General features: G+C 50.5%; 39 protein-coding genes. 34 read left to right on the top strand and 5 right to left on the bottom strand.

Features of this window, described 5'->3' with window-relative positions:
* Window positions 1-223: 223 nt before the first annotated feature.
* The gene (locus M6D81_RS25345) at window positions 224-1,054 is read right to left on the bottom strand and encodes an AraC family transcriptional regulator (protein WP_262679962.1); all 831 of its coding nucleotides are present in this window, start codon (window positions 1,052-1,054) and stop codon (window positions 224-226) included.
* A gap of 186 nt (window positions 1,055-1,240) precedes the next feature.
* On the opposite strand from M6D81_RS25345, the gene M6D81_RS25340 reads away from it, so the two are divergent.
* From M6D81_RS25340 to M6D81_RS25330, 3 genes are all read left to right on the top strand, one after another.
* Entirely contained in the window at window positions 1,241-2,647 is a 1,407-nt protein-coding gene (locus M6D81_RS25340) for a HEAT repeat domain-containing protein (RefSeq protein WP_262679961.1), read from the top strand.
* 69 nt (window positions 2,648-2,716) lie between these two features.
* Window positions 2,717-3,004, top strand: coding sequence for a UxaA family hydrolase (locus M6D81_RS25335; protein WP_262679960.1), 288 nt, complete (start codon window positions 2,717-2,719; stop codon window positions 3,002-3,004).
* A complete protein-coding gene (locus M6D81_RS25330; protein WP_262679959.1) occupies window positions 3,001-4,161 on the top strand; it encodes a UxaA family hydrolase in 1,161 nt (386 codons plus the stop codon). The genes M6D81_RS25335 and M6D81_RS25330 overlap by 4 nt, the downstream gene beginning before the upstream one ends.
* Before the next feature lie 42 nt (window positions 4,162-4,203).
* On the opposite strand, the gene M6D81_RS31915 is transcribed toward M6D81_RS25330, so the two are convergent.
* Window positions 4,204-4,620: a winged helix-turn-helix transcriptional regulator gene (locus tag M6D81_RS31915; protein ID WP_410795793.1), complete on the bottom strand. Its 417-nt coding sequence runs from the start codon at window positions 4,618-4,620 to the stop codon at window positions 4,204-4,206.
* Window positions 4,621-4,729: 109 nt separating this feature from the next.
* On the opposite strand from M6D81_RS31915, the gene M6D81_RS25325 reads away from it, so the two are divergent.
* The 4 genes from M6D81_RS25325 (at window position 4,730) to M6D81_RS25315 (ending at window position 9,251) form a co-directional block, all read left to right on the top strand.
* A complete protein-coding gene (locus tag M6D81_RS25325) occupies window positions 4,730-5,209 on the top strand; it encodes an SRPBCC family protein (RefSeq protein ID WP_262679958.1) in 480 nt (159 codons plus the stop codon).
* Between the two features lie 415 nt (window positions 5,210-5,624).
* Window positions 5,625-5,735 (top strand): YciI family protein, encoded by a 111-nt coding sequence (locus M6D81_RS32005; RefSeq protein ID WP_486187839.1) that lies wholly within the window; start codon window positions 5,625-5,627, stop codon window positions 5,733-5,735.
* Between the two features lie 172 nt (window positions 5,736-5,907).
* Window positions 5,908-7,587: a sensor histidine kinase gene (locus tag M6D81_RS25320; protein ID WP_262679973.1), complete on the top strand. Its 1,680-nt coding sequence runs from the start codon at window positions 5,908-5,910 to the stop codon at window positions 7,585-7,587.
* A 26-nt stretch (window positions 7,588-7,613) separates the two neighbouring features.
* Window positions 7,614-9,251 carry a response regulator gene (locus tag M6D81_RS25315; protein WP_262679957.1) on the top strand — a complete coding sequence of 546 codons (1,638 nt, stop codon included), beginning with the start codon at window positions 7,614-7,616 and terminating at the stop codon, window positions 9,249-9,251.
* Between the two features lie 52 nt (window positions 9,252-9,303).
* Here M6D81_RS25315 and M6D81_RS25310 read toward each other — a convergent pair whose 3' ends face one another.
* On the bottom strand, window positions 9,304-11,361 hold the full coding sequence (locus tag M6D81_RS25310; RefSeq protein ID WP_262679956.1) for a hypothetical protein: 2,058 nt from the start codon (window positions 11,359-11,361) through the stop codon (window positions 9,304-9,306).
* 252 nt (window positions 11,362-11,613) lie between these two features.
* Between M6D81_RS25310 and M6D81_RS25305 the strand changes: the two genes are divergently transcribed.
* From M6D81_RS25305 to M6D81_RS25270, 8 genes are all read left to right on the top strand, one after another.
* Complete coding sequence (locus M6D81_RS25305; RefSeq protein WP_262679955.1) at window positions 11,614-13,311, top strand: extracellular solute-binding protein; 1,698 nt, start codon at window positions 11,614-11,616, stop codon at window positions 13,309-13,311.
* Window positions 13,312-13,334: 23 nt separating this feature from the next.
* Entirely contained in the window at window positions 13,335-14,231 is an 897-nt protein-coding gene (locus M6D81_RS25300; protein WP_262679954.1) for an ABC transporter permease, read from the top strand.
* Window positions 14,232-14,262: 31 nt separating this feature from the next.
* On the top strand, window positions 14,263-15,147 hold the full coding sequence (locus M6D81_RS25295) for a carbohydrate ABC transporter permease (protein WP_262679953.1): 885 nt from the start codon (window positions 14,263-14,265) through the stop codon (window positions 15,145-15,147).
* 36 nt (window positions 15,148-15,183) lie between these two features.
* Window positions 15,184-16,725, top strand: a complete 1,542-nt coding sequence (locus tag M6D81_RS25290) for an FAD-dependent oxidoreductase (RefSeq protein WP_262679952.1) — start codon at window positions 15,184-15,186, stop codon at window positions 16,723-16,725.
* A 33-nt stretch (window positions 16,726-16,758) separates the two neighbouring features.
* Window positions 16,759-18,624, top strand: coding sequence for a glycoside hydrolase family 55 protein (locus tag M6D81_RS25285; protein ID WP_262679951.1), 1,866 nt, complete (start codon window positions 16,759-16,761; stop codon window positions 18,622-18,624).
* Window positions 18,625-18,849: 225 nt separating this feature from the next.
* Window positions 18,850-19,605, top strand: a complete 756-nt coding sequence (locus tag M6D81_RS25280) for an IclR family transcriptional regulator (protein WP_262679950.1) — start codon at window positions 18,850-18,852, stop codon at window positions 19,603-19,605.
* A gap of 45 nt (window positions 19,606-19,650) precedes the next feature.
* The gene (locus tag M6D81_RS25275; RefSeq protein WP_262679949.1) at window positions 19,651-20,433 is read left to right on the top strand and encodes an SDR family NAD(P)-dependent oxidoreductase; all 783 of its coding nucleotides are present in this window, start codon (window positions 19,651-19,653) and stop codon (window positions 20,431-20,433) included.
* Window positions 20,434-20,457: 24 nt separating this feature from the next.
* Window positions 20,458-21,351, top strand: coding sequence for a fumarylacetoacetate hydrolase family protein (locus M6D81_RS25270; protein ID WP_262679948.1), 894 nt, complete (start codon window positions 20,458-20,460; stop codon window positions 21,349-21,351).
* 189 nt (window positions 21,352-21,540) lie between these two features.
* Here M6D81_RS25270 and M6D81_RS25265 read toward each other — a convergent pair whose 3' ends face one another.
* The gene (locus M6D81_RS25265) at window positions 21,541-22,218 is read right to left on the bottom strand and encodes a GntR family transcriptional regulator (RefSeq protein WP_262679947.1); all 678 of its coding nucleotides are present in this window, start codon (window positions 22,216-22,218) and stop codon (window positions 21,541-21,543) included.
* A gap of 238 nt (window positions 22,219-22,456) precedes the next feature.
* Between M6D81_RS25265 and M6D81_RS25260 the strand changes: the two genes are divergently transcribed.
* From M6D81_RS25260 to M6D81_RS25250, 3 genes are read left to right on the top strand one after another with little or no spacing between them, the layout of a single operon-like run.
* Entirely contained in the window at window positions 22,457-23,158 is a 702-nt protein-coding gene (locus tag M6D81_RS25260; RefSeq protein WP_262679946.1) for a PIG-L deacetylase family protein, read from the top strand.
* A gap of 37 nt (window positions 23,159-23,195) precedes the next feature.
* Entirely contained in the window at window positions 23,196-24,218 is a 1,023-nt protein-coding gene (locus M6D81_RS25255) for a zinc-dependent alcohol dehydrogenase (RefSeq protein ID WP_262679945.1), read from the top strand.
* Window positions 24,219-24,241: 23 nt separating this feature from the next.
* Complete coding sequence (locus M6D81_RS25250) at window positions 24,242-25,402, top strand: mandelate racemase/muconate lactonizing enzyme family protein (protein WP_262679944.1); 1,161 nt, start codon at window positions 24,242-24,244, stop codon at window positions 25,400-25,402.
* 477 nt (window positions 25,403-25,879) lie between these two features.
* Here M6D81_RS25250 and M6D81_RS25245 read toward each other — a convergent pair whose 3' ends face one another.
* Window positions 25,880-28,207, bottom strand: a complete 2,328-nt coding sequence (locus M6D81_RS25245; RefSeq protein ID WP_262679943.1) for a helix-turn-helix domain-containing protein — start codon at window positions 28,205-28,207, stop codon at window positions 25,880-25,882.
* 180 nt (window positions 28,208-28,387) lie between these two features.
* On the opposite strand from M6D81_RS25245, the gene M6D81_RS25240 reads away from it, so the two are divergent.
* The 16 genes from M6D81_RS25240 to M6D81_RS25165 all read left to right on the top strand — a co-directional run bounded on the left by M6D81_RS25240 (window position 28,388) and on the right by M6D81_RS25165 (window position 57,562).
* Complete coding sequence (locus M6D81_RS25240; protein WP_262679942.1) at window positions 28,388-31,024, top strand: glucosidase family protein; 2,637 nt, start codon at window positions 28,388-28,390, stop codon at window positions 31,022-31,024.
* Window positions 31,025-31,207: 183 nt separating this feature from the next.
* Complete coding sequence (locus tag M6D81_RS25235; RefSeq protein ID WP_262679941.1) at window positions 31,208-32,116, top strand: ABC transporter permease; 909 nt, start codon at window positions 31,208-31,210, stop codon at window positions 32,114-32,116.
* Window positions 32,117-32,133: 17 nt separating this feature from the next.
* The gene (locus tag M6D81_RS25230; RefSeq protein ID WP_262679940.1) at window positions 32,134-33,006 is read left to right on the top strand and encodes a carbohydrate ABC transporter permease; all 873 of its coding nucleotides are present in this window, start codon (window positions 32,134-32,136) and stop codon (window positions 33,004-33,006) included.
* A 47-nt stretch (window positions 33,007-33,053) separates the two neighbouring features.
* Window positions 33,054-33,353, top strand: coding sequence for a hypothetical protein (locus M6D81_RS25225; protein ID WP_262679939.1), 300 nt, complete (start codon window positions 33,054-33,056; stop codon window positions 33,351-33,353).
* A gap of 139 nt (window positions 33,354-33,492) precedes the next feature.
* On the top strand, window positions 33,493-35,211 hold the full coding sequence (locus tag M6D81_RS25220; protein ID WP_262679938.1) for an extracellular solute-binding protein: 1,719 nt from the start codon (window positions 33,493-33,495) through the stop codon (window positions 35,209-35,211).
* Window positions 35,212-35,260: 49 nt separating this feature from the next.
* On the top strand, window positions 35,261-39,694 hold the full coding sequence (locus tag M6D81_RS25215) for an S-layer homology domain-containing protein (RefSeq protein ID WP_262679972.1): 4,434 nt from the start codon (window positions 35,261-35,263) through the stop codon (window positions 39,692-39,694).
* Window positions 39,695-39,730: 36 nt separating this feature from the next.
* Window positions 39,731-42,751, top strand: coding sequence for a sugar phosphate isomerase/epimerase (locus M6D81_RS25210; RefSeq protein ID WP_262679937.1), 3,021 nt, complete (start codon window positions 39,731-39,733; stop codon window positions 42,749-42,751).
* Window positions 42,752-43,011: 260 nt separating this feature from the next.
* Entirely contained in the window at window positions 43,012-45,273 is a 2,262-nt protein-coding gene (locus tag M6D81_RS25205) for a helix-turn-helix domain-containing protein (RefSeq protein ID WP_262679936.1), read from the top strand.
* A 203-nt stretch (window positions 45,274-45,476) separates the two neighbouring features.
* Window positions 45,477-46,385, top strand: coding sequence for an ABC transporter permease (locus M6D81_RS25200; protein WP_262679935.1), 909 nt, complete (start codon window positions 45,477-45,479; stop codon window positions 46,383-46,385).
* Window positions 46,386-46,398: 13 nt separating this feature from the next.
* Entirely contained in the window at window positions 46,399-47,274 is an 876-nt protein-coding gene (locus M6D81_RS25195) for a carbohydrate ABC transporter permease (RefSeq protein ID WP_262679934.1), read from the top strand.
* Window positions 47,275-47,398: 124 nt separating this feature from the next.
* The gene (locus M6D81_RS25190; RefSeq protein WP_262679933.1) at window positions 47,399-49,090 is read left to right on the top strand and encodes an extracellular solute-binding protein; all 1,692 of its coding nucleotides are present in this window, start codon (window positions 47,399-47,401) and stop codon (window positions 49,088-49,090) included.
* Between the two features lie 85 nt (window positions 49,091-49,175).
* A complete protein-coding gene (locus M6D81_RS25185; protein ID WP_262679932.1) occupies window positions 49,176-53,093 on the top strand; it encodes a CBM96 family carbohydrate-binding protein in 3,918 nt (1,305 codons plus the stop codon).
* A 20-nt stretch (window positions 53,094-53,113) separates the two neighbouring features.
* A complete protein-coding gene (locus M6D81_RS25180) occupies window positions 53,114-54,805 on the top strand; it encodes an SGNH/GDSL hydrolase family protein (RefSeq protein WP_262679931.1) in 1,692 nt (563 codons plus the stop codon).
* Complete coding sequence (locus tag M6D81_RS25175) at window positions 54,802-56,115, top strand: sulfatase family protein (protein ID WP_262679930.1); 1,314 nt, start codon at window positions 54,802-54,804, stop codon at window positions 56,113-56,115. Before M6D81_RS25180 ends, M6D81_RS25175 begins: the two co-directional genes overlap by 4 nt.
* Before the next feature lie 61 nt (window positions 56,116-56,176).
* Complete coding sequence (locus M6D81_RS25170; protein ID WP_262679929.1) at window positions 56,177-57,211, top strand: glycoside hydrolase family 88/105 protein; 1,035 nt, start codon at window positions 56,177-56,179, stop codon at window positions 57,209-57,211.
* A gap of 117 nt (window positions 57,212-57,328) precedes the next feature.
* The gene (locus M6D81_RS25165) at window positions 57,329-57,562 is read left to right on the top strand and encodes a hypothetical protein (protein WP_262679928.1); all 234 of its coding nucleotides are present in this window, start codon (window positions 57,329-57,331) and stop codon (window positions 57,560-57,562) included.
* The last annotated feature ends 109 nt before the right edge of the window (window positions 57,563-57,671 follow it).

Here is a 57,671-nt window from a genome sequence, read left to right as displayed (position 1 = left end):
CGTGTCCCCTAAAGCTATCGGGTGTTTCATTAAGATGCTGATAGAAAAAGCAAAGCGGCATCCATAGGTTATGAATATGAGCTGATGTAATTTTTTGTTGTCCCACTTTACTTTACAACCTTTTTGATGCTCTATAACGCAAAGTAAAGTCCAGTATTGTGGGACTTTTTTTTTATGAAAACAGAACGTAAGACTCTTTTTTTAATGCGTGACGTATTCGTTTTTAACTGAAAGTCGCACGGAACTCTGTAGGGCTAACTCCCGCATCTTTGCGGAAAAATTTTGTGAAATGATTCGTATCGTCAAAGCCCGTACGGTCGGCGATTTCTTTAATGCTGAGGGAGGTAGTGAGCAGCAATAATTTTGCTCGATCTGCTCGCTTGCGATTGACATATTTCAGCGGTGAAAGGCCAAAGTGTTTCTTGAAAAAGGTAATAAAATAATTAGGATGCAAATGAACAATGCCCGCTAATTCCTCGACACTTACGCTTGTGTGAAGATGTTCATCTACATACGCTTGAATAACGTTCAGTCGATTGATCTCTTCATTCCGATGTTGCAGCATGCGAACGGGTACCTGCTCCAGGTAGGAGGCCAGAAGTTCAAGCATAATGCCATTTCGCCGAATTTGCGTAATGATTTCGGAGTGCCCATCGGGATTCATTAATTGTTGGAATAAATGCTCCATGCGTTGTCTATCTGAAACATCTATGCAGAATGGGACACCGATCCACTGAAATAAATCAAGCGGCCCGGCCTTGATGGAGAAATGACACCAATATTTGAGAAAAGGTTGTCTATCTTCGATGATGGAGAAGCTTTGTGTCGTATGGGCGGGCATGAGGCAAAGTTGTCCAGGTTGGGGGAAGTACTCTTTTTCGCCAATTTTCAGCCATCCCTCTCCCTCTTGAATGAAGTAGAGCTTGTTATAAGTAGGCGTGTAATCGAGCCCTTGCCAATTAGCGCTGCACTGGGTTTGGTGAGCATAAAGAACATTGACTTGAAGCGTGTGAAGCAAATCAATGAGTGCAGCTTCTCCTGGGGATGTTTTCATGTGAATCCACCTATGCTTTATTTTATGGTACAGCGGTACAACTGGACGGTTATGGTTCTATCATATCGTATTATAGAAGGTTTCGGTATGCTTAGTTTTATACTAATCCATCTTAGAATCATACCTGTTCGTTAAGAATAGCCTTGCCTATAATTAAGCTATTATTGCGGAGGAGGTATTGAAGACATGAACCAGAACTTACCGAAGCTATTGACTGACGAGCAGATGCAAACGTTTATTAAAGATGGCGTACTACGGTTGAAAACAGACTTTTCGAACGAATTTCATGCACGTTTGCTGGAACAATTAAATGACGTTTTTGAACATGAGGGCAATCCTGGAAACAATGTTTTACCGCGAATTCGTGAACTAAGAAAGGTGTTTGAGCATCCTGTCATTACAGGCGCGCTTACAAGTGTGCTTGGTCCTAATTACTTGATGCATACCCATCGTCATTGTCATTATAACGCATTGCCTAAGGCTGGGGCTTGGCATAAAGATAGCTACTGGGGATTTGAACGTATGAATAATCATCACCCTTGGTGGGCCATGATTATGTATTTCCCGCAAGATACGCCAATAGAACTGGGGCCGACAGGCGTAATGCCTGGCAGTCACAATTACAGAACACGGACTTTCGTTCAGGATGATACGGAAGAAGAATTGACAGCGAATGGGGAAGCGGGAACATTCGTGCTTATTCATTTTGATATTTGGCACCGTTCAACAAGTAATATGACAAGTCAGCCTCGTTATATGCTGAAGTTTGAATTTATGAGAACAGAAGCTCCAAGTGAGCCTTCATGGGATTATAAAGAAAGTAAATGGCGGATTCCTGCTACGCCAGTTGCGAATCGTGTGCAGCCTGTAGCGATGTGGGAAGATACTTGGAATTGGTTGCGCGGCGAGATTGGAAGTCTCTATGATACAGAACCAGTAAATGAGGAAAAGATAGTTCAACTCGCGAGTCAGTTAGCTGAAGACGATGAACCTGTAGCCTTAAATGCAGCTTACGAATTGGCGCGTTATGGAGATGCGGGAAAGAATGTACTGCTGGAAGCTTTGAGATCGGACAATAAATGGACATCGTTGTGTGCGACTTATGGTTTAACGGCTTGTGGACAACATGCTGCCGAGGGTTTAGGGCCCGTATTGAATGATTCCAGAAAACGTCAGGTGAAGCATGCTGTTTTCGCTTTGGGAGAATTGCAGCATCATGCCGCCCGTTATGTTCCTCAAATTATTTCGTTATTAGACGAAGGTGATGTTAAAGTTCGCCGCACGATAGCAGATGTACTGGGGATGATCGGTGAGCCGGCGAAAGAAACAGTAGAGGGGTTAATTGCCTGTCTGCAGGATGAGGACGATCAGGTTCGTTTCACAGCGGCTCTATCCTTATTACGGCTGAGAGAAGCGGCTGCACCAGCCATTCCTTATCTGGAGGACGCGCTTGAGGACGACAATCGATATGTTCGCGGACATGCTGTAGAGGCGTTGCGTTACATTAATACTGAAGAGGCAAGAGAAGTCCTAATCAATGAATTAATGCAGTCTAGATGGTGTTCAATAACGACGAAGACAAGCACATTCTAGTCTATTTCTGGAAAGCGGTGATCATTAGGAATGTCACATACGACTACGTCTGTGTCAGATGCGATCGTCATGGATATGACGGATCATGTAGCTACTGCTCTACGAGATATGAAAATAGGCGAAGAGGTTCATTACAAGTTGGGAACGACCGTCTTTCAAATACAATTACTCGATGATGTCGCTTTCGGCCATAAGTTTGCTATTCTTGATATTGATGAAGGTTGGATGGTTCGCAAATATGGGGAAATTATCGGTAGAGCGACAGTTCCCATTGCGAAAGGTAAACACGTTCACATCCATAATATCGAAGGTATTCGTGGACGTGGTGACCAGGCTGAAAGGGAGGCTTCCCAATGAGTATGATCATGGGTTACGAAAGATCGAACGGCGAGATAGGCATTCGCAATCATCTGCTTATTATTCCAACTGTCATATGTGCGAATCAAGTATGTAACCGAATTATGCAGATGGTGCCGGGAGCCATCTCGATACCTCATCAGCATGGATGCAGTCAGATCGGGACAGACAAGCAACGCACATTCGATGTTCTGGCAGGAACGGGGAGGAATCCGAATGTAGGTGCTGTCCTTATTATTAGCTTGGGCTGTGAAGTCGTGGATCCCGTAGCTCTCGCGGAAGCGATACGAATGACCGGAAAGCCTGTAGAGATGTTTGACATTCAGTCAATTGGCGGATCAATTAAAGCAATTGCACATGGCGCAGAGCTGGCCAATCGCATGTTGAAGCAGTTAGAGCAGCAGAAGAGAACGCCGGTACCGTTAAGCAAATTGAAAGTAGCTGTGAAATGCGGAGGCTCGGACGCGACTTCCGGTCTTTCCTCGAATCCAGCGCTAGGGTATGCCGCAGACGCATTAATTAACGCAGGCGGCACCATTGTTATAGGTGAGACGACAGAAATTATAGGAGCCGAGCATGTGCTCGCAGAGCGTTGCGTGAATGAGTCTGTCTCGCAGAAGCTGTATGCAATCGTCGAACGATTCGAGAAAGAAGTCGAGCGGATGGGAGCGGATATGAGAGGTGGCAATCCTAGCCCCGGCAATATTGCTGGGGGTCTATCCACAATCGAAGAGAAATCACTGGGATGCATTTGCAAGTGCGGGAGTGCGCTGATCAAGGAAATTATTGAGTATGCCGAGAGTGTTCCCGAGCGTGGCTTGTATTTCATGGATTCTCCTGGCAACGACATCGAATGTGTATCGGGGATGGCTGCCGGCGGTGTGCATATCGTCTGTTTCACAACAGGCAGGGGAACGCCGACTGGGGCGGCTGTCGTGCCCGTTATAAAGATCACCGGCAATCCGCACACATTTAAGTTAATGGAAGATAATATGGATGTAGATGTAAGTGACATGTTGTTCGGCGCGACGAGTCTAGAGCTAGCAGGGGATGCCATTTGGCAGGAAATCCAAGAAGTTGCAGAAGGAAAATGGACAAAAGCGGAAGTGCTTGGTCATCAAGAATTTAGTATTAACCGAATCGGGCCTAGTCTCTGAAGTAATATGATGGCCAATCGTCATGGATCCTTCGGGAAATTATTATGGTCGAGTCACATCATCGAAATTTCGCAGTAATCGCTGTGCCAACTTATTCTCATCGGTTACCAGTTCTTGCATGATCGGTATTTTCATATCTGTATTCGGGTTGTATTTTAGACCCCAGTGCATAATGGCAAATACGACTGGATACAGGTCAAGCGCTTTTTGTGTTGGCCTATACATTGTTTGTGCGCGATTTGTATCTCCTTCAAATTTGATTAGGAGGCCAGCATGAACGAGTGTTTGGAGCCGTGCACTCAATATATTGGTTGATATACCTTCACGTGAAGCTAGAAACTCTCTGTAATATCGTTTGTTGTGTATAAGGACATCACGAAGGATGACCAAACTCCAAGAATCTCCCAAGATATCAAGCGCATATACGATTGGACAGACGGAAGAGGTTCGCTTTTTCATGAACTAATTATATGATTTGTAATTGCATTTTGCAAGTTTGTAGTTGCAATTCGCAAGTACAGAACTTATACTTGCTTTGTAATTTACTTATTCCGAGAGGAGATTGTAAATGAAACAAAACTTCAATACGTCATTTACGGTAGACCGAAGCCCGGAGGAGGTGTTCGGCGCAATCACGAATGTCCGTGGGTGGTGGTCGGAGGATATTGAAGGAAGGACCGATGAGGTCGGGGAGTTCAATTATCACTACCGGGACATCCACCGCTGCGTCATGCGAATCACTGAACTCAATCCTGGCAAGAAGGTGGTATGGCACGTAGTTGATAATTATTTTAACTTTACTGGGGATGAGAAGGAATGGACGGGTACGGATATCGTCTTCGAGATCGAAAGGAAGAGTAATCAAACAGAGGTCCGCTTTACCCATATTGGACTTACCGCTGCGGATGAATGCTACGATGTCTGCTCGGACTCCTGGGGCACCTACATTCGGGGCAGCTTGAGAGATTTAATTACAACAGGAAAGGGAAAGCCCAATCAAAGCGAAAAGCTTGCCGCTAAACATGGAATCGTTTCTACTCAAGAGTAACGGTATTAGAATCATAATGAGATAGCTAAAACTTACAGTTAAACATGAAATACGGTCGGTCAGGATGCTTTATTCCTGACCGACCGTATTCAGTTTTTGGATCAGAAAGGGCGGAGGAAGAAGAAAAGGAGAAACAGAAGCATGACTAATTTACACGCCCGAAAGGAGATCGTTTATTCCTATTTTGTACAGCCTCAGAAGCTGAGTCAGTGGCTTGGCAGATCGGCGAATCTAAATCCCATTTATAGCGGAGGGCTAATTATCGACATGAATGGGAACGATGTCGTTCAGGGTAGTTATAAGCTATTAGACCCATATAACCGTATATGCTTTACTTGGGGCTGGATTGGGAGCGAAGCTCTCCACCCGGCTCTTCAATGGTAGAAATATTTCTGGATGCTCATGATGAGGGTATATGCAGGAATTGTTTGACTCGCACAAGGTGATTTTTGGCGGACCGTTCATCGATGATACGGGGGGAATAGCGATCGTCGAGGTCAATAACGAGGAAGAACATTTATTCTAATATACTTGCGACTGTATGGTACTATAGATATGTATTGAACGGGAAGCGCTTTCCTACTAGCTCAGGTTTATTGAGCAAGTTCCAAGGGACTGGTGGTTGTGACTTGATGATGATACGTTCGCTGACACGAAATGGCATATCCATATTTATGAAGGTGGTCCTGACATTGCTGGTGTTATGGATCCCCCTGACTTCGCTGACTCTGGCGCTGAATCGGATGGGCGGGGCGAGTATTAGCGATGAAATTACGAAGTCCGTCGAAAGCCGGGACGCCTTCTATATGCAGTCGCTGGAGACGGGGCTTTCTGTCGTGGTGCAGTTGTTTCACGAATTTGCGGTCGATGAGGATTTGCTGGAGCTGGGCATCTCGGTAGAGCACATCGAACCTAGCAACTTTACGGATAAAGTGAAAGCCATACAGAGGCGTCTCCAGTTATTAAAAGGCTCAAGCCCATATGTGAGTGAAGCGACCGTATTCCTTCCACTCATGAATCGAACGATAACCACTACAGATTACCAAACCTCGCTTACATCAGAAGTATACGATATTCTAAAGGGAAATTTTAATCCTAGCCGGCTCATTATGCATGATGGCCGCTTATATATGAGCACGCGGTTTCCGGGTCATCTCATTTCCGAGCGCGAACCTGTTTTTGTCATCGCTGTCGAGCTGTCGCAGTCCGTTATTCAACATACATTGCGCAACATTGTGAGCCAGGAGCAAGGCAACTCCGTACTGCTTGGACTTGACGATGATTGGAGCATCTCGAATGAGCGGGACGAAGAGCTTCTGCAACGGTTAAAAGTGGTGATCGACAGTCAGGAAGAGGAAGGTCTCACGCATGCATCCGGCATGCTGCCGCTTGAACTGGACCGAACCACCTATATGGTCTCCTACACGAGATCGGAATTGTTGGGCACTTCGCTACTGGTCTACGTTCTCGAAGAGAAGATCATCGGTTCGCTAAAAAGCTATGAGAGATGGACTTGGGGTCTGCTTGTCTTCTCTGTAGTGATCATTTTTCTGCTCGCCTACTCATTATATAGAATTATTCATCACCCCTTGCGCAAGCTCGTATCGGCGTTTCGCAGAGTGGAGGACGGCAAGCTGTTAACTATCGATGTAGACGCCAGGCGGGATGAATTCAATTATTTGTATCATCGCTTTAACAGCATGGTGTCCAAGCTGGACGTGCTCATTCACGAAGTGTACGAGAAGGAAATCCGCAATCAGCGATCAGAGCTGAAGCAGCTTCAGTCACAAATCAATCCGCATTTTTTGTACAACTGCTTCTTTAGTTTGAATCGGCTAATCAAGGAATGTAACAACGAGGAGGCTTACCAGTTCGTCTTGTATCTCGGCAATTACTTTCGATTTATTACCCGGGATATGGCGGATCAAATTCCGCTGGCGAAGGAAATGGAGCATGCGCGGGCGTATGTGCAAATACATTCCGTATTATACGGGCCATACGTAGATATAGAGTTTGATCCGCTGGATGAAGCATACAACGATCTATCCGTGCCGAGGCTTATCGTGCAACCTGTTATTGAAAACGCTTTTAAGCATGCGTATGGCGCACTTGCCTCTGGAGGAGAATTGTTAGTGCACACGGTTGTGGAAGAAGGTTATCTACACATTATGATAGAGGACAATGGCAATACCCTAACCGATCGTGACATCGAAGCCATGAGCGCAAGGCTGGCCGGCGCCCGCAACCATTCACAGGAAACGACGGGGCTGATCAACGTGCATCGCAGAATTGAGCTCATGTTCGGCCCGGGAAGCGGCATTGTTCCAAGCAGATCACAGCTCGGCGGTTTGTGTGTGTCTATCAAATTCAAACTTTAAAGCATAAGAGAAATGAGGGGTGCACCATGTACCGGATTCTGATCGTGGATGATTTGCCGATTATTGTGGATGGTATCGTATCGCTGCTTCGCAGGCAACTCAAGGATGAGGTTGAGCTGTACAAAGCCTACTCGGCTTATAAGGCGCTAGATCTGATGAACAGGACGAATATGGACATTGTTCTGTCTGACATCAAGATGCCCGGAATGGAAGGGATTGAGCTGCTGGGCGAGATTCGGACTAGCTGGCCGTCCTGCAAAGTTATCTTTCTGACCAGCTACGAAGATTTCGGTTATGCCAAAAATGCGTTATCCGGAGGCGGCTTCGATTATATTCTGAAGACCGAGAGCGACGATATGATCGTTCAAGCGGTGCAGAAGGCGATGGCTAAATTGGAGAGCGAGAATGAAACGTCCAGGATGCTGGAGCTGGCCGAGCAGCAGACGAAACGGGCGGGTTCTGTGCTGAGGCAAGCGCTGCTGAGAGAGGTTGTGCTTGGTGAACTGGCTTTGTCGACGGAGGAAATGCGCAAGAAATTTCGCGAGGCTCAGCTTGGCTTATCGGTGGAACAGCCGGTCTGCTTGCTGCTCGGACGGATTGATGCTTGGGAAGGCATTGCCCTATCGGAACGGCGGACTTCGATGGAAGCGATGCAAGCGATGGTGGAGGAGCATTTCGCTGGCGTTGTAGAGCTGACTTCCTTTACTTATGACGAATCGAATCTGTTATGGTTGTTTCCGCTGTGTGAAGATATGCCCAGTGTTGGGGTTGAGAGGGAATCATTGGAACGGATTCAGCAGACTTGCAGAGCATCGCTCCGCTTGCCCGTATCGTTCCTGATCACGCAATCGCCGGTGAACTGGCCGGAGGTGCCCAAAGCATTCGCCGCATTGCAGTTTCTGTTGCTTGGTCAAGAAGAAATGTGCCGGGAGGTTGACTTAACGGACACGATGACCAGCGTCACGACAGGATCGGAAGTGGATTGGGATCAATCGAAGCTGCATAGCCAGAAACTGAAGAAAATCGAATTGCTGGGCCATTACTTGGAAAGAGGCGAGCGGGAACAGTTCGATAAGCTGTTCTCCGAAATTATGTCCGACGCTGCCGGAGGGAGCCGGAAAGGCTTCCGGAAGCTGGAGGTGTATCATGCGCTGGCTGCCGTCTTCCTGTCTTATCTGAACGTCCATCCGCACGATGTGAACAAGCTGGCCCAATACGGACTTGAGATGCTGACGCATGTCGATTCCGGGAGGTCCTGGGAGGAAATAGAGGAATACTTCGCAGGCCTGGCACAGCTATTGTTGCAATGTGCGGAAACGTCCGAATCTGATGATGGACATGACATTGTCCGTTGGATTAACCAGTACATCGACACCCATCTAATGGATGACCTGTCCTTGTCGCGACTGGCGGAATTGGTCCATCTGAATCCGTCATACTTGTCACGTCTGTACAAGTATTCCAGCGGGATCGGCATATCGGATTATATCACGCTGGCGCGCATTAACAAATCGAAGGAGCTGCTTCTGAACTCTTCGCACAAAATTTATGAAATAGCTGAGATGGTCGGCTACCAATCGAGGCTGTCCTTTATTCGATTCTTCAAGAAGCATGTTCATGTCACACCTCAAGAATACCGCGGACGCAAAGCAGTACAAGGATAAATAATAGCATACCGCTCCCCTTAGGCCAGGTGAGCGGTATGAAGCGGAAGAGCTATTCATCTGAAAATTTGATCACCAGCGGTCTTAACGTCGAACAGGCTATCGGGCAAACCCACCTGAACTTGTCATTGTCCAATGGATGCCAGTACGGTTCGGGCAATGAGGTCCAGTCGCCATGATCATTCAAGTATGCCGCGCGCCGCTTTCTCCACGTAGAGTCCACTACAAAGGATGGGCGGGAGGCGGTATCCATGCCCATGTTGATGATGGCGGCCAGCTTATTGCCGGCAGCGTTCTCCTCCTTCGCGATGATGAACAGGTTGGGATCTTTCTCAGCGAAGATGGGCAAGCTGCGGCCGCCGAGCCATTCGATGATGCCCCGGAACTGCTGCTTCCGCTTGTAATTATGCACCGCGGCGAACCACTGGAGTTGCAAGTTGAAAGCTATGATGGCCACCCGGCCTCCCAAGCGATTCGTATACATGACGGCGGAAGCGCTCACCGGCTTCTCATAATCATTCACGAATTCCGACAGGACGATGCTGTCGTGCCCGGGAATCAGCTTGTACAGGCCTTGGCTATAAGCCGTATTGCCAGTTAAATTGGTATGGTACATGGCCGTTCCTGCCGTATGATCGTTCCACAGATTTCGCTCGGTCAGTTTCTCATGGGCGATAGAGGCTCGTTCATTCTCTTCGAATCCCGCCATTTCGACTCCCAGCAAATCACTGTATCCGGCCTGGCTCAGATGGCAGGCAGCTGCCCCATCCAGGAATACGCCGCCTTGAAGCAGCCGGGTAATCTCTTGTTCGCTCATATCGAGCACGTCCTCCCCGCAGGCCATGACGGGCCCTTCGCCTGTTCCGGGAGTATAAGGGATGCCCATGCTGCCAAGCGCAGCCACCCAGGCGGGGGCGTTGACGACAGGTGCTCTCACTCCTTCGATGGGCCGAAAAACATGCGATTGCGGACGATACAAAATCCGAGGTCCAACGAATTGATAATGCTGCGTGGCGCGTCTCAGTTCCGTGAAAAATGGTCTGCTGTCTCTAATCATCGCTATGTAAGCAGGTTCCTCCAGCGGACCGTCTGTATATTGGGTGATATAGGACAGAGAGCCATCCAGACCGTACAGCATGGAAATCGCTATTAACGCGCGAAGTTTGACGGCGGAAAAGAAAAACCGGGTATGCGGGAAGGTGTCTGATTCATGAATCAGCTCTATGTCTCTATCCAGCACTTGCTTGGAGTACAGCATATGGAACGTGATTCTAGGCAGGTTTTGGGCAGCGTCGCTATTGTATTCCGTCCCGAATAATCGAATGAGAGGCCGGGTGCTGCCGGCCAATGCCCTGGCTACCGGACCGGTCATCATGCCGTCAAAATCGCTTACTCCTGGTTGGCACAACGCCATTCTGGTGTCCGGGGCGATGGTATCCACTGCCGCCCGAAGGCGTTCCGACAGCTCCACCAGGGAATCCTTCATGAGCTCTGCCCATAAGGTACGGTATTGGACAGCGAGATCGCCGCCTTGACGAAACAGCTCTTCCAATTGCTCTCTCGTCATTTTGCGGCCCGTCTTGGCCTCGAAGCGCTGCAAGTGCTTTGGACAGAAGCAGCCGAAGCCGACGACATCATGATTGCTCATCTGATAGTCATCCTCGAAGAAGATAACGGGGGGCCGGCCTCTGCTGACGACAGCCTGCAGATAGTCGCAGTATTGCGTCTGGAAATTGCTGTCCAGCGGACAGTTCGCTTTCCTGGACAAGGCGCCGTCAATACCGACTACTTTTTGGAAATAGTAGGGACTTTCGCTTTCCACAACCTTTTGCGGTCCCACCCGCAAGCTGGGCGCGCACCACCATCCCACCTCGATATCGTCAGCGGCCAACGTTTCGCGAATTTCTCTTAACATATCTCCGAAATTCTCGTAAGCTTCGAGCGCATGCAGCTCCTTCGCTTCTCCGTACCAATAGGGAAACACCAGCACGAACCTGCGGATGCCCGCTTCATATTTCATGCGACGAAGCGCTTGCAGCATGTCTCGCCGCTTCTCCTTGGCAAAGAAGAACGGTACGATCGGATCGAATTGAAATGTGGATGTCGACAATAATAAAACCGCCTTTCTACGTAGGATAAAAACAAGTATAGGTTCATTCAAAAATAGAACACAAGATGCATAATCGTACCTTTGTTACATCTATTTACTTATTTAGCAAGCGCTTTCTTAAGGGCTTGGAAACGTGTAAACAGATGTAACGCAATGTCATGATATGAATCTTACGGGCCTTTGGAACGCCCTTTATACTGTAACTACATCGGCTTCACACCGGTGAATCTATCAACTTGAGGGGGAAGGGTATTGAAAAGTATAGGAAGATCAATCACGCTATGCTGCCTGGCTGCGATTCTGCTATTGGTAGCAGCCTGCAGCGGCACGGGGACGCCAGCACCTGAGCCGTCATCCGGCTCCAATTCAACGAATGAGTCGAAGCAGGATCAGGGCTCGCAGCAATCGGATCAAAGCGCGGAGAAGCCGGGGCCATTCACGAAATATGACCCCCCGATCACAGTTACGACGGTTCGGGGCATTAGCAACAAGCAGTATTTCGATCCAGGGGAAACGATTGATAACAACGCAATATATGATTATTACAAGGAAAGGCTCGGCATTGAGATCAAGAACGATTGGACGGTGACGGATTATGATCAGAAGATCAAGATCAGCATTGCTTCCAACAATCTGCCGGACTTCTATAACGTCAAAGCAACCGATCTGCAGCAGCTGATCGATTCCGACATGATTATGGATATTACGGAATTATGGGAACAGTACGCTTCCGAGGATACGAAGAATGAGATGACGAAGGACGGCGGCATGCAGATGAAGACGGCCACGTTCAACGACAAGCTGATGGCCATTCCGCAGACGAACAGTCCGTACAGCGGGGCAAACTTCATCTATGTGCGGACCGACTGGCTGAAGGAAATGAACCTGCCGGAGCCCAAGACGATGCAGGATGTGCTTACTATAGCCGAAGCGTTCTCGAAGCGGAATGCCGATGGCAAAAAAACGTACGGGCTCGCGATAGACAAAGACTTGAACATGCTTACAGGCTTTCTCAACGGATTCCATGCTCACACGAAAATCTGGAAGAAAGATGAGTCCGGCAACCTTGTCTACGGCAGTATACAGCCGGAAGTGAAAGCCGCGCTGAAACAGCTGCAGGATATGTTCAAGGCAGGACAAATCGATCCGGAATTCGCTGTTAAGAATGGGTCAAAAGTAGCGGAGATGTACGGTTCCGAGCAATTAGGCCTTGTATATGGCGCGTTCTGGTATACGTTAAGCATCCAGAAACCGTTGGTGAAGGACGGTAAAATGACGGCCGAGTGGAAAAGCTATCAGATCGCTTCCATTGACGATAAGCCCGCGCAAAATCAAGCCACATACAGAGTACCGTCTTATTATGTGATCAATAAAAATGCCAAGCATCCGGAAGCGGCTATCAAGCTGCTCAATGTATGGATGGAAAATCAGATCAAGCCGGATGAATCGAATTCGATTCTTGTCTTTGGCAAAGACCGAAAAAACAAAGGTGAGTTCTTCTATACGCTTAATCCGATCATGGCCAATCTGCAGGATTATCATATCATCACCGGTGAGCTTCTTCCGAAAGCGCTGAAGAACAACGATCCTTCCATTCTTGGCAGCAGTATGGACCGTATCGCCAGATATGAGGGCGCCCAAGCCTATTTGAACGGGGACGGGAATATGTGGTATCAGTGGATGGTTGCGAAGGAAGGCGGCACGATGGCTCATCTGAAGGAAGCCTATGAGAACAATTTATATGTTTTTGACGAGTTTGTAGGCGCTCCCACACCAACGATGTCGGAACGGATGGCTTTGTTGCAGACGAAGGAGAACGAGACGTTCACCAAGATTATTCTCGGAGGACTTCCAATTGAAGCGTTCGACACGTTTGTGGAGGAATGGAGAAGTCTTGGCGGCGATAAGATCACTGAGGAAGTTAACGAATGGTACAAAAGCCGGAAGTAATAAAAGTATGGGAGTAGAGGAACATGCTATCGGATTTTAAACGGAATTGGGTCCTGCATCTGATGGTCTTGCCAGGTTTTCTACTGGTCCTGTTGTTTCACTACGGTCCGATGGCAGGCGCAATGATTGCTTTCAAGAAGTACTTGCCATCCAAAGGGATATTGGGATCCCCTTGGATCGGTTTGGACAATTTCAAATACATGCTGTTGATGCCGGAAGCCTCGCGTGTGTTAATGAACACGTTGATCATTGCAGCGATGAAGATCGTTGTCGGTTTGGTCGTACCTATTGTCGTGGCCATTTTGCTGAACGAGATTCGAAAATCGTTTTTCAAACGCGTTTTTCAAACGCTTGTCTATTTGCCGCATTTTTTGTCATGGGTCATTCTGAGCGGCATTCTTATTGATCTGCTGTCACCGAACAGCGGACTGATCAATCAGGTATTGAAGGCGGCTGGAATCGAACCGATTTTTTTCCTGGGCGATAACGATTGGTTTCGATTCACGCTGGTGACGACTGATGTATGGAAGGATTTCGGATTCGGCACGATCGTATATTTGGCTGCGCTTACAAGCATTAATCCTGTGCTCTATGAAGCTGCTGTCATAGACGGGGCCAACCGTTGGCGGCAGACCTGGCACGTCACGCTGCCGGGCATGATTCCGATCATCGTCCTGCTGGCGACGTTAAGTCTCGGCAACGTGCTCAATGCCGGATTCGATCAAGTGTTCAATTTGTACAATACGCTTGTATACGAATCCGGAGATATTATTGATACATTTGTCTATCGGCTAGGCCTGCAGCAAGTGCAATACGGTGTAGCATCCGCAGTCGGGCTTCTCAAGTCCGTAGTGTCCTTTGTGATGATCACCGCTTCCTATTACTTGGCCTACCGCTTCGCTAATTACAGAATTTTTTGAAATATGGCTAATGACAGGAGGAACTGGACAGATGGTTCAACAGGCGTCGCTCGGCCATCGAGTGTTCACCATGTTCAATTACACCTTTTTAACCGTGCTCGCCTTCAGTTGTATATTTCCGATCATACATTTGCTGGCGGTATCCTTCAGCTCCGCATCGGCGGTGGCGTCTGGTGAAGTCGCTTTGCTGCCCGTAGATTTCACTGTCGTATCTTACCTGTACGTATTCGGGAATTCGGAGTTTTGGCAAGCGTTTCTCGTATCGGTGGAACGGGTGTTGCTAGGGATGGTTATCAATATGCTTCTGACCGTACTGCTCGCTTATCCATTATCGAAGGAAGTGCAGCAATTCCGATGGAGAACGATCTATGCCTGGTTCTTTGTATTCACCATGCTCTTCAGCGGGGGGCTCATCCCTTGGTATATGGTTATCAACGAGCTTGGACTGCTGGATTCCATCTGGGCGCTTGTCATGCCCGCTGCCGTTCCGGTGTTTAACGTTATTCTGATGTTGAATTTTTTCCGCGGGCTGCCGAAGGAGCTGGATGAATCGGCGAAGATCGATGGAGCGGGACATTGGACGATTATGTGGCGCATCGTGCTGCCCTTATCGCTGCCGAGTCTGGCGACTGTCCTTCTATTCACGATAGTAGGCCACTGGAACAGCTGGTTCGACGGGCTTATTCTGATGAACGATCCGGGCAATTACCCATTGCAGAGCTACTTGCGTACGGTCGTCGTGGAGTCCGATGTTCAATTCATGAGCGATATGGATATCGAGATGCAATTGTTGCTGTCGGATCGAACGAACCGGGCCACGCAAGTCTTTATCGCCATGCTGCCGATTCTGGCCGTGTATCCGCTGCTGCAGCGTTTCTTTGTGAAAGGCATCGTGCTGGGCAGCGTCAAGGAATGAACGTATAACTTATGAATGAACTGGGAGTGGAAGAAGATGACGGACTTCAGTCAGTTGTATTATTACCAGCGAGATGATCAGAGTGATGAGCCAAATCCGGTAACAGCGGATTTGTGCATATACGGCGGCACGCCTGCGGGAGTAGCCGCCGCAATCCAGGGCCGCCGGATGGGACTTCGGGTCGTGATCGCCGAATTCAGCCGCAATATCGGAGGGATTACGGCAAGCGGTCTCGGCGCGACAGATTTTGGTCGCAAATCGGCCATTGGCGGAATCGCCCGCGAGTTTTATATGAAGCTCGGCGCCATGTATGATCCGCAAGATGGCGACGGCACTTCCTGGCATTTCGCGCCAAGCGTCGCGCAGAACATATTCAACGAATGGCTGGCGCAGGAAGACGTTCCCGTCTACTTCGAGCAGCACCTGGCCAGTGTGGAATCGGTGAGCGGCAAGATTAGCGCCATGACGATGGAGAATGGGCAAGTGTTCAAGGCACGAATGTTCATCGACGCTTCGTATGAAGGGGATTTGATGGCGCGCGCCGGCGTCTCCTACACGGTAGGGCGGGAAGGGAACAGCAAGTATGGAGAGACGCGCAACGGAATTCAGTTTGGCTCGCCGTACCACATGTTCAACACCCGAATCGATCCGTACATGATCGAAGGCAAACCTGATAGCGGCTTGCTGTCCGGGATCGCGGACATTGAGCCCGGTGTACAAGGGCAAGGCGATCACTCCATTCAGGCGTATAACTTTCGTATTTGCCTGACGGATGTGCCGGGCAACCGGGTAGCTTTTCCCGAGCCTCCCGGCTATGATCCGCAGCAATTCGAGCTGCTGTCCCGGTATATCCGCTCCGGCATTTGGGATGCGATGCGGCTGCATGTAAGAATGCCGAACGGGAAGACGGATTTGAACAATTTCGGAGCAGTGAGCACCGATTATATCGGAGCCAATCATGCTTGGCCGGATGCGGATTACGCGACAAGGGAGAAGCTATTCCAAGACCATGTGAGGTACAACCTGGGGATGCTGTATTTTCTCGCTAATGATGACAGCGTTCCGGCACATGTTCGCGAGGAGGTTGGGCAGTGGGGCTTGCCCGCCGATGAATTTACGGACACGGCGAACTGGCCGCATCAGCTCTATATCAGGGAAGCGCGCCGGATGGTCGCCGAGGAAGTGATGACCGAGCTGCATTGTCGCGGACTGCGCGTAGCAGAGGATTCGATCGGTCTGGCCTCTTATATGATGGATTCCCACAATTGCCGCCGCCTTGTGATTAATGGCGCGTGTGTGAACGAAGGCGATGTGGAGATTAAGATCGAGGCTCCCTATCCGGTCTCATACCGCGCCATCGTGCCCAAGGGAGAGCAATGTCAGAATCTCCTGGTGCCCGTGTGCTTGTCGGCATCCCATATCGCTTACGGCTCGATCCGGATGGAGCCGGTGTTCATGGTGCTTGGCCAAGCTGCAGCTACGGCTGCGGCCATTGCACTCGAAGAAGACCGGGCCGTCCAGGATATTGAATACGGGCAACTCAGGGAGTGCCTGCTTAAGGACGGACAAGTGCTTTGATTCAGTATTTTCCTACGAATAGGAGGGAGACAAATGTCCGATAATCAAAAATTCGAAAAAGATTCACCTGCTCCGATCAGCAGAAGAACGCTGCTCGCTTCCGCCGGTATGGCGGGAGCGGCACTTGTTGCGGGCGGATTTCTCGGAAACAGCGCTTGGGGAGCAGCCGAAGAGAGGGAACATCCGCTTGCCTCCAGGCTTTGCGGGGAGGATGGCGCATGCCCGATCGTCTTTCCCGATGTGACGGCAATGAAGGCTCACGCCGGTACTTCCGGAGAAGTCTATATCACGATCTCATATGTTGCGGGGGCCGGCTGCGGCGGTGCGACCTATTTGAACCGGGGAAGCGACTGGCCGCAAGTGGCGGACGGCTTCGGCAATCATACGGATGCTTCCGGCAATTACCTCGAGCTGCTTGAAGAAGATGGCATACGGAATATAGACCGGTATGGTGCGGACCCGACCGGGGCGAACGATAGCTGGGCGGCGATACAGCATGTATTGACTCATCTTCAAGGTCACGTCACCGGCTGCGGCGACTACAGCGTGTCCAAGCCGCTTGTCATCCGGTCGGCCACCAAGCTGTCCGGCTCAATCGCCTCGACATTGTCAACCCCGGCCAGCAAAGGTTCGTTCACCATCCGAAAGGTCGGCAACGCAACGGTAGACGGTGCGGATGCGGTACTTGTATTCGGTCAAGAGGGCGATTCCGTCAAGGGTATTCGGTGCGTCGTCATTGAGGACGTGAGTCTTGATTCCAGCAGCGAGGCCGCTTATGGGATGTGGTGCGGAAGGAGGAGCAGCTTCTCCATCTCCCAAGCCGAGTTCACCAGAGTGACGATCCGGAATTGCACGAACGGGATATGGCTGGACAACAGCTGGCTGGTCACCTACAACAAAGTATCTATGGGCGCGGGCTCTTCCCCGGGCGTAGGCTTCTATTCCGGCTATTTCAACTCCACGAGCAACCATTACTACGGATGTTATACGAACAGTGTCGCTATCTCATACTGGGTAAATTCCACCTACTCTTCCATTAACGGGTGCGCGTCGGATGGGGCATCCGAGGTTGCCTACCGGATCGGCAATATGGCTTCGATCAACGACTGCGGAGCAGAGTTTTGTAAAGTCGCGGTTCAGCCGTATTATACGACAAAGCCGATACAAGTCAATAATTTGCTGGTCATATGCCGCGGCGACGGGACGACCTTGGTCAAAAACTATTTTGACAACGGTTCCACTGTCCAAACAGGGTCAGCCGTATTCTATAACTGTACGTTCTCCGCGAACACTGCGGCCAAAGCGGCGTTGGTCACATACGATTTGTATGCTGTCGAAGCCAAGAAAGAGACGGTGCAATTTATTGATTCCTATGTCACGACATATGTACCGTCAAGCAATTCTTCGGTGTTCACGAACGTCTGGGCGTACACGAAGATCGTCGACGCGACGAACAATCATGTCGCTATCCATTACGGACCGTATAAAAAAGGAATCATCGTAGCGGATTCCGTGTTGGCCAGTGATACGAATCGGTACTTGTTGACACGATTCCGTCATGACGGAACGTACGTGTTGACACTGGAAAGACCGGAAAGCGATGCCCTGAATAACGGGGCCAATCCGTTCGATCGAACACTTCAAGTGAAATTCCTCCTGTCCGGAGGCAAAGTCGCGCTCGTCAACGAGTCCAAGTTCGATGCCGTTCAGCAGGTTACGTTCTGGCAAAGAGCGACGCACGACAACTATGTGTACGTTCAAATTAAGCTAAGAGGAGCTTCCGCACCGGCAACCATTCAAAAAATCGAAGGTCCGGGAGCCGAGACACGATATGCGTTGTCCATATACGAAACACCAAGCAACTACACGCAAATCATGCCGGCAATGCCGATTGCATAAGGTACGGTGCCCCGCATCACGTATGGTAATGAAATTCGCCGAATAGTGGAAGAGCGCATCGCTGCAGCGATGCGCTCTTCCACTATTGTCCCACGCTCGAGGAAATTGCCGCTTATCGCAGCCATTTCGTCCATTTCCACATTGATCAAAAGGAAGATAGAAGGTATAATTGGTTTATTATATAATATCTGGTTTACTATAGTGAACCAATGATAGGGAGGCATAATGGATCGGATCAACAAGTACAACGTTCCAGCGCTCGAGCGCGCTCATCTCATTATCGGGTTGATTGCGGAAGCGCCCTCCGGCTGCAAGCTAATCGATCTGTCCCGGGAGCTTGGCATTAATAAGAGCTCCATGTATTCGTTGCTGTTGACAATGGAACGGCTCGGTTGGTTGCAGAAGGATGCAAGAGATTGTTATCGACTAGGCTCGTTTTTTGGCCGAACGGGCAGCCTCTACTTCCGACAATACGACCTGGTGTCGCATTTCTATCGCGAGGCCGGTCAGGTGAGGGACCGCATGGAGGAAACGCTGCAACTGGGCAAGTTGGAAGGACGAGATGTATTTTACTTAGCGAAGGAAGAAGCATCGTCTCCAGTCCGCCTTGTCTCTGAGCCAGGGACGACGTGGGCGGCGTATGCGACGGGGCTGGGAAAGGTGATGCTCGCGGACAAGAGCGACCGGGAGGTGAGCGAGCTTTTTCCAGAAGAACAGCTGTCCCCCTTCACGAATCACTCTATCGGATCGCGGGACGAGCTGCTTGTGGAGCTTGCCAAGATCCGCCTGAACGGATATGCAATCGACGAGGAAGAAGCAGTACAAGGCTTCTGCTGTGCGGCAGCTCCGATTCGAGGTGCGAACGGGGGCGTAATTGCCGCGGTCAGTTGTTCTGTTCCACAGTCTCGTTGGGCACAAAAAAAACAGTTGGCTATTGAGGAAGTGACTGCTTTGGCGCAAGTGTTGTCACAAGGGCAATAAAGTTCAACGAGGCGTCGTTACGAGTTTACAAAGGGAGGGACAGAGATGAAAAACGGTAGATTAACAGACAAAACCGTGCTTATCACGGGGGCTGGATCAGGTATTGGCAAGAGCGCGGCGTTGCTGTTCGCTCGCGAAGGCGCAGAAGTGATTGTGAATGACGTAAACGAGACGAGTGGCAATGAGACGGTCGGGGAGATTGTGGAGGCCGGAGGCGCCGCCGCGTTCGCACATGCCGATCTGACGAATGCGGAAATGGTAGAAAAGATGGTAGAACGAATTATGGACGACTATGGTCGGATCGACGTATTGTTCAACAATGCCGGCGTCAGCAACGTCGGAGCGCTTCATGAAGTTGAGCTGGAGCAGTGGGACCGGATTATGAGCGTCAATGTGAAAGGCGTATTCTTGCCGAGCAAATACGTGCTGCCGGGGATGATAGCAAGAAAATCAGGCAATATCATCAACATGTCTTCCTGCATAGCGGAGATCGGTCTGGCGAGAAGGGCGGCTTACAGTGCGACGAAAGGCGCGGTTCTGGCACTGACGAAGGCGATGCAAGTCGACTACGCGCAATATGGCATTCGCGTTAATGCGTTGCTGCCGGGCACGATTATGACGCCGTTCGTGGAAGGTTATCTGAGAACGTCGTACGATGATCCGGAGGCGGCAATTGCTTCATTGAAAACTCGTCAATTAAGCGGAGATATCGGTCGTCCGGAGGATGTCGCACAAGCTGCGCTGTTCCTGGCATCGGACGAATCGAAATTTATGATGGGCTCGCCGTTGTACATTGACGGCGGAGTGGTATTCGGCAAGAATGCTTAATTCTAATAGGAGAGGAGATTGAAGATGAAACTGCTTACTTATAAGGTAGATGGACAATACCGGCTTGGTATTCGTACGGACAGAGGAGTGCTCGACGTTGCGGCTGCGGCTCGGCAACTGGAGGTTGCAGATGTGCCGTCCATTGTGGACGAAGTAATCGCTCAAGGCGAGGCCGCGCTTGACGTGCTGAGCGCGCTGGTGGAGAAGGCTTCTCGGGCGAATGCCGCTTCCATATGGCTGAATGAAGAGGAACTTCAGCTTGGTCCTTGCGTGACCAACCCGGGCAAGATTATATGCGTCGGTCTGAACTATCGCAAGCATGCGGAAGAGACGAACATGCCCGTTCCCCAATATCCGATCTTGTTCAATAAATTCAATAATACGCTGTCGGGTCATAAGGAGGACGTTGCGCTTCCCCGGACTTCGGAGAAGGTCGATTATGAGGCGGAGCTTGTTATCGTGATCGGCAAGACGGCCAGAGACGTATCCAGGGAGCATGCGCTGGACTACGTACTCGGTTACTGCAACGCCAACGACTTGTCTGCACGAGATCTGCAGCTGCGCACGAACCAGTGGCTGCTGGGCAAGACTTGCGACGGCTTCTCACCAATCGGGCCTTATCTGGTCACGGCTGATGAAGTCGGCAATCCGAACGAGCTGTCGATCAAAGCAACCGTCAACGGTGAAGTGCGGCAAAACTCCAATACGAACGATATGATCTTTCATTGCGATGAGATCGTCAGTTATATTTCGCAGCACTTCACCTTGTCGCCGGGCGATATCATTCTAACCGGAACGCCGGAAGGCGTTGTGATGGGTTATCCGCCGGAGCGTCAAGTGTATATGAAGGACGGCGATGTCGTCACGATTGAGATCGAGAAGCTGGGCTTGCTGACCAACCGCCTTGTTGCGCATTAAGCCAATCGGGAATTCATTCCCAACATGGCTTTAGCAATGTTAGGGATGGCAGGGGAAGGACCCTCGAAGTGGAACACTTACGAAACGTCAATCGCTCGCCCCATTCTGTCGATAGGCAGCGCGGGCGATTGATATTCCAATTCTGCGAAGTCCCCAAGTCTATTGCGGTCATGATCGATTTCCCCGAAGTTACTCTGTTTCAGTGCGTTCATCGGAGGTGAACTGGAAAGCTTTTGCGCCGCTCAAATGCAAGCGCAGCTCTTCTCGTATGCGGTCAAGATTCCCCGACGCAAGGCTGTCAAGCAAGGCCTGATGATCCTGAATGATCGTGTCGCTGGCGTAGTGACGGATATTTTTGATGAAATGGAGCCTGGTTTGGTTCTGAATGCTTCTCCAGGTCATCAGAACGGTTCGTTCTTTGGCCAGGCTAATCCAGGTATCGTGAAAGAGCATGTCCAATTCTACCAGTTCATCAAGATTTGCATCATGATAGGCATGCTCCATTTGGTTGATAATTTGCTGCAGCTTTTCAATAAACGCTTCATCTATCTGCTTCAGATATTTGCGAGCGACAAACTCTTCCAGATGCATGCGAATTGGAATAAGTATATCCTTGACCTCATCCAGTGAAATATCAGCGACGACGGTTTCGCGGTAAGGATAGGAGATGAGAATGCCTTCACGTTCCAATTGACGTATCGCTTCCCTTACAGGGGCGCGGCTGACCCCCATTTGCTGCGAAATATCGCTTTCCTTCAACCGGCTGCCTGCCGGAATTTCGCCTTTCAGTATCGCTGTACGAATGTCGTTTGTAATTTGTTCACGCAACGAGATGTTTTTTTGTTTTTTGAAAGTGAAGCCGTCCATCTGGAACCTCCTGTTAGGCGGATAAAGCAACTTTCACCGAGGCGGATCTCGCTGCTTCTTTTTGTAAGAGTAGCTCGCATATTGTATTTTGTCAACAACATGACAGTGGAAGCACCTATAGTCTTTTCTATTTTGTACAGGCATGGACCATGATTTTTTATACATAAATATTGTTGACAATATTCATCTGTGTATGATTAAATCAAATTACCATCAAATTTTGGAAGGAGAGAGGAGTATGAGAGTAGCTGCCATCGGAGCACATCCGGATGATGTGGAGGCGCTATGCGGCGGTACATTGGCGAAGTGTGCGGCAAGGGGGGACGAGGTTACTATTATTATTGCTACCAATGGCAATGTGGGCTCGCCTGTATTAAGCAAGGAGGAGATCGCGGCCATCCGTTATGAAGAAGCGAAGGCGGCTGCGGACCTGATCGGTGCGAAGCTGATATGGCTTGGATTTGACGATGAATTTCTGTTCCATGATCGTGATACTCGGCTTGCTTTCATCAATGCCATTCGGCAGGCGTCACCCGACTTTATGTTCGTCCATGGGCCGAATGATTATCATCCTGACCATCGGATATGTGGCGAGATTGCCATCGATTGCCGAATTCCGGTTACAGTTCCGCTGATAGAAACAGAATATCCGGCCATGCAGAACATTCCGCATGTGTTCATCATGGATAATCTGGGCTCAATTGGCTTTGAGCCGGAGATCTATGTCGATATTACAGATACGATTGAGAAGAGAGGGCAAATGCTGAAATGCCATGCCAGCCAAGACGCTTGGCTGAGACATATGTACGGAATGGACTATATCGAGTTTTTGGAGCGGCCTGCAGCCATGAGAGGGATGGCGATCGGCGTGCCCTATGCGGAAGCCTTCCGAAGCCTGCCGATGTACCCGGTCACCGGGGGACCGCATTTGCTTCCTTAGCTCTGCTGCAACCGATTAGTTGAAAGGAGGGGATCATATGGAGGAGCAACAGCTCATCTGGGAGTGGACGGCAGCCAATGAAGTGCGGCAGCGCACGGCGGAGCGTTCGCAGCCGCAGGAAGGGCAAGTCGAGATTGCAATCAGCTCTATTGGCATTTGCGGTACGGACTTGCATATTTTAAGCGGGGAAGCCGGCTTCAGCAATCCGCCGCTGCCGCTCGGGCATGAGCTTGCAGGCATCGTTACGCAGGTGGGCGAACATGCCGGGGATTGGAATGTGGGCGATCGTGTCTGCATCGATCCGTTAATGGGTTGCGGAAGATGCCCGGCATGCCTTGCCGGCAATAAGCACCATTGCCCCCAAGGGGGAGAGATCGGGCTTCATTATGCGGGCGGATGGCAGCAGTATTTGGTTGTACCGGCCAATAATATCTATCTTGTGCCTGATTCCGTAACGCTGGACGAAGCATCACAGGCCGAGACGATCCATTGCTGCTTGGGAGCGGTCGATAAACTGAATATCCGGCTAGGAATGGCGGCGACTGTTGTCGGCGACGGACCAACCGGGCTCTATTTTGTCCAACTGCTGAAGGCGGCAGGGGCTTCACCGGTAACCCTTATTGGTATGCAGCCAAGTCGACTGGTATTGGGACAGCAATTGGGGGCGGATGTCATCGTGAACTTGTCTGAACCCGATGGGCAGAGCATGCCGGCAGCGGACACGCAGAGCATCGTTATTGAAGCTGCCGGAGAGGAGGCCGCCTTGCGGACGGCAATCTGTCTGCTGGGCAAGGGCGGACAATTGCTCTTGTTCGGATTGCCAGCTGTCCCGGTTGCCGTCGATATTCAAAGCATTGTTATGAAGGAGCTGCGCTTGCTGGGTTCGACCAATGCGCCGCACGTCTGGCCGCGCGTCCTGCAGATGATTGACTCCGGGGCGGTGCGAGTCCAACCGCTTATTACACAGCGCTATCACTTTGGGGAATTGGACGAAGCCCTCACATTCGTCCGCAACAATCCGCAGCAAGCCATTAAGGTCATCGTCAATCTTGATCAATAGAATCTATATGAGGAGGCAGGAGGATGAAAATTACAGCCGTCAAAACACAAGCGATTAAAATTCCTTTTTTTAAAGGTGAAAAATGGTCTGGAGGAACGCGCTATAGCGCGCCTTCGCTTATTGTCCAGATTGAAACGGATGAAGGGCTCATCGGCATAGGGGAATCAGTAGGACCGACGATTCCGGTCATTGAAACGGTAGTCAACAAAGAATTCGCCCCATTCCTGATCGGCAGAGATCCGTTGGAGCTTGAGGCGATTCTCGCCCAGCTTGAGGAATATTGTGTGAACTGGAAGCAGATTGGCTATTACGGCATGGCAGGCATCGAGATGGCGCTGCTGGATTTGCGGGGAAAGATTTTCAATACGCCTGTATACAATTTATTGGGAGGCAAATGCAAGTCCGAAGTGGAATTTAACGGCTATATATTCATTGATACACCTGACAACAACGTCAAGGAAGCTGTAAAATTTGTTGAAAACGGTTATCGTGAGTTGAAGCTCAAAGTTGGCCGCGATATAGCGCTTGATACGGACCGGGTGCGGGCTGTTCGCGAAGCGGTAGGACCGGACATCAAAATCCGGATCGATGCCAATCAGAACTGGAGTGTGCCAACAGCCATCAAGGCGATTCGCAGCATGGAGAAGTATGGATTGCATATGGTTGAACAGCCAACCAGGTACCATGATATCGAGGGAATGGCGGCAGTGGCCAGAGCGGTAGATGTTCCCATCATTGCCGATGAAGGCTGCGCGACCTTCGAGGATGCGTTGCGGCTTATCGATCAACGGGCTTGCGCTTGTTTCCTGGTGTATCCGTCAGAAGCGGGGGGCATATTGAAGGCGCGCCAAATTGTTGATCTTGCCAACCAAGCGGGGATTTGGTGTGTGACCGGCTCGTGGGCAGAGACGGGCATCGGAACGATGGGCAATGTACATATGATTGCCTCTTCGCGCAACTTCCCGTTTGCCAATGATACACATTTGAATTTCATGCAGGGAGACATCCTGCAGGAGCAGATTGTATTCAATGAAGGGAAGGTAGCTGTGCCGGACCGCCCGGGCTTCGGATTTGATCTCGATTTGAACAAGCTTGATCAGTTCGGAAGAAATTTCGAACGCGAGATGGTCTTCTATGATGCGGAAGATCCTGATTTTCAACCCCGCACAGGCATTATATTGTAGTGTGGCAGCATCAAGCCTAACTATATCCTGCTGGTGGTAGACGAGGAAAGAATAGTGAATCTTTTCAGAATCCACGTTTCCGGACTAAATAAATTTCACCTTTAAGGTGCTCCGCTCTTTGGCAGATGTCGTTCCCGGCACAGCTACCAAAGAGCGGGGTGCTTTTTATAATAATATTGGCAAAGTGGGCAGATGGTGAGCTGCAGGTGATGAGAACTCGGTTGGACGCTGGAAAGTGGGCGAATGGTGAACTTCAGGGGATGTATCGGTTGCCACAGCGCTTAATCGGCTAAATATTCGCCAATTTGCAGGTTAACGGTTGCCCTGGAGCTTATTGAGCGCGGAAAGTGTGATATCGCATGTTACTACGCGAAATAGGCTCACACGCAACCGCTACAGCAGGAAAAGTGGGATTGGAGATGTAATAAGCTCGATGGCATCCGTAAGAGCGTCAAATGGAACGTCACTTGTTCAGCTTTAAGCCAGTCCCGTATATTCACGGCGGTATTCGCCAGGCGGCATGCCGACAATTTTGGAAAAGGCACGGATAAACACACTGGAGCTGCTGTAGCCGGACTGTTCGGCGACCTCCTTGATCGGAAGGGTCGACTCGGCAAGCAACTGCTTGGAATGCTCAATCCGTTTCTTGATCATGTATTCCGAGAAATTCATTCCCAGATGCTGACGCATAATCTTCGACAAATAATTGGCGTTGTATCCGAATTTGTCGGCAACAATGTTCAGGTTAATGTCCTGGACGAAATGAGTATCCACATAGTCGCAAATTTTGTCAATGGAAGAGGAGGCTTTTTTTCGCGCCAGGAAATACTGGCTCGCACGCGCAATATTGGCCATGACAGTGGCCGATACCGCTTTTCCATAGAGCAGGGAGTCAACGGATTCAAACGGTTCGAAGCTGTTGCTGTCTGGCCCCTGACCCGCTTCGCGGGCGTGCTGGTTTAACAGGCGCTGCACGATGTCCTGCAGGCCGCAGCACAGCTGTAGGAAAGCAGAGTAAGACAAATTACTCTTGTAATTGCTTGCTATAATATCAGCTGCGTATTGTTCGGCTGCTTCCGCATTGCCTTGCATAATATACCCTGTCAGCCGCTGCTCAAGATCAAGCGGCGTTACGGCTGGTTCCAGGCTTGTCGCCCGGTGCTCCCCAACCGCTGTCGGACCGAACACAGCCTGCTCTTCCATTACACCCCTGCTTTGCAGCACGGCTAAGGCGGACTGTCGGGAATGTTCCAGTTCGAACAGCGTATGCACTGTTGCGCCTATGCCAATAACCGCACGATGGGCTCCGTAATGCTCCTCCAGCCGGTTGGCGAGCCCCTGCAACTTGCCCAGCATCGCTTGATGCTCCATCTTGTCCTCGCAATAGTTTGCCAGCGTATACTCATATTCGTTGAATTTGAATACTTTCGCAGGAAATTCAGGCAAGGTCTCCTGCACCAGCTCAGTAAATGCCGCGAATCCTAGCGGCTGCTGCCGGTTATCATCGGTGGAAGGGGCTAACTTAATGACGGCAGACATATAGTAGCCTTTGGAAAAGGTAATGTTGAATTTTTCGCAAAGAGCCATCGCCTGCCCGACCTCGCGGTCGCCAAGCAGCACCTTCATAAAGATAATATCGAGCAGTACGGGCACGCCTTCTTTCATTGTCTGCTGCAATTGGTTGTTGCTGTCATAAATTTGCACAAAATGATTGCGGATATAGCCCAACTCATTTTGTTTGGCCATGGAGTCGCGGGAATAGTGGGACATCATCTCAATATCATGCAGCACTTCGCTGATCGGATAGTAGAAGCGCTGCGACAAGTAGACAGACATGGCCAGCCCGACAATAAGCAGCAAGAAAACCAGGCCGAGCGAGATCGTCTCTATGTTCTGCACATGCCTGAAAATCACTTCCTTGGGTACGGACACGAAAAATATAATGCCATTTGCCGCAGATTGCTGATAGGTAACAATCGATCCCTTGCCGTCATCATAGCTGCCGCGAAGATTGCCCTCCTCTATCGCCAACCTGGCATCGCCAGCCAAATCATTGCTCAGCAGCACATTCAGCTTCATATCGGTAATATAAATATTGCGCGTTGAGGCGAACTCTTTGCCCGCGTACAACCGATTGACCAGATCATGGCGAAGATTGGCGACGATGACACCTTTCTGTTCGCCGTCAGCATAAATTGATTTGACAATGTTCAAGGTGGACATTCGCACAGAGGGATTCGGGGAATCACTTCTTAGCGGGGTGTCCCAGACCTCGATATCACCGTGATGCTGCCCGTTCGTGACCATGCCTTCCCATTGCGCCAAGTCGCCTTTATAGAAGCGGTCAAAGAAAGTTTGGGTATCATATGTACCGCTCGGGAGAAGCAACGTCTCCTGCTTGTTGAGATAAACATAAAGCGTGGATATTTCATCGATCGTCGGCTGGATAATGGAGAGCTTCTTGTACACGTTGTTCGTTTCCGCATACAACTGGTGAATATCGCCGCTTCTCGCGCGCATTAAAGCTGCCAGATCAGGATCATTTTCGATAGAGTAGAAAATATCCTGCAAATTTTTCATCAGGTTGTCCAGATAAGAGTAAGAGTAGTCCAAATACACGCGGTTGTTGTTCATTTCGTTCTTGGCCATGCTGTCCTTCAGAAGCGCTATGCCGCCAAAACAGATAATGCTTAACACAACTACGGTTGTCGCCGTACCGGCAATCATCTTGTAAAACAAGCTATTGTTTCGGTATTTGCGCGACAGCTTGCTAACGAATGGACTGGCAATCAAAGCCGCAAGCATGTATCGAACCCCCCTTCCTTCCAATGATGTAACCGGTTACAATGTCGGTTGATGACTACAGTATAGTGAAATAAATGATGAAAAGCAATGCTTAATCACTAACAATCGATTGTTGACAATATTGCGCGGTGCTGTGTATGATTCGTTCAAGTCTGAAAAAAAGCTTATGGAGGGAAGAGTATGGAGAGGATAACGATACTATGGAATAATCCGGATGTAACTGGCATGGTCAGCGCCAATTCAGGAACGCTCCTGTTAAATGGGGAAGGCGCGGCAGGGGAGGAGGGCAGCCGATTTCAAATTGGCGCTTGCAGTCGGTTGCAGCTTGAGCTTCGTGGCGGACAGGTTCAGCCTGGGGCGCTGGCAACAGTTATTACCGTCCGTGTCGATGGCAGGGAAGGTGGCGGGCAGGGGTTCAGCTTTTTCTGGCGCGATGTAACGGAAGCATGTCCCATCTACATTCGGGAATACGGAGTGATTGTCACACATGGGCAGTATAGCGGTTCTTATGCACAGCTGGCAGAGAAGCTGGAACAGAGAGGCGGCGTACGCGAACTGGACCGCCTGGCAATCGAGCCGGAAGAGGGCTACGATGCAGCTGCTGCCGCCACCGATGCGCTTCGTTGCCCGATCTGGCTCGGGCTGTCGCGGGATGTGCGGCTGTTCGAAGCGGATTTTCGCGGCATGGGCGATGCGGATGACGACCGGGCGTGGGATTGCGTGCGCCCGCGTCTGCATGGTCAGCGGCTATTTATACCGGAAACAGGCGGTGCGCCTGTCTATTATTACTACCTGCTGGGCAGAGGATTAGGCTGTGAACGCAAATTGTCGCGCAGCCTGGAGCTGCAGAAGTACCCGATCGCTCATTGCTTGATTGAGGATGGCGAGGTGCATTACCAGAATACAGCTTTTGCATCTTATGAGTTTTCCCCGCTGAACGATAAGGCGCTCCAAGGAACACATTATCTGGAAGCGGATCAATATGGGCACGGTTATATGTTCACCCCGGAGCAGCAAGCTGAGTATGAACAATTGGCGGCCGGTGCCGCAGGAGCCGGTGAACTGGAAGAAACGGTCTATTATTCGCGGACAGTCGCGACGAATCATGCCCATGTGCCGCGATATGCCTGGTTTAAGAGCCCGTTTCCCGCGAAGCTGGAGTATGCCTATGATGGGGAGCAGGGATTTGCCAGCTATCCTTCGGGGCAAGTATTCGCCATATGCAAGTTCAATGGCTTGCCAATGCCGCAAGAAGAGATTGCTGTGCTGCTGCAGCCGGGAGAGAGCGCCAGCTTCGAGTTTTATTTGCCGCATCGCCCGATCAGCCGCGAACGGGCAAAGGTGCTGATTGCCCGGCAGTTTGCCGCGCGGCATGCCGAATGCCTGGCATTCTGGCAGAAGAAGCTGGAGCAGACGACGCGAATCGAATTGCCGGAGCCGCGGATTGCCGAGATGATGCAAGCAGGCTTCATGCATCTGGATCTGATCAGCTACGGTCTGGAGCCGGAGGGCACGCTGGTGCCGACGACCGGAGTGTACACAGCCATCGGCTCCGAGAGTTCGCCGATTATTCAGTATTATGATTCTGTGGGCGCCTATCGGCTTGCCGAGCGGTCATTGCAGTTTTTTCTCGACAAGCAGCATGACGACGGCTTTATCCAGAACTTCGGAGGCTATATGCTCGAGACGGGTGCTGCGTTATGGAGCATGGGCGAGCATTACCGCCATGTGCGCGATGAGCAGTGGATCAGCCGGATCAAGCCGCATCTGCTCAAGGCATACCGCTACCTGCTCTCCTGGCGCCAGCGCAATCTGCGGGAGGAACTGCGCGGCCGCGGGTATGGCATGCTCGAAGGCAAGACGGCGGACCCGGAAGATCACTTCCGTTCGTACATGCTGAACGGCTATGCCTATCTCGGGCTCAATCGGGTTGCGGAGATGCTGCAGATCAACGAACCGGGGTTGGCGGAACAGATTGCGGCCGACGCCATGGCGCTGAAGCAGGACATTATCGCTTCCTTCCGAGAGACATTGGTGCATTCGCCGGTTGTCCCGCTCGCCGATGGCAGCTGGGTACCGACCGCCGCTCCCTGGGCGGAGCATACAGGGCCGCTCTCTCTGTATGCGGATGGAGGCAAGTGGGGAACACATGGCTCGATTGTCGCGCGCGATTCGTTGCTGGGGCCGCTGTACCTGGTGCTGCAGGAGGTGCTTGACCCGAATGCCCCTGAAGTCGCGATGCTGCTGCATTATCACAATGAATTGATGTGCCTGCGCAATGTCGCGCTGAGCCAGCCGTATTACAGCATCCATCCCTGGATTCACCTGAAACGCCGGGAACCCAAGCTGTTCCTCAAAGCCTTCTATAACGGGATGGCAGGGCTTGCCGACCGGGAAACCTATACGTTCTGGGAGCATTACTGGCATGTCAGCCCGCATAAAACCCATGAAGAAGGCTGGTTCCTGATGCAATGTCGCTGGATGCTGTACATGGAGGAGGGACAGGAGCTCAGGCTGTTGCCCGGCATACCGCACGATTGGCTAAAGCACGGCAAGCGAATTGTATTGGAGCGGGCGTCGAGCTACTTCGGTCTGTTCTCGCTGGAGGTGGAGTCCAGCCTCGCAACAGGGGAGATCCTTGCGAGCATTACGTTCCACACCGAGCGGCTGCCTGAGCAGGTCGAGCTGCGGTTGCCGCATCCGCAAGGCCATAAAGCTGCGGTTGCAAATAATGGCACTTATTGCGCAGAAGAAGAGAGCGTCCGTTTCGTGCCTGCCTCCGGAACAACTGAGCTTCGCTTGACCTTTTCGTCCTAATTTTTTTCTATCATCCGACAGCGGACAGATGGCTCTATAATAGCCATTTGCCCGCTGTTTTGCTATATAGGTGGGCATTTGCAAACGATGTGAGAAAGTGTAGATTTACATCTGGCGGGTATGGCGGGTACATTGGGGGCATGAGGCAAGGCAGATAAAGCACTTGAGAAAAAGGGGATGCAAATGAAATATTTACAGCGGAATTACAGCCTGTACCTGATGACATTGCCGGGTGTACTGATTTTTTTCTTGTTCAGCTACTTGCCGATTTTTGGCTTGCTGATGGCCTTTCAGAACTTCTCGCCGGTTAAAGGTTTTATCATGAGCGAATGGATCGGATTCAAGCATTTTATTGATTTCTTCGAAGATCCTTATTTATGGCGCATTACCAAGAACACGATTGCGTTCGGTGTGTGGAGTCTGGCATTATTTCCATTCCCGGTTATGTTTGCCCTGCTGCTCAATGAATTGAAGTTCAGTCGGTACAAAAAAATCGTGCAGTCGATCTCCGTATTTCCTTATTTCATCTCAATGGTCATCCTTGTCGGCTTGGTACGCGACTTGCTTGATCCCACAACAGGGGTAATAACGGTATTCACGAAGCTGTTTGGCTGGGGAACGGTGGACTTGTTGGCTGACCCGGCTGCCTATCGATCGATCTTCGGCTTCTCGGGGCTGTGGAATACGATCGGGTTTAACTCGATTTTGTATTTGGCAGCGATAGCGGGGATTAATCAGGAGATGTACGAGTCGGCAGTCATTGATGGCGCAGGTCGCTTCAAGCAAATGTGGTATATTACGATTCCTTCGATTATGCCTACCGTAGTGCTGCTGTTTATTATGCAGATCGGCGGCTTTCTCGCTTCGGCGAATTCCACAGGCTCCGACTTCCAGCGCAACTTGCTGATGTACAACCCGCTCACGTATGAAACGGCAGATACCGTCGGCACCTATGTGTATCGAGCAGGCATCGAGGGGGCAAGCGCAAGCTATTCCACTGCAGTCAATTTTGTATTCGCGGTTGTATCGACTGCATTAATTCTGATTGCAAACGCTATCTCGAAAAAAATGGGGAAAGCATCGTTTTACTAAAAAAGGGAGGGCGTGTGATGAAAAAGCATATTTCTGGATTCGATATTCTGCTCGTGCTGTTCATGCTTGTGTTGTCGTTCGCCTTTGTCTATCCATTATTCCGCGTATTCCTGCTGTCGGTGAGCGATGCGGTTGAACTGGGCGGACAGGCTGTATGGTTCAAGTCCCATGGCTTTACACTGGAATCATACCATTATTTGCTCAAGGACCCGAGCATGATCCGCATGTACCTGAATTCCATATTTTACGCAGTAGCTTTCACATTGGTGGTGTTGACCTTTACGCCGATGATTGCCTATCCGCTCACGGTGGACGAATTCAAAGGCAAAAAAACATTGACGATTTACATGCTAATTACCGGCTATTTCAGTGGGGGAATCGTACCTTTGTATTTTGTTACCCGCAAAGTTCTGTATATGTACGACACGATTTTCCCGGTCATATTGATCGGAACGATGAGCTTCTTCAATATTATTATCTTCCGCTCATTCTTCCAGCAGATTCCTTCGGCAATCAAGGAGGCTGCCCGTATTGACGGCGCCGGCCATATGACATTGCTGTTCCGCATCATTATGCCTGTATCGAAGCCCTTGATTGCGACCTTCGTCCTGTTCTCGGCCATTGCGTCCTGGAACAATTACTTTATTCCTTATGTATTTCTGGATAATAAGGATTTGTGGCCCATCAACCTGCAATTGACGCGGCTGATCCAGAATGCCACCATTCAGGATGCGCATAGCATGATCTATTTGAAGGACTTCCAGCGCGTTACAACAAGGACGATTCAGTCAGCGGTCATCATAATCGTCATGCTGCCGATCTTGTGCATCTATCCGTTCCTGCAAAAATACTTTGCCAAAGGCATGACCCTGGGAGCGGTCAAGTCTTAGTCCAACTGTAATCGTACAAGAAGGGGGCGGCTGTACGCGGAGCCCGGTTGCTTGGCTACAATGGAACGATTGAATTCGACTGGAATTCCGAGGAAGCCAAAGTGCACATGCATAATGCCCCGCGGGTGGAAAGCTGCAAGGTCGGTTCCTCCCATATGTCGCATGGCGGCGGTGATGCCGCCTTGGCTGACAATTTCCTGCGCATGATGAAGGGAGAGGGTGCCTCGGGCACGTCGCTCGCTGATGGGCTGTTGAGTGCGCTGATGTGTGTGCGAGCCAAGCAATCGGCGGAAAGCCATACTTTTCAACCTATTTCCTGGACAACTGAGCAATTGCAAACCAAGTGAGAAAAAGAACATTTACAATTGCGGCCTTGGCGGGTACAGTCAGACCAATACCACAGCAGCCAAGGTGGCGTAGCCTGAATGGGGCATATGCCGCTAAGCGGTTTATGTATAGAAATATGACCAAGGGGAGGAAGTTTCAATGAACAAGGCAAGAAAATCAATGGCATGGATTGTATGCGTTTTCATGTTGGTGTCAGTCGTTGCTGCTTGCAGCAACAACGTGCCGGGCAATAATGGGGACGGTACCAACAAGCCGGGGACGCCGGCAACAGAAAATACGAAAGGGAATAATCAAGCGGAGGAGGATGCAGGGGTGCTATTGCCGTATACAGGCGACAAAATTGTGTATAAGGCATTCGGGGCTGACCTCAATATGTCCGAGGATGCGAACTCCCCGATCTTCCAGGCCTATCAGCAGAAGCTGGGCAATGTTTCATTCGAATGGGATATGTTGCCGTTCAGCGAGTATGACAACAAGATCAAGCTGTTCCTCAGCTCAGGCGATCTGCCAGACCTGATGTGGATGAGGGATTCGTTGAAAAACAGCCAGACCTATGGCGAGAGCGGCATGTTCCTCGATTTCGAGCTGTACAAGGATTATATGCCGAACCTGCAGGCGGCGATCAAGAAATACCCGGCAATCAACTACCTGCTTAATGACAAGGGACAGCGGTTCGCACTCCCGAACATTATGGGCACAGACTATGCCGGGGAAGGCTTCATGTACAACAAAACGTTGCTGGATCGGCTGAACATTGCCGTCCCTACGACGGTGGAAGAGTTCTACGATGCGATGCTGGCTATCAAGGCCAAGGAGCCGGAAGTCATTCCGTTTCTGACCGATGGCGGCGGCACGCCAGGAGCTGACTATACGTTGTATGCATTGGCGAATATGTTCGGTACGGGCAGCACGAATGGCTTCACGCCTTCAGGCGGGGATTTCAAATATGACAAGGCAAGCGGCAAATGGTCGTTCGTGCCTGTTGACGACCCCGCTTACAAGGATTTCCTGGCATTCACCAGCAATATGTATAACGACGGGCTGCTCGATCCGGCGATCGTATCGATGAGCAGCGACGCTGCCAAAGCCAAGCTGCAGCAGGGCAACTGGGCGTTCACGTACAACTATGTCAGTGTCATTGATGGCGCATATTGGCCTGTCATGCAAGGAAAGGAAGTGCCGATTGAAGTTGAGCCAATGATATCGCCGGCATACAACGGCAAGTCCAATTACTTCTTGACCGTTATTCATGACGGCGCGCCTTACTGGGGGTACTTCGCCAGTGCCAAGGTGAAAAATCCGGAGCTGCTTGCCGCGACACTTGACCAAATCTATGATCCGGAAATGATGGATTTGTACAATTGGGGCTTGGAAGGCGTCAGCTATACGAATGACAATGGCAAACGTAAATTTACGGATGAGGTGATAAGCGGGGAGTTCGATTTCAATACACAGCGATTTATGCTGCTCCGATATGTAACTATCGCCCCACCGTTGTACAGCAATGATTGGAGCCTGGCACAATTGCCGATTACAAAGAAGAATGCCCACTTCTTCTTGCAGGCGCTGGACGAAGGCAAAATGCAGCCGACCTTTACGTACCCGCTGCCGTCGATGACGACGGAGCAGACCGATGAGTTCGCCAAGATTATGACACCTATCCGTACTTATGTGAAGGAAAGCGAGCTGAAATTTTTGACGGGCAAAACGTCTGTTGCCGAGTGGGATTCATATATCGAGGAGATGAAACGCTTCGGCGATGTTTCCGAAGCCATTAGCTTATTGGATAACGGAGAGAACTTTGATCTGGGTGAACGTATGGTCACAAAGCCGGATGAAGTATATGGGGTGGAATAAGCCTTAATGGGATGATAACTCAATCAGAGGAGGAGATGAATTGAATATCATGAGACGTTGGTCTACTTATTGCCTGGCTATCGCATTGACAGCTGTGCTTGGCTTGGCGGTTCAGAACGGAACAGCAGCTGCAAGCGCGACTAGTATTGAAAGCGATACCTTGACGGTTACGCTCGATCCAAACTATCCTCAAGCCATTCATTACACCTTAAAGTCCGATGGCAGCACAATAGATGGCGCCGAGCTGTTAAGCAGCACAAATTATAAGATTGCAATTAACGATACGGAATATGTGCCGTCTGTTGTGTTGGCAAAAACGTCGCCCGCAGCAGGCGAATATGTCGTAACAGTGAGTGATGTGGACCTGGACGGCACAGGGCCGCTGCTGCCAAGGACCGTAACAATTATGTATACCTTTACGGTTGAAGGAACGACGCTTGTCAAACGGATCACGCAAGTGACGGGCGATGAGGCATTGGTCCCGTTGCGCATTCAGTTGCTTTATCCGATCATGGCTGTCAATGACGGTACGATGGCCGGTACAGGAGTAGCGGCTTCCAACATTGGCGGTTCCCAGTCACCGACATTAGGCTATACCTATAATCAGACCAGTGACTTTTACTGGGGCCTGCAAGAAATGTACGATGCCTACATTGTCTATAACTCCGACCTGTTCCGCGACAAGCACTATCTGGAGCAAGTCGCTTATGCCTTTGTTTATCATGATGGTGCGGTAGCGGCCGTACATACGCCAAGCGCGTTCGACAGGCCTTATACGATGCGGCTACGATATAACGCTGCTAATGCCAAGGTCGCAGAAATCTATGATGGCGTCTATCATCACCGGCTTGCTGACGGACATCGTCCGCAGCAGCAAACCTCGCTCACATCTGCAGCGGATGTCTGGTATGAGAGCCGGGTCTATATCGGGCAAGACAACAACGATAACGGTCAGGTTGATTGGCAGGACGGCGCATTGTGGATCAAGGAGCAGATCCCGCAGATGCCGCAGGAGCTGCGGCAGTTCTTCAATGGCGGCAACTGGCATCAGACGCATGGCGCTTTCCCTGGGCCGGGAGGACAATCCTCGACATTCAAAGGCTTCACGGCTGTGAACACTACGTTGGAACAATTGGCGGAGATTCAGCGCCAAACCTATCATATGACCGATGGCATCGGCAAACAGTCCTATGAATATGTCGGCTGGAACGGCAGAGGACATGACTACGGCTGGCCGAGCATTAACGAAATCTACTATAACCCCGCATTGGGCACTGATGGGAAGATGGCGGCCGTCAAGGCAGAGATGGAGGAATACGGCGGCGATCTCTCCTTTCACGTCAACATGACAGATATGACGACGAACAGCAACGCTTATATGCGCGGCAATACGGCAAGTCCGTATGGCAATGAAGAAATCCGTACAGACGGACTGCAATACGGTACGAATGTGTTCGGATGGGATGCCTACCAGATCAGCCATTATACCGATGTGAAGAACGGCTATCCGTTCAATAGGCAAGACGCTTTTGTCGATCGCTTCTGGGAGCCGTTCATTCTGTACCAGGATGTCATGATCGATTATCCGAAGGGCGATTATGGTGCTGCAGAGGAACGTTATGCCAAAAAACGCGAAATCGATCATTGGGCGGCACATGGCACGTATGCCGCAACCGAATATTATGATGCCGAGAAACGGCTGAATGGCGGGTTTATTTTCAAGGTGGAAAACAGGGCGCCTGCCGTCATCGACAGCTTCATCAATGCCGGGATGACAGTGTATCATGCGACACGGACATACCAGACGCAACCACAGGATTATCTGTGGGGTACGATCTATAGCGATTCGGAATGGACCGGGAACGTCAATGTCGGCTATGCGCAGAATAAGCAAGCCGTCGCCCTGACGAAGATGAGCTTCCTGCACAGCCTGCTTAACGGGTATGTGGCCCAGTTCGGCTTGCAAGAATATGTGGATAATGCCCAGCAGACGTACACGCGTTGGGGTGAGGATGTCATCTACGCCTATGACAAGGCAACCCATCAAGTTACCGTAACGGATGGCGATCTGATCATTGCCGAAGGCGACTATCGTTTCATTCCGGCGTATGACGGAACAGAGCGTATTTTCATATACGGTGTGGAGGCATCGGCAGGTAGAACGTGGAAGCTTCCGGCAAGCTGGAGCAGCTATAATTCGCTTGATCTGTATGAGCTTACACCTGACGGCAGAAGTTATGTGGAAACTGTTCCGGTTGTGAATGGGGAAGTAAGCTTGACTACGGCATCGCTGCGCGGGTATGTTCTCGTACCCCCGGGAGGCAACCATCCGGATATAGAGCGCAATCTTGCTCTGCATGCCGCCATTACCTCATCCTCCCATTCGGAAGATCGCTTCGACAATGTTAACAAATTGTACACCGGTATGGAATTCCGGACGATTCCAAGCTCAGAAGCGCCAGGCGGCGACTGGACAACGGTGCTTAAGGATATGACGCCGGCCATGATTGACGGGCAAGGGAATATAACGTATCAGGCGCTTGTGCTGGGGGCATTTACGGCAGATGGGGTGCAGAGCACTTATTGGACGCCGAATGTGGATCCGCTCAAAGGCGATATCGACATGGCAGATGGCGAGGCCTGGGTGGAATACAACTTGGGCGAATATACTGCGATTAACCAATTTGTCATTCAGGAGGCCGGGCTGGCAGGGGACAAAGTGACTTCCTTCCGCTTGGAATATTTCTCGGCGCCATGGGGCCAATTCCGGCCGCTTCATACCGGCACTGCCATCCCGTTGCATGTCATTCAGACAGATATGGTGTTTACGAACAAGATCAGGCTGGTCATTACAGGGGCAGAGTCCAACTCTCCCAAAATCGGCGAGTTCCAAGTCTATGGCGCCGCCCAGTACAAGCGGGATTATAATGACGGAAATGTTAGCGATCATACTATTGTTCATGGCGATGCGTTGTCCACGCTTGCGGCGGAAGAGGGGGCTGTTGCACTGTCAGGCGGGGAATTCCTCGTGGTTGATAGCAGCTCGCCGGTACTCGCTGACAGTGTGTATTCGTTCAAGATGAAACTGGAGGGCCAGGGCGGAGCTGGTGCTGTGATTCGTTATGCTTCGGAGGATTCGTATACGTGGATCGGTTTCCAGGCGGACGGCCTTGTGAGGCTGCGGGTATACAATGAAAATCTGGAAGAATGGGTGGAACGTTCCTTCCATATTAGCCCGTTGGAATCCGGGCAATGGTATCAGATAACGCTCCAGTACATTGACGCCAATGTGCTGGTCAGAGTGAACGGCCAAGATGTGTATTACGGTGAATTGACGCATCCGGGCAATGAGCAGCCGGTCGTGCCAGGCAAAGCTGGGTTCCTCGTCTGGGGTGGGGCAGAAGCGATGTTCGATCAGGCGGCGATCGCCATTCCGCTTCCGCAGCCTAATGCTGTGTCAGCAATTACCGCTACGGCCGGTCCAGGAGATGCAGAAGGCGCAACGGCTATTGCGACAACGGCCGGCACAGGCCATTCGATTGCCCTGAAGCTGTCTGCGCGCAGCTTGCCGGTGCCGAACATCGGTACTGCTGCGCCGAGTGGCAGCAGTGTAACGGCCCCTTACGTATCCGGGGCGGATATTAACGGCGTGAGCGCCGGAATGTACATTGGCGTGTACGAAGTGGACAGCAACGGCGATGTAGTGGCATTCAGGCTGCTTCAGCTGACGGCAGCAGATATTAAGGAGGAATCGTCGTCCGGCGGCACAGGCGGTACAGGCAGTACTGGCGGTACAGGCAGTACTGGTGGTACAGGCGGTACTGGTGGTACAGGCAGTACTGGCGGCATTGAGGAACAAGAAGCACAACAGGAAGAGGCCGGTGAAGCAGTAGAGGAAGAGCCGGCTGAAGAGACAGTGGCGTTCACAGATACTGCAGGCCATTGGGCGGAAGCGGCGATCCGTGCGGCGGCAGCACAAGGCATCGTCAGCGGCTACCCGGACGGTAGCTTCCGGCCTCAGCAACAGGTGACGCGTGCGCAGTTTGCGGTGATGTTGATGCGCGGCCTCCAATTGGAGGGGCGGGATGCAGCGGAACTGGCCTTTGACGATACAGGCAATATCGGGCAGTGGGCGCAGCAAGCGATCGCCCAGGCTGTCAAGGCGGGCATAATTACCGGCTACGGAGACAATACATTCCGCCCGGCAGCGGCCATTACGCGGGTGGAGATGGCCGTGATGGCGGCGCGGGCATTGCAATTGGCGCTGGATGAGACGAATGCGCAGGCAGAAGGTGTATTCACAGACGCATTGGATATTCCGGTATGGGGCAAAGCAGCGGTTGCCGCAGCCTGGGAAGCGGGCATTATCGAGGGTAAGCCGGACGGGCGCTTTGTGCCAGGCGGATTGGCAACCCGAGCGGAAGCATTGACCGTTATTCTGCGACTGTTGGATGTCGATAGAGAGGACGCCAATATCAACTAATTGAGGTGTAAAGAGATGGGGAGAGCGGGTACTGCGGTGCCACCAACTGTAAATGTATATTGTGTTGAACCGGAGCGTCATCCTGAATTCCATCGCCGGTTCGCACGGGCGATAACGCGGGGGGATCTGGGCAACCAGATCCAGTTTTCTTCCTTGCGGGCGATGGATATCGATAATAAGTCCGGAGAAATCAAGGATTTTAACAAAGAGCTGGACTTGTATACGAAGCACTACAAAATAGGCAATATTCTATGGCTGTTCTACAAGTTTCTGTACGCGCCGAACTTCAAGGCGTTCGTCGATGAGGTAAAGGCTCGCGGGCTGTACATCTTCGACATTTGGGGTTATGTGCCTGGCTCGATGCTTGATCGTTCGTCATGGGGCGAATACGAGGTGCCGGAGGAAGCGGCGGCTTATTTGCGGGAGACACTGGGCAATCACTTCCTTGGCTTCGACAACGGGGAGCAGGATGGGCGCTATATCGGAGGCTACACGTCGATGATCAGCCCGGTGCAAGGCGACAGGCGTAGCCATTACGCCCACTTTCAACGCCATTTTGAGCAATTGGGCAATCATTTTGACAATCAACTGGTAGCGGTCTGCTCGATGCACTTCTGCCATTATTTTGCCAAGGAAGGCAATACGATTATGATCGGGGCGGAGACAGCGCAGGCATTGCCGAATGCCAATGTGTGGTATGCGTACCTGCGCGGGGCGGGCAAGCAATACGGTCTGCTCTGGTTCGCCAATGCCTCGATCTGGAATCGGTTCGGGTATAAGGATTTTGAGCGGGAAGGGTTCGAGAATGGCTATGAGTTCGGCCCTGAATCAGGCTCAAGCCTCAGCTTGCTGCGACGGCTGATCTATGTGGAGTACATGTACAATTGTGATATTCTCGGACTCGAATGGGGCTTCACAATGCCGGATGAACTAGATCCTCCCGGGACGAAGCTGACCCCTGTCGGGCAAATTCATGCGGAGGCTGCGGAATATGTACGCGCCAATGGCTCTCCCGGCTCCATGTACACGCCGGTGGCCATCCTGATGGATTTTCATAACGGTTGGACGCCGCCGCGGCATCTGTATGCGCATGAGTATTATAAGGTGTGGGGCACCTTGCCTTATGAAGCTGGCGATTATCAGGTACACGCACTGTTCAGCATGCTGTATCCCGAGTATGAGAATGCCGGATTCTACCGCGACGAGCGCGGCTTCTTGACGGCGACGCCCCATGGCGAGCTGGCAGATGTGCTGTTCTCGGATGTGGAGGCGCCAGTGCTGGGCAGCTATCGTACAGTCATTGTAGCCGGCAAGCTGGTATTGGATGCGGAATTGATTGACAAGCTGGCGGGCTTTGCCGCGGCAGGCGGCCATGTCATCCTCTGTGCGGCTGCTCTGGCCGATGCCTCGCCCACAGCGGATTACGAAGCGAAGGCACTGGCCTTATGCGGCATTGATTCGCTGGGAGAGCTGCGCCGCAGTGGCGAGAACAGCGAGATTGTGCTGCAGGGACGCGCTATTGCCGAGCGCTCGTTCGATTACTACAGCGTGGTATGCGCGCCTGGTGCAGAAGCGGTCGCCAGAGTTGCAGACAGCGGCTTGCCGCTGATTGTCCAATCGTCCTATGGCTTGGGACAAGTAAGCTTCATCACATCGCCTTATGGGCTCAATGCCGAGAAGCTGGTGCCTTATACGCTGGAGGAACGCGAGGCGCGTTGCCTGATGGGACCTGACATTGTGACTATGCGGACCATCGGTGCCGCCGATAATATTGAGGAGCAGGATATCCCGCGCTTCTACCATTATTTGTCCGCAGTCGCGCAACACATTGCGGCCGCAATCGAACGGGAACGGATCGTGGAAGTGGATAATGCAAGCTTGCAATATATTGTCAATGGCCGTGCAGACGGTTCACTGTTGGTTGCGGTTGTGAATCATACTGCTGCTGTCCAGCGGTTCAGCTTCAGGACGAAGCGTGCCTTCAAGCTTGCGGAAGAACTTGCGCTGCCGCAGCTGCCGGACACATTGCCGGGCTATTATGCCCAACAGTTCGGGAATAGGGATCGTGAAGTGGAAGGCAGCGGCGACCAGTTGATTCATCCGGCGGATATTCGTTTGTTTAAGTTTGTTACAGAACAGGGGGGAGCCAAGACACACACGCTGGCATTTGCGCCTGAGCCGACTGCCGGGCACTTCCTGGCTGTGCGCCAGCCGGAATCGTTCAAGGCAGAGTTGCTGGCAAGGCCGACATTCAGCCATCATTTCCAAGGCGCCAAGCTGGATGCCGCCTATTTCCTGGAACGGGACATCACCTGGCTCCGAACAGAAGCGGCATATGTCAGGCGGCGCAAGGCAGATGTGATTGTCGACTTCACCAGTCTGCTCAATCATTATCCGCAATTCTCGCTGCTTGATAATCTGAAGGACAGGTATGCGGACAATATGGCGAGAATCGCCGCTGTGTTGGAGAAAGCAGCGCTCTATGGATGCAAGCATGCGCTCTTCATTCTGCACCGCAATGCGGAGAATCATATTATGGAGGAACAGGCAATTGCTGCAATGGGCGCTACCTTGCGGCACATTGCCAGTATGGCAGAGCAGCATGGCATAACTATATACTTGCAGAATGGAACTAAAGGCAGACTGTTAAAGTCAACAGCCGAAACAGCGGCGTTTATCTCCAGCCTGGGCATACCGAATCTGAAGCTTGCTTACAATATCGCGCATAGTCTCAGCATTGGCGAATCTATACCGGAAGTCTGGAAGCAGTATCGCGAGCAGATCAACGGACTCTTGCTCAGCGCTCCGGGCAGGGATGATTACTGTCAGTTCTATCATCAATACGGGCGGATAGGCACGTCTGCTTTTGCTGCTGAGATTCAGGCTTTTGTTGCTGCCACAGCGGGGAGAAGCTTTGACTTCATCTGCCAGGATGCAACCTATAGCAACTGGGATGAGGCGTATGCCGATCGCCGGCTGTTGGCCGCGGCTTTGGCTGAAGCTGCGATCGCTGGTACAGGCGCTGCTGCGGGGGCCGATTTCGCTGCTGAAGGGTAGGTGGCGGGCATGGAATAGAGTTGAAGTGAGAAGAACAACTGCATGATTGGCAATGTCATTAAGTTAAGTCCCAAAGTCAAAAATGAAGAAAAAGAGCTGGTTATAATAGATAACTAGCTCTTTTTAAGTGCAAACATATCACAATCAAATCAGGTTTATGGGTCAATTTTTGGATATCGGTTCGTTCCTCTTGGCTTGGAAGAAATATGATATAGTAGGCTTACTATCATCATTCAGCATATTTCACAGGGAGCGAACTCATGAACAAAAGCTGGTTTTACCGCATGCTTCTTTCCTATCTGCCCATCTTCTTCATGACGACTACCATGATTATCCTCCTGGCCTTCCTGGCGATGAACGAAATGAATCGTAACGCCATTATCAAGTCGAATGAAATATCCGCCAGACAGACCGCTGCCATCATTGACAATACGCTTCATGCCATCGAACGCTCCTTGATGAAGGAAATCGAGCATTCCGAGGAAATTTCCCGCTTTTTCGATCCGGCATATCGCTCGGACACCTATCTCTCGATATTCGGAGCTACTCAGATCATCGATAATATGATCGCAAGCGAATCGATTATCGATTCGATCTATTTCTATCGCAATGCCGACCGCGTCGCTCTGACGACGAAAGGCGTACTTCCGTATGAACAGTTCGGAGATAACGGCTTTCTCGCGCAAGTGCTGAATGAAGAGGTGCTCACCTACAATTGGACGGGGAACAGAAGCTTCCGCGAATTTCAGGGAGATGGCCAACCGAGGCAGGTGGTTAGCCTTGTCAGGAAGGTTCCGCTGCTGACCGGAGCGGACGGGTATATTGTGACGAACGTGAGCATGAAGTCTCTGCATCGATTAATTAAGGAGATGAGCTACCCTCAGTCCGGATTCATTCATGTGTACGACCGGAACGATCAATTACTCATTAGTTACTCCGAAGCGCAGAATCATGCAGGGGATGAGCGGCAGCCAAGCGCCGGCGGCAATGAATGGAGCGCCTTCCGATCGGACTATACCGGTTGGGACTTCCGCAGCGGAATCCGGACGGAGTCCTGGCTTAGCTGGATCTATTCATTCTCCTCCTTCTGGATCATGTTCGGCCTACTGACGGTAATCGCGGGCTTCATATGGATGATCGTGGCAACGAGACGCAACTATAAGCCGATTGAATCCATATTGGGACGCATTCACACCTTCTCGCAGATTAATATGAAGCTGTTGATGGATCGAGGCGAAGCCGATGAACTTAAGTTTATCGAGAGCTCCGTGGAGAATCTGATGGAACAAACGACCAAGTACCAGAGGCTGCATGAGGACGATTTGATATTCCGAAGACGATATTTCTTTCAAGAAGTGATGGAAGGCACGCGGCCTGTCTCCATTGCGGAATGGAAGTCGCAGGCGGAAGAGCTCGGACTGGAACATGGGTTTGTTCAAATGGCCGTATTTATTGTGGAGATCGACAACTATACCGAATTTTGCGAAGTCTACTCGAATAAAGACCAATATTTATTGAAATTTGTCATCAGCAGTGTGGCACAAGAGGTTGGCGTTCAACGGAATTGCCATGTGTGGAAGGAATGGATTGCGAACGATCAGCTCGCGGTACTTGTTCTATACGGACACGAAGCCAAGGATGACGATACGACAGATATCGGCAGGAAGTTGAAGCAGTGGGTGGATGACAATTTGAATTTCTCCATTACGATCGGTATCGGCTCCTGCGTGCGGCATATTGCCGATCTGCCGGAATCTTACGGAGAAGCGGCCGAGGTTCTTCGATTCAAGTCATCTCTGGGAAGCAATAAAGTACTGGGCTATGAAGAAGTCAACCGAAAGCCAAGAGGAGAAGCGTACGCCTGCTTGCGACTGATCGATTCGCTTGTTCAATCGTTCGGTTCGGGGAACCAGTGGGAGGACAAGTTCAACGAATGGTTTCAGGCGTTGGAAGACCGCATGTACTCATTCGAGGAAATCGCCAATCAAATGAACTATATGATGTACGGTTTCGAGCGGAAATTTCAACGTCTATCTTCCGAATATGCGGGGTTATGGAAGGAAGAAGCGCTGCCGACAATGGAGCGGGATGCCGGAAGGCTGGAGAGTATTCATCTGTTGAAGGAACAATTCCGAGATACGTTAGAGCGGCTTGCAGAGGGGATGGAAGGGCTGAAGGCGGAGCGTTCCAATTACCGGATGATCATGGAGGTCAAGCAGTATCTGGAACAGCACTTCGCCAATCCCGAGCTATCCTTGAATCTGGTCAGCGAACGCTTCGGTCTTCACCCTTCTTACTTGAGCCGAGTCTTTAAAGAGGAGATGGGCGAAAATTTCATCGATTGCTTGCTCCACATTCGAATGGAACATGCCCGAAGCCTGCTGGGAGACACTGAGCTGTCGGTTCAGAATGTGGCGAATCAAGTCGGCTATATGCGCTCCATCTCGTTCATTCGAGTATTTAAGAAGGTAAACGGCATGACGCCCGGCGATTTCCGCAAGGAAATCGGAACGGTAAACTAACAAAAACGGATAGCGTGTAAAAAACGGTTTATCTCATAGCAGCCGCGGGCGCAAACCATGATCATGGTCAGCGTACGCGGCTGTTGCGCCTTATGTGTCAAGTACGGTTTATCCGGTCAATTCATGGTTATTGCCTCGGCACTCGTTCTCCCTTACAGTGAATGTATCTTCCGAACACATCCCAACTTTACACGAGGTGAATCATGACATCCCAAAGCGTAACAAGAAGATTCAAGCAAAATATTCCGTTGTTCATCATGCTTGCTCCCGTCCTTCTGTTCTATATCGTCTTTCGCTATTTGCCTATGGCCGGACTCGTTATCGCATTCAAAAATTACAATTTTACGGACGGCATCCTGCACAGCCCATGGGTAGGCTTACAATACTTCGAATGGATATTCACCAATTCGCAGACGTTATCGATTATTCGCAATACCTTGACTCTGAGCCTGCTGACTGTCATCGTGAGCTTTCCCTTTCCCATTATGCTGGCCATTCTGCTCAATGAAGCGAGAAAGATGTGGTTCAAGCGGGCAGTACAGACACTGGTCTATCTGCCGCACTTCTTCTCCTGGGTTATTGTGGGAGGGATTGTCGTGACGATCTTCTCGCAGCAATCCGGCATGATCAATCATATGCTCGAGCGCTGGCTTGGCGAACCGTATCCTTTCCTGTATGACGAGACATCGTGGATCGCCATCTTCCTTGGTTCAGGCGTATGGAAGGAAGCGGGCTTCAGCGCCATTATTTATTTGGCCGCGCTAAGCACGATCGATTCCAGTCTGTATGAAGCGTCAAGTCTGGACGGGGCAGGGAAATTCAGACAAATATGGCATGTTACGCTGCCCGGCATTCGCTCGACGATCATCCTGCTGTTGATTCTGTCCATGGGCCAAGTCATGGAGGTTGGATTCGATAAAGTGTTCGTACTTCAGAACAACGCTGTAGCGAACGTATCAGAAGTTATCAGCACTTATATTTACAAGACCGGTCTGCAGTCGGGACAATTCAGCCTGGCGGCGGCGGTAGGGTTCTTCGAATCCATTGTAGGTCTGGTGCTGATCGTGACAGCCAATCGGATCGCTCGCCGCTTCGATCAACAACTATGGTAGGGAGGTGAAGAAGTTGAGAACGACTACTAGTGAGAAACTGTTTTACGCTGCCAATTATGCCGTGCTTACGGCCGCAGCGTTGTCTTGTTTGCTGCCTTTGCTTCATATTATTGCGCTGTCGCTCAGCGACTCGCAATCGATTATGTCGGGCTTCGTGAAGTTCTGGCCGGTGGGCGCAACGCTGGAGTCTTATATGCTGTTGCTGGACGGGACTCCTGTTGTAAGCGGGTTCAAGAACAGCTTAATCATCACGGTCGTCGGGGTTCTGCTCAGCATGTTGTTTACCGTTATGACGGCATACCCTTTATCCCGGACCTATTGCTACGCGCGAAGTCAAATTACGTTTATCATTGTATTCACCATGTTGTTTAACGGAGGTGTCATCCCGCTCTTCCTGGTGCTGAAATCACTTGGATTGATCAATACGTACGGTGCGATATGGCTGCCGGGGTTGGTCAGCACCTTTAATATGCTGGTGATGAGGACATTCTTTCAGAACATTCCCACTGAACTGGATGATGCGGCCCGAATGGATGGCTGCGGGGAATGGAGGCTGCTGCTGAGCATTTACTTATCGTTATCGAAGCCCGTACTGGCAACGTTGACGTTATTCTATGCGGTAGGATTCTGGAATGCCTTTATGAATGTATTGCTCTTCATTAACGACACGCATCTGCTGAATTTAACCGTGATTGTGCAGCAGATGGTGCAGAATCAATCGCTGCTTCAGGAGATGATCAGTCTTCAGCCTGAGGATGTTGCCGCAATAACGCCGGAAGGCATCAAGGCGGCAGGAATTATGATCATGATTGTGCCGATGCTTGTCGTATATCCTTTCCTGCAAAAATATTTCGTCAAAGGCGTACTGATCGGTTCGATTAAAGGTTAGGCATCCGTCCGACGGAATCGTACAGCTGCAGCAATGAAAGGGGGGATCAACAGGAAGGAGAGGCGAAAGAGTGAAAGAGATAGAAATGAATCGATGGGATTTAGATCATTGGGAGGTTGTAAACGTGCATAAAAACTGGAAAAAGACGATGGTTCTACTGTTGCTTGCAGCACTGGCTGCGATGAGCTTCCTGGCGGGTTGTTCGAACAACAGCTCGAATGGAAGCGAACCGAATGCCGAGGGAAGCAAGGAGGGGACTTCCAGCCAACAGGATGACCAGACGAAACATGAGATTTCAGTGTCGATCTACGATCGCGGCAATGTTCCGGTTGAAGAAGGAACGATCGAAAATAATCGATGGACGAAATGGCTGGTTGAAAACAGCGGAGTCGATACGACATTTGTTGCCATTCCCCGGAACAATCCCGCTGAGAAGTTGAATACGCTGTTTGCTTCGGGCGCTGCGCCGGATTTGATCTTTGAATTTAACGCGGCTATCCGAAATCAATTATACAACCAGAAGCAACTTATGCCGCTGGACGACTTGATTGCGCAGCACAGTACGGAATACAAGGAATTTCTGGAGAAATATCCGATTATCAAAAAACTGACGACCAAGTCGGACGGGAAGATGTACGAATTCGGAAGAATTTCGGGTTTGAACCATAACGTTGTGTTGATGGTTCGTGCGGACTGGCTGGAAAATCTGAATTTGAAAGCGCCGCAAACGACCGAACAGTTTTTTGAAGTAGCGAAAGCGTTTACCGAAGACGATCCTGACCGGAACGGGAAAGATGATACATTCGGAATGGCGCTAAGCTTTGCCAGCGGCATGGTTGTGGATCAAATGTTCGGATCTTACCATGAGGCAAGCAGTGACTCCACATGGGTCATCGAGAACGGTAAACTGATTCGACAGTGGAACAGGATCAAGGCAGCGATGGCGTTTGAGAAAAGATTGTACGAGGCGGGTACAGTCGATAAAGATTTTGTCGCCGACAAAAATGGTGACAAGTCGAAGCAGGACTTTATAACAGGAAAGCTGGGCATGATCGGGATGGTCGGCGGAGCGGGGGCTGCCGGTCTGCAGGCGTATGAAACGCTTAAGCAAAACGATCCCGCTGCGAAGGTTATCATCATTCCGCTGCCCGAAAGCGAATTCGGCAGCTTTACTGCCAATGTGACGCCGCCTGTACAGACAACGGGAATTGTAAATGCTCGTGCGAAGGACCCTGTCGGTGTAATGAAATATGTGGATGCTTTGGTCAAGACGGATACGCAACATACACTCGCTTACGGCTTTGAAGGTACGCATTGGAATCAGGGAACGAACGGTTGCCCTGCGGTGATCGATGAAGCGAAGAATAAACAGGAACTGTCCTGGAACATGGATTTTACGATGTTGTCTTCCCCTGGTCTTGATGAATGCTCTTCTTTCAAGAATAAGCTGGATCCGAACGATCCGCTTGAACAAGAGTTTATCGGTTTGATTGAAGCAGCGGAGGAGGCGTATATTTCACCGGAACGTCCGATCCCGCTGTTTACGCATCAGGTTTATTTCCCGGCTATGCCAGAGGATATCGAGCTGATTCGAAAAAGTGCGGAGCCCAATATGTTCGGCAACATTTATACGAAAGCGGTAATCGGCGGTTCGAAGTACAGCGTCGATCAAGCGATGGAGGATATGCAAACCGCCTGGAAAGAAGCGGGAGGAGCCAAAGTGGACGAATGGTTCGACAACTGGTACCAGGAGAATAAGGAAACCGCCGTGTTGACCGAAGACATCTACGAATTGAACGAAGCGCTGAAACAGTAAGTAGCGGCAGGTGCAAAGGAAGCTCCGGATACATCGGGAGCTTCCTTCCTAACCTGTCCTATTCACAGATGAAGGGGCGAGGGGAATGGGTGCAATAGGGAAATCGCAAAATTGGGTATTCGTCATGTTGGCAACGATAACGGTTTTGTTTTGTTTCAATTCCTTTCAAGCATCGGCATTTTCGGATACGAGCAATATGAGCGATGAAGATTTCTTTGGCGTGTGGAATGCCGCTGAATCCGCTTGGACGACTGAAGGGAAAATCGATTACGCCTATAATGCAAGCTTATCAAGTGTAGAAAATTACGTAAAACAAGGAGATTACAACAACGCTGGAACAGCTTTATTGAACTACTTTGTCAATCGTACTTCAGTCGCAGTACAACCGTTCAGCAGCGAAAAAAGAAACAGCGACACTGCGAATCTGATACTGGACGATGTGTTCACCTCTGATGGAGAATTCTATCTGGACACCTTCATGGTGAATAACCAATATCAGACCATTGATTTATCGGTTACGAATGCGGTCGAGGAGGCAATGGATGAAAATAAACAAATTACTTTTATCCTGATGGGCAGAGAAAAAACAGGTTCTGCCGCAACTTTCTACAGCAGGGAGCAAAGCGGCAACAAGCCGCAATTGGAAGTGACGGCAGGGGGATCTACGATCACCTTGACGGCGGTCAAGGACACGTATATTCAACCGGAGACCTACGGCGATACGAATTACGGAACGAGTCAGCAACTGATTGTGAAGGATTCAGGTGCGCCTTTCGACAGTTTGACCCGCAGAACGTATATTCAGTTTGATTTAAGCAGTCTGACCGATCCTCCTTCCGGTGCGACTTTAAAGATATATGGCAGGAATGCCTCGCAAACGGGAAATATGGACATTATGGTTTACAGAATTGCGGATACAGCGTGGAATGAGACGGCGATGACCTGGAATACCACGTATGGGAATACGTTCTCTTGGCAAGGCGTAAGCGAAAGCACGGATTGGGCCCAGCCCTTAACGGGAGCGGCGGCATCATGGAAAAATATTATGTCGCGATTTCATTTCGCTTCGGTATTGGTTAATGAATACCAAGCGACAAGCGATGAGAGCTACGCAAGCAAATTAATCAGCCTTATGCTTGATTTCATTGTCGATCAAGGCAATTCGGACCCCGGTTATTATTCAAGGATCGATCCCGGTATTCGATCTGTTTTTTGGATAAGAGCCTACGATGCTTTGTTGGACAGTGCTTCAATCGATGCCGCGGCAAACACGGGTATTGTGAAATATATCTGGCAGATGGCGAACCATTTATATGACCCGGATAACTATGATACATTTTCCAATTTCGGAGTTTTGCAGGCGCGGGGACTTTACTTTCCAGCTGTCTATTTTCCCGAATTCAAAGATTCGGCCAACTGGCTGTCTACCGCGAATGCCAGATTTGACGGACTGATAAAGACATTAAATTATATTGATGGATCTTATACAGAGGATAATTCGCAGTATAACATAGTCACGATAAATACGATCATGGACAGTAAAAATATGGGGGATTTAAACAATCAAACGTTCGGAGAAACGTTCAACCTTGGTTTGGAACGAATGGGTCGTTACACCATGAATCTCTTGCTGCCGAATGGATACAACCCGCAGTATGGGGATGCGGATTATGTGAATAACAGACCGGTCGTGTTGGATATTGGCAATACTTACAACAATGAAGAGTTAATCTACTATGGCAGCAACGGGGCGAGCGGGACAGAGCCGGATTCGGCATCCCTATTTTATCCGGAATCCAAGGTAGCCGTTATGAGAACAGGGTGGACCGATGATGCGTTGTATATGCATGTGAACAATAATCATGGTGTGCATGCACATTCCGATCTTCTTAGCGTTATTGCATATGCATACGGTCAGCCGCTGTTAATCGATCCGGGCCGGTTCACCTATTCCACCGCTTCTCCTATCGTGCAATGGTTAAGACTTTCTCCGGAAGCGCATAACACGATCGAGATTAACGACAGCAACGGGAATGCAAGTTTGAAGAAACAAGTGGATGCGTGGGCAAGCAATGGGAACTATGATTTTTTCGAAGGAAACCATGAAGCTTATCCGGGATTTAATCATCAACGAAGCGTACTGTTCATCAATTCAAAGTATTGGATTGTTTCCGATTACATCACCTCCAATGCAGGTACAAATAAGTACGAACAGACATGGCATTTGCTGCCGGATGCCAATGTGACGTTAGACGGGACAACCAAGAGGGCCAAAAGCCAATTCGGGGGGAGCGCCAATATCCAAATCGTTCCTGCGGACCCTTCGTCCCTATCCGCATCGTTACGGGATGGCTACTATTCAGAGCGATATCAGAATGTATCTGACGCCCCATTCGTATCGTATGTTAAAAATGCAAGCGGCAACGTTACTTATGATACGGTGCTGTATCCTACCGAATCAGCGGATATTAACCGGAATGTACAAGTAATCCGGCTTTCTACGGGAGCTCCTGCCACAACGGCTACAGGGCTAAAGATCGAGCTGAACTCCGGCAATAATGGAGACATCGGCTATTATTATTTATCTCATGAGAAAAAACCGTCTGCGGCAAGAAGCTTCGATAGCTATCAATTTGATGGGAAAATGGCTTATGTAGAAACGACTCATACGGGAAGTATAAACAATGCATCGATTAATGCGGGAAAAACGTTGAAGCAAAACGGTACCCCTCTCATTGATTCTTCGCTGGAAATTTCCGATATGGGGGTCGTGTGGAACGGTTCGGCACTCGAAATTTCCGGAACGAATTTAAAACCGGATTCGGATAGGAATACTGCTGTTGCTCTATACGCGCCCTCGGTAACTTCTGTAAAACTGAATGGAACTGCTGTGCCTTTCTCGGTTGATGGCGACTATATTTATGCCGTTCGCCCGTCAAAAGTTACGTTCAACTCTAAAACCGACTATTCATCCGTACAAGGAGCGAATGGGTGGTCTTACCTGTCCTATGACGGCACGAACTATTCGGAGCTTGAATATGAAGCTTCATTGGCTCGTTGGGAACAGCCGGGCGGCGTGCACCCTTATGTAAGCGACAACTTACAGACAACCGGCTCTTCCAGGGATTCAGTAAGAAGATGGACGGCGCCGGAAGACGGTGTGATTCATATGAAAAGCAGTGTGAAAGGACATCCCAATTATACGTCCGGAGATGGAAGGAATGTGAGGATATCCAGGAACGGAACGACAAATGTATGGCCGAAATCGGGCTGGCAGTTTATAGCGGGCAACGACATGACGGGCTACGAAATCGATGAAACACTGGCAGTCAACGCCGGAGATACGATCGAGATGACGGTGAACAGCTTTAACACTGCGACGGCTGATCATCTCATATGGGAGACAGAGATTATTCTTCATCCTGGAGCTTCGCTGTTCTACGATGGGTTTGAGGACGGAGACAGCAATGGATGGATGCCTTTGAATGCTTCAAGATGGACAGTGGGGACCGATGAGGGTGACTATTCCTATTCTATAAATACGTCGAACTATTCCAATCAGAGCGGGAATAGGCTTGGCGAATATGCGTTAATAGACGGCTCTAATTATAACAACTTTACTATTAATCTTAAGGTGAGAATGGGTGACGATGTAACCGCAAATGCTGAAGCCGATTTTGCCGTCGTATTTCATTATCAAGATGCGGACAATTATTACTATTTGTTGATGAGTAACGATATGAACGGCACTCAGCTATTTAAAGTGAGAAGCGGCGAAAGGCAGCTCATTGCCGATTCGGACGGTCTTACCGATTGGATAACGGATAATGCATACCACAGCATTTCCATAGACCGGGACGATAGCGGCAACATCGTTGTCTATTTCGACAATCAAGCTGTCATGAGGGCGATCGATAAGGAGTTCGCCGGCGGTCAAATCGGAATCGGCTCGTATAACGACAGTGCCTATTTTGACGACATTGCAGTCATTAACGTGAAATAAGGAAGGATGGCGACCGCTAGATGAGTTCTATCCTATCAATTGATGGAATGAAGGTTGTCCCTACCGTTCCGGCATCCATGGCGGTCGTTGTCGAGCCGGGGACGATCGTGTGGAAGGGAGGACATACGACCGTACTGACCGATCCCGTGACATTGCAGGTGCAATCCGCAGGCACCCGAAGCTTCATGGACCATGCCTACCGGATGCGGGGAGAGGCGGAGAAGCTGCCGGCTTATTGGAACGGGGAGAGTATACGGGGCTCGGGAGGAGCTCCGTATCAACGAATGGCGCCAGGTAAGCTTGCCGTATACGACGAGAGCCGAACGACTCTCTATGAGGAATCGAGGGACTATGTGACGGACTGGTATTGGGGGACGATCAAGAGAAATCGGGAAGGTGCAATAGCCGATGACCAGCTGCTGTCCATCGATTATCAGGTCTTGTTATGCCGTTACGATGCAGTCGTCATCGGGCGGGACGGACTGCTTAGAATTGTCCGGGGAAGCGAGGAGGCGCCGGAATCGCGCGAGCTGCTGCTGCCGGACCCGCCTGATGTGCAAGACGGCTGTGTATTGGCTCATCTATTCATTGGATGGGGAGTCAATGCCATTCATGACGGGGACGCACATGCCCATGATCCGTCCGGTACCCTCGCGCCGATTCGGGTGCGCGGCAGATACAGGGATATGATTCCGCGAACCTATTACGTTCGATTGGAGCAGGCGGGAGAGCAGGTAACGGCGAATCGCTCAATTAGACCGGCAATGATCCGAATGGGGGCAACGGGTGAAGAATACGGAACCGGGATTGACCGGACACGGGAGACCCTTATATGGACGGAACCGCGAACGTTCGACCGGCATGAGCCCATCCCGCTCCTGACACAATCTGCTTATGATTTTCCCGTTGATTGGGGATTGTTGCTGGATTGGTCTCAAGCAGAGTGCGAGATCCCGGTTGATCGCGCGTTGGAAATATCGGTTACGGCATATCCGCATGCCATATTCGATATGCGTCAGGTGTCGAGCGAGCCGGAAGCTCTTGTCACTGTTCGAAATCCGGGAGCTGCGGCGCGATTGAAGGCCAAATTGACGGCAGGCGAAACGGTGCGCATCGCTTACTTCGGTGAAAGCACAACCAGATCGGGGCGCTGGCCTTATCTGGTCGCACGAAATCTCGAACGGATGTATCCGCAGGCAAGTGTCGTTACATCCAATGTTGCAGTAGGCGGAGAGTCGAGCCTTCGCGGCATCGAACGGCTGGAAAGCGACGTCTTAAAGGCAAATCCGGATTTTGTATTTATCGAGTATATGTTGAACGATGTATGCACCGGTGAATCCGATCGGGTAATGGAGTGCATGGATAAGATCGTAACACGCATACTTGCATTTGGAGCGGAATGTGCGATCGTGACGGTGAACGGCATGAATCCGCAGTTTCATTCATACGGTTCGGCGCGGTCTTTTCGAAGCTGTCACGATCGGCTCCTGGATTTGGCAGAGCGCTATGGCATTGGATTTGCAGGCGGCTATGCATATTTCGAGAGACTTCATGAGTTCGGGCTTTATTTCCTGACAGAATTGAAAGGGAATATGGTCAATCACCCTTGGGGGAATGTCGATCGGGGATGGGGCCGCTTTGACGACATTTTGGCCGGAGGAATTCAGCGATTATGGCATGACGGAACTGTTCGAAAGGAATGGACGGAATGAACATTATTTACATAAACACACATGATACCGGAACTTTTATTCAGCCGTACGGCGCTCCGGTAGCTTCGCCGAATTTAATGAGAGTTGCCGAAGAGAGCGTCGTGTTCCGCCATGCTTTCTGCGCGGCTCCCAGCTGCTCTCCCAGTCGCGCAGCTTTGCTTACCGGGATGGCTCCGCACACGTGCGGCATGCTTGGTTTATCGCACAGAGGGTTTCAGCTTCATGATTATGGGACTCACTTCGTACAGTTTTTGCAACGGCACGGGTATGAGACCATCCTGTGCGGATTTCAACATGAGGCTCCCGCTCCGGAGATGCTCGGTTATAACGTTGTGCGAAATCCGAATAAACCTGATGAAATAAGCGGAGAGGGCTTCAAAGCCTGGGATCTGGACAATGCCCGGATGGCGGTGGAAGAAATCGGGAAGTCAAGGGATAAGCCATTCTTTCTTTCATTCGGCATGATGAATACCCATCGTCCTTTTCCGGACATTGACGGTGCCGTTAACCCCGATTTTGTGTCGCCTCCGCATCCGGTATTCAATAATCGGCAAAACCGGGAGGATACGGCTGCGCTCATGATGTCGGTCGGCGTGGTCGACGAATGCGTCGGCATCGTATGGGAAGCGTTGCGGCAATCGGGCAAGGAAGACGATACGCTGTTGATTTTTACTACGGACCATGGCATACCGTTCCCGCGAATGAAATGTCATCTATACGATACGGGAATAGGAGTTGCCTTGATGATGAGAATGCCGGGGGGCAGATGGGGAGGCAAGGCTGTTGACGGTCTGGTTTCCCAGATTGATCTGTTCCCGACGATTTGCGAGTTGACCGGACTGGAGATGCCGAAGTGGCTGCAAGGAACGTCCATGCTGCCTTTAATTGAAGGCAGCTCGGAGGCGATTCGTACGGCCATTTACTCTGAGCAATCCTTTCATATCGCTTATGATCCGGCCCGCTGTATACGGACAGATCGGTATAAACTGATCCAATTTTTTGACGGACATGGCCGTATCGTTCATATCGGCGGCGACGGCGGGGCCACTGAGCGATTTGTTTCCGAACACGGGATTCTGGAGGAAGACCGGGCGGAAGAGATGTTGTTCGATTTGTTTCTGGATCCGGTAGAAAGAGTCAATCTGGTGCATGATGCGCGGTATCGCGATATTTACGCGGATTTGGCCGGACGTCTGGAAGCATGGATGAAAGGAACGAACGACCCGCTTCTGCATGGGCGCATCGAACCGTCGGATGCCGGCAAGCTTGATCCGCCGTGGAAGCTGAATCCGAATATACCATCTCAGTGAGGAATCTGAAGGAAGACAATATCTATACAATAGCGACATAGCTATCGGAGGGAGAAGCAGCATGACCGTATCGGTTATCCGGAAAGTGGCGGAATGCACCATGAATATGGATTTTAATGTGGACAAGAAAGGGGATTGGGACTGGGGAGCGGGTGTTGCGCTCTACGGTTTACGACGGGTATACGAAAAAACAGGGGACAAAAACGTCTATAATTTCATTAAACGTTTTGTGGATTATCATATGGAGCATTCCAAACTGGTCTATACGGTGAATACGACCGCTCCGTTGTTATCCGTAGTTTTGTTGTATAAAGAGACCGGCAACCCTAAGTATTTGGATTTCTGCGAGACATTTGCTGCCTGGATTATGCAAGATGCGCCGCGTACGGTAAACCGTGAATTGGAGCATACCGTTATCAACGCCGACTTCAGCAATGAAATCTGGGTGGATACGATCTTTATGGCCGGCGTATTCCTGGTCGAGCTGGGGTGTCTTACACAGAACGAACGCTACATCGAAGAGGGGATTTTCCAGGCGACGAGCCATATGGAGAAATTGCTGGATCCACAATCGAAGCTGCTTTATCACGGCTTCAGCTATCAGACACAGGACTATCTGAGCGGCTGTCTCTGGGGACGGGGGAACAGCTGGGCGGTTGTCAGTGTGGCCGAAATAGTCGAACTTCTCCGAACGTATCCAGGAACAGGGCTGGAAGCCCGGATCGATCGCTTATGCCGGCTGATTGCTATCCAGGTCGAAGGTATTGTGGCGGTACAAGCCGATAACGGTCTGTGGCATACGGTCATGAACGATTCTTCCAGTTATTGCGAGACTTCCGCCTCTGCCGGATTCGTGTACGGCATGCGCCAAGGTGTTCGTCTTGGCTATTTGCCCGACACGGTAAGCGCTGCGGTTATGAAAGGATACCATGCCGTCATCGAAAAAATATCCGCGCAGGGAGTTGTGACGGATACATCCATAGGTACTGGCATTCATAAGGACATAGAGAGTTATTATCATGTGCCGAAAGACGAAATCATGCCCTGGGGGCAAGGGCTTGCGCTGCTGATGTTAAGTGGAGGCTTGCCGGAATGATAAAAGTAGACATGAAAGTGATTGCAGTTGGGATCCAGAAAATATCGGCTTAAGGTGATTATTATATCAGCCAAAGCTATGTTATAATGAGTTATCAAGATTGATTACGGAGGGATAATGATGATCCCCAAAAAAATGGACCGACAAGCAGCGAGTGTGATAAAATCCATCCTTCAAAAACTCAATATAAATAACTCACGTGTATTGATTGACCTTGAAAAGCAAACTGTGGAAGCTCAAGACGATGATTACTCTGTCGATGATCTTTTGGAGGCGGCTGGTTCATTATCGCCTGAAAGAGGGAAAGAGCTTCTTGAAGAAGTTAACAGATCTCGTGAGGATTGTTTCTAGAGACTCTGACATGAGCTTCGGCCAAGACGAATTGGATATTCCACTTTTGAATATTGAACAAAATTGAGTGAAGCCGTCTCTCCTGCTATTAGTTGGAGAGACGGTTTTT

The organism is Paenibacillus sp. J5C2022, assembly GCF_025567625.1.
Classification (GTDB): domain Bacteria; phylum Bacillota; class Bacilli; order Paenibacillales; family Paenibacillaceae; genus Pristimantibacillus.
Note: the sequence above shows the minus strand (reverse complement) of the source record. Positions and strands in the feature narration are given on the sequence as shown.

Coding starts and splice junctions, on each gene's coding strand:
- M6D81_RS25345 (WP_262679962.1), bottom strand. CDS start 1,054: ATGAAAACATCCCCAGGAGAAGCTGCACTCATTGATTTGCTTCACACG.
- M6D81_RS25340 (WP_262679961.1), top strand. CDS start 1,241: ATGAACCAGAACTTACCGAAGCTATTGACTGACGAGCAGATGCAAACG.
- M6D81_RS25335 (WP_262679960.1), top strand. CDS start 2,717: ATGGATATGACGGATCATGTAGCTACTGCTCTACGAGATATGAAAATA.
- M6D81_RS25330 (WP_262679959.1), top strand. CDS start 3,001: ATGAGTATGATCATGGGTTACGAAAGATCGAACGGCGAGATAGGCATT.
- M6D81_RS31915 (WP_410795793.1), bottom strand. CDS start 4,620: ATGAAAAAGCGAACCTCTTCCGTCTGTCCAATCGTATATGCGCTTGAT.
- M6D81_RS25325 (WP_262679958.1), top strand. CDS start 4,730: ATGAAACAAAACTTCAATACGTCATTTACGGTAGACCGAAGCCCGGAG.
- M6D81_RS32005 (WP_486187839.1), top strand. CDS start 5,625: ATGCAGGAATTGTTTGACTCGCACAAGGTGATTTTTGGCGGACCGTTC.
- M6D81_RS25315 (WP_262679957.1), top strand. CDS start 7,614: ATGTACCGGATTCTGATCGTGGATGATTTGCCGATTATTGTGGATGGT.
- M6D81_RS25300 (WP_262679954.1), top strand. CDS start 13,335: ATGCTATCGGATTTTAAACGGAATTGGGTCCTGCATCTGATGGTCTTG.
- M6D81_RS25295 (WP_262679953.1), top strand. CDS start 14,263: ATGGTTCAACAGGCGTCGCTCGGCCATCGAGTGTTCACCATGTTCAAT.
- M6D81_RS25290 (WP_262679952.1), top strand. CDS start 15,184: ATGACGGACTTCAGTCAGTTGTATTATTACCAGCGAGATGATCAGAGT.
- M6D81_RS25285 (WP_262679951.1), top strand. CDS start 16,759: ATGTCCGATAATCAAAAATTCGAAAAAGATTCACCTGCTCCGATCAGC.
- M6D81_RS25280 (WP_262679950.1), top strand. CDS start 18,850: ATGGATCGGATCAACAAGTACAACGTTCCAGCGCTCGAGCGCGCTCAT.
- M6D81_RS25275 (WP_262679949.1), top strand. CDS start 19,651: ATGAAAAACGGTAGATTAACAGACAAAACCGTGCTTATCACGGGGGCT.
- M6D81_RS25270 (WP_262679948.1), top strand. CDS start 20,458: ATGAAACTGCTTACTTATAAGGTAGATGGACAATACCGGCTTGGTATT.
- M6D81_RS25265 (WP_262679947.1), bottom strand. CDS start 22,218: ATGGACGGCTTCACTTTCAAAAAACAAAAAAACATCTCGTTGCGTGAA.
- M6D81_RS25260 (WP_262679946.1), top strand. CDS start 22,457: ATGAGAGTAGCTGCCATCGGAGCACATCCGGATGATGTGGAGGCGCTA.
- M6D81_RS25255 (WP_262679945.1), top strand. CDS start 23,196: ATGGAGGAGCAACAGCTCATCTGGGAGTGGACGGCAGCCAATGAAGTG.
- M6D81_RS25250 (WP_262679944.1), top strand. CDS start 24,242: ATGAAAATTACAGCCGTCAAAACACAAGCGATTAAAATTCCTTTTTTT.
- M6D81_RS25245 (WP_262679943.1), bottom strand. CDS start 28,207: ATGCTTGCGGCTTTGATTGCCAGTCCATTCGTTAGCAAGCTGTCGCGC.
- M6D81_RS25240 (WP_262679942.1), top strand. CDS start 28,388: ATGGAGAGGATAACGATACTATGGAATAATCCGGATGTAACTGGCATG.
- M6D81_RS25235 (WP_262679941.1), top strand. CDS start 31,208: ATGAAATATTTACAGCGGAATTACAGCCTGTACCTGATGACATTGCCG.
- M6D81_RS25230 (WP_262679940.1), top strand. CDS start 32,134: ATGAAAAAGCATATTTCTGGATTCGATATTCTGCTCGTGCTGTTCATG.
- M6D81_RS25220 (WP_262679938.1), top strand. CDS start 33,493: ATGAACAAGGCAAGAAAATCAATGGCATGGATTGTATGCGTTTTCATG.
- M6D81_RS25215 (WP_262679972.1), top strand. CDS start 35,261: ATGAGACGTTGGTCTACTTATTGCCTGGCTATCGCATTGACAGCTGTG.
- M6D81_RS25205 (WP_262679936.1), top strand. CDS start 43,012: ATGAACAAAAGCTGGTTTTACCGCATGCTTCTTTCCTATCTGCCCATC.
- M6D81_RS25200 (WP_262679935.1), top strand. CDS start 45,477: ATGACATCCCAAAGCGTAACAAGAAGATTCAAGCAAAATATTCCGTTG.
- M6D81_RS25185 (WP_262679932.1), top strand. CDS start 49,176: ATGGGTGCAATAGGGAAATCGCAAAATTGGGTATTCGTCATGTTGGCA.
- M6D81_RS25180 (WP_262679931.1), top strand. CDS start 53,114: ATGAGTTCTATCCTATCAATTGATGGAATGAAGGTTGTCCCTACCGTT.
- M6D81_RS25175 (WP_262679930.1), top strand. CDS start 54,802: ATGAACATTATTTACATAAACACACATGATACCGGAACTTTTATTCAG.
- M6D81_RS25170 (WP_262679929.1), top strand. CDS start 56,177: ATGACCGTATCGGTTATCCGGAAAGTGGCGGAATGCACCATGAATATG.
- M6D81_RS25165 (WP_262679928.1), top strand. CDS start 57,329: ATGATGATCCCCAAAAAAATGGACCGACAAGCAGCGAGTGTGATAAAA.